54 protein-coding genes and 2 tRNA genes (2 of these 56 only partly in view) are annotated in these 57,174 nt (G+C 61.1%); 35 read left to right on the top strand and 21 right to left on the bottom strand.

Annotated elements, in window-relative coordinates; all coding sequences use genetic code 11:
• A protein-coding gene (locus LB532_RS22715; RefSeq protein WP_140638142.1) for a murein L,D-transpeptidase crosses the window boundary here: on the top strand, nt 1–109 show its final stretch. It extends 1,790 nt beyond the left edge of the window; only the last 109 of its 1,899 coding nucleotides appear in the window; its start codon lies off the left edge, out of view; its stop codon occupies nt 107–109.
• Here the strand turns inward: LB532_RS22715 and LB532_RS22720 are convergent.
• Both LB532_RS22720 and LB532_RS22725 read right to left on the bottom strand, forming a co-directional pair.
• On the bottom strand, nt 78–587 hold the full coding sequence (locus LB532_RS22720; protein ID WP_140638141.1) for a hypothetical protein: 510 nt from the start codon (nt 585–587) through the stop codon (nt 78–80). The genes LB532_RS22715 and LB532_RS22720 overlap by 32 nt on opposite strands.
• 168 nt (nt 588–755) lie before the next feature.
• Nucleotides 756–1,013 (bottom strand): PepSY domain-containing protein, encoded by a 258-nt coding sequence (locus tag LB532_RS22725; protein WP_140638140.1) that lies wholly within the window; start codon nt 1,011–1,013, stop codon nt 756–758.
• A 133-nt stretch (nt 1,014–1,146) separates the two neighbouring features.
• Here LB532_RS22725 and LB532_RS22730 point away from each other — a divergent pair, with 133 nt between their 5' ends.
• From LB532_RS22730 to LB532_RS22760, 7 genes are all read left to right on the top strand, one after another.
• Nucleotides 1,147–2,100 (top strand): DUF817 domain-containing protein, encoded by a 954-nt coding sequence (locus tag LB532_RS22730; RefSeq protein ID WP_140638139.1) that lies wholly within the window; start codon nt 1,147–1,149, stop codon nt 2,098–2,100.
• A 307-nt stretch (nt 2,101–2,407) separates the two neighbouring features.
• Nucleotides 2,408–3,721, top strand: a complete 1,314-nt coding sequence (locus LB532_RS22735) for a tyrosine-type recombinase/integrase (RefSeq protein WP_224557200.1) — start codon at nt 2,408–2,410, stop codon at nt 3,719–3,721.
• On the top strand, nt 3,718–4,362 hold the full coding sequence (locus tag LB532_RS22740) for a hypothetical protein (RefSeq protein ID WP_224557203.1): 645 nt from the start codon (nt 3,718–3,720) through the stop codon (nt 4,360–4,362). Before LB532_RS22735 ends, LB532_RS22740 begins: the two co-directional genes overlap by 4 nt.
• A 115-nt stretch (nt 4,363–4,477) precedes the next feature.
• Entirely contained in the window at nt 4,478–4,702 is a 225-nt protein-coding gene (locus tag LB532_RS22745; RefSeq protein ID WP_224557205.1) for a hypothetical protein, read from the top strand.
• Between the two features lie 186 nt (nt 4,703–4,888).
• A complete protein-coding gene (locus tag LB532_RS22750; protein ID WP_224557207.1) occupies nt 4,889–5,107 on the top strand; it encodes a hypothetical protein in 219 nt (72 codons plus the stop codon).
• Nucleotides 5,107–6,459 carry a phage/plasmid primase, P4 family gene (locus LB532_RS22755; protein WP_224557209.1) on the top strand — a complete coding sequence of 451 codons (1,353 nt, stop codon included), beginning with the start codon at nt 5,107–5,109 and terminating at the stop codon, nt 6,457–6,459. Before LB532_RS22750 ends, LB532_RS22755 begins: the two co-directional genes overlap by 1 nt.
• Nucleotides 6,460–6,633: 174 nt before the next feature.
• A complete protein-coding gene (locus LB532_RS22760) occupies nt 6,634–7,074 on the top strand; it encodes a terminase small subunit (RefSeq protein WP_224557211.1) in 441 nt (146 codons plus the stop codon).
• Between the two features lie 182 nt (nt 7,075–7,256).
• On the opposite strand, the gene LB532_RS22765 is transcribed toward LB532_RS22760, so the two are convergent.
• Entirely contained in the window at nt 7,257–8,030 is a 774-nt protein-coding gene (locus LB532_RS22765) for a TTC39/IML2 family protein (protein WP_224557212.1), read from the bottom strand.
• Between the two features lie 190 nt (nt 8,031–8,220).
• On the opposite strand from LB532_RS22765, the gene LB532_RS22770 reads away from it, so the two are divergent.
• Both LB532_RS22770 and LB532_RS22775 read left to right on the top strand, forming a co-directional pair.
• Nucleotides 8,221–9,039: a recombinase family protein gene (locus LB532_RS22770; protein WP_224557214.1), complete on the top strand. Its 819-nt coding sequence runs from the start codon at nt 8,221–8,223 to the stop codon at nt 9,037–9,039.
• Between the two features lie 11 nt (nt 9,040–9,050).
• Nucleotides 9,051–9,422 carry a hypothetical protein gene (locus LB532_RS22775; RefSeq protein WP_224557216.1) on the top strand — a complete coding sequence of 124 codons (372 nt, stop codon included), beginning with the start codon at nt 9,051–9,053 and terminating at the stop codon, nt 9,420–9,422.
• Nucleotides 9,423–9,563: 141 nt separating this feature from the next.
• On the opposite strand, the gene LB532_RS22780 is transcribed toward LB532_RS22775, so the two are convergent.
• Nucleotides 9,564–10,490 carry a hypothetical protein gene (locus LB532_RS22780; RefSeq protein ID WP_224557220.1) on the bottom strand — a complete coding sequence of 309 codons (927 nt, stop codon included), beginning with the start codon at nt 10,488–10,490 and terminating at the stop codon, nt 9,564–9,566.
• Nucleotides 10,491–10,947: 457 nt separating this feature from the next.
• Between LB532_RS22780 and LB532_RS22785 the strand changes: the two genes are divergently transcribed.
• The 5 genes from LB532_RS22785 to LB532_RS22805 all read left to right on the top strand — a co-directional run bounded on the left by LB532_RS22785 (nt 10,948) and on the right by LB532_RS22805 (nt 19,656).
• The gene (locus LB532_RS22785; RefSeq protein ID WP_224557221.1) at nt 10,948–11,241 is read left to right on the top strand and encodes a helix-turn-helix domain-containing protein; all 294 of its coding nucleotides are present in this window, start codon (nt 10,948–10,950) and stop codon (nt 11,239–11,241) included.
• Between the two features lie 115 nt (nt 11,242–11,356).
• Nucleotides 11,357–12,919, top strand: coding sequence for a type I restriction-modification system subunit M (locus LB532_RS22790; RefSeq protein WP_224557223.1), 1,563 nt, complete (start codon nt 11,357–11,359; stop codon nt 12,917–12,919).
• Complete coding sequence (locus LB532_RS22795) at nt 12,912–14,246, top strand: restriction endonuclease subunit S (RefSeq protein WP_224557224.1); 1,335 nt, start codon at nt 12,912–12,914, stop codon at nt 14,244–14,246. The genes LB532_RS22790 and LB532_RS22795 overlap by 8 nt, the downstream gene beginning before the upstream one ends.
• Before the next feature lie 62 nt (nt 14,247–14,308).
• A complete protein-coding gene (locus LB532_RS22800; RefSeq protein WP_224557226.1) occupies nt 14,309–16,441 on the top strand; it encodes a DUF262 domain-containing protein in 2,133 nt (710 codons plus the stop codon).
• Between the two features lie 17 nt (nt 16,442–16,458).
• Nucleotides 16,459–19,656, top strand: coding sequence for a type I restriction endonuclease subunit R (locus LB532_RS22805; protein WP_224557228.1), 3,198 nt, complete (start codon nt 16,459–16,461; stop codon nt 19,654–19,656).
• 17 nt (nt 19,657–19,673) lie between these two features.
• Here LB532_RS22805 and LB532_RS22810 read toward each other — a convergent pair whose 3' ends face one another.
• From LB532_RS22810 to LB532_RS22820, 3 genes are all read right to left on the bottom strand, one after another.
• A complete protein-coding gene (locus LB532_RS22810) occupies nt 19,674–20,174 on the bottom strand; it encodes a hypothetical protein (RefSeq protein WP_224557230.1) in 501 nt (166 codons plus the stop codon).
• Between the two features lie 287 nt (nt 20,175–20,461).
• A tRNA-Val gene (locus tag LB532_RS22815) sits at nt 20,462–20,536 on the bottom strand.
• A 124-nt stretch (nt 20,537–20,660) separates the two neighbouring features.
• The gene (locus tag LB532_RS22820; RefSeq protein ID WP_140638138.1) at nt 20,661–21,344 is read right to left on the bottom strand and encodes a phosphoglycolate phosphatase; all 684 of its coding nucleotides are present in this window, start codon (nt 21,342–21,344) and stop codon (nt 20,661–20,663) included.
• Between the two features lie 384 nt (nt 21,345–21,728).
• On the opposite strand from LB532_RS22820, the gene rpiA reads away from it, so the two are divergent.
• From rpiA to gor, 3 genes are all read left to right on the top strand, one after another.
• On the top strand, nt 21,729–22,424 hold the full coding sequence (rpiA, locus tag LB532_RS22825) for a ribose-5-phosphate isomerase RpiA (RefSeq protein ID WP_140638137.1): 696 nt from the start codon (nt 21,729–21,731) through the stop codon (nt 22,422–22,424).
• Between the two features lie 22 nt (nt 22,425–22,446).
• On the top strand, nt 22,447–23,043 hold the full coding sequence (locus tag LB532_RS22830) for a DUF2059 domain-containing protein (protein ID WP_140638136.1): 597 nt from the start codon (nt 22,447–22,449) through the stop codon (nt 23,041–23,043).
• A gap of 118 nt (nt 23,044–23,161) precedes the next feature.
• A complete protein-coding gene (gene gor / locus LB532_RS22835) occupies nt 23,162–24,553 on the top strand; it encodes a glutathione-disulfide reductase (RefSeq protein ID WP_140638135.1) in 1,392 nt (463 codons plus the stop codon).
• A 51-nt stretch (nt 24,554–24,604) separates the two neighbouring features.
• Here gor and mgtE read toward each other — a convergent pair whose 3' ends face one another.
• The 4 genes from mgtE to LB532_RS22855 form a co-directional block, all read right to left on the bottom strand.
• A complete protein-coding gene (gene mgtE, locus LB532_RS22840) occupies nt 24,605–25,969 on the bottom strand; it encodes a magnesium transporter (RefSeq protein WP_140638134.1) in 1,365 nt (454 codons plus the stop codon).
• A 290-nt stretch (nt 25,970–26,259) separates the two neighbouring features.
• Nucleotides 26,260–28,164, bottom strand: a complete 1,905-nt coding sequence (locus LB532_RS22845) for an ABC transporter ATP-binding protein/permease (RefSeq protein ID WP_181169262.1) — start codon at nt 28,162–28,164, stop codon at nt 26,260–26,262.
• Nucleotides 28,165–28,781: 617 nt separating this feature from the next.
• Nucleotides 28,782–29,462, bottom strand: a complete 681-nt coding sequence (locus LB532_RS22850; protein WP_140638132.1) for a DsbA family oxidoreductase — start codon at nt 29,460–29,462, stop codon at nt 28,782–28,784.
• Nucleotides 29,463–29,532: 70 nt separating this feature from the next.
• Nucleotides 29,533–31,353, bottom strand: coding sequence for an extracellular solute-binding protein (locus tag LB532_RS22855; protein ID WP_140638131.1), 1,821 nt, complete (start codon nt 31,351–31,353; stop codon nt 29,533–29,535).
• A 224-nt stretch (nt 31,354–31,577) separates the two neighbouring features.
• Between LB532_RS22855 and LB532_RS22860 the strand changes: the two genes are divergently transcribed.
• A complete protein-coding gene (locus LB532_RS22860) occupies nt 31,578–32,207 on the top strand; it encodes an invasion associated locus B family protein (protein WP_140638130.1) in 630 nt (209 codons plus the stop codon).
• Nucleotides 32,208–32,285: 78 nt separating this feature from the next.
• Here LB532_RS22860 and hspQ read toward each other — a convergent pair whose 3' ends face one another.
• Entirely contained in the window at nt 32,286–32,609 is a 324-nt protein-coding gene (hspQ, locus tag LB532_RS22865; protein ID WP_181169261.1) for a heat shock protein HspQ, read from the bottom strand.
• A 160-nt stretch (nt 32,610–32,769) separates the two neighbouring features.
• Nucleotides 32,770–33,984, bottom strand: a complete 1,215-nt coding sequence (locus LB532_RS22870; protein ID WP_140638129.1) for a UbiH/UbiF family hydroxylase — start codon at nt 33,982–33,984, stop codon at nt 32,770–32,772.
• A 112-nt stretch (nt 33,985–34,096) separates the two neighbouring features.
• Between LB532_RS22870 and LB532_RS22875 the strand changes: the two genes are divergently transcribed.
• The 8 genes from LB532_RS22875 to LB532_RS22910 all read left to right on the top strand — a co-directional run bounded on the left by LB532_RS22875 (nt 34,097) and on the right by LB532_RS22910 (nt 42,401).
• Nucleotides 34,097–34,993 (top strand): DUF2182 domain-containing protein, encoded by an 897-nt coding sequence (locus tag LB532_RS22875; RefSeq protein WP_181169260.1) that lies wholly within the window; start codon nt 34,097–34,099, stop codon nt 34,991–34,993.
• A 14-nt stretch (nt 34,994–35,007) separates the two neighbouring features.
• Nucleotides 35,008–35,622 carry a DUF1326 domain-containing protein gene (locus tag LB532_RS22880; protein WP_140638128.1) on the top strand — a complete coding sequence of 205 codons (615 nt, stop codon included), beginning with the start codon at nt 35,008–35,010 and terminating at the stop codon, nt 35,620–35,622.
• A complete protein-coding gene (pcsA, locus tag LB532_RS22885) occupies nt 35,619–36,437 on the top strand; it encodes a phosphatidylcholine synthase (RefSeq protein WP_140498605.1) in 819 nt (272 codons plus the stop codon). Before LB532_RS22880 ends, pcsA begins: the two co-directional genes overlap by 4 nt.
• 27 nt (nt 36,438–36,464) lie before the next feature.
• Entirely contained in the window at nt 36,465–37,442 is a 978-nt protein-coding gene (locus LB532_RS22890; RefSeq protein ID WP_140638127.1) for a quinone oxidoreductase family protein, read from the top strand.
• A gap of 215 nt (nt 37,443–37,657) precedes the next feature.
• Entirely contained in the window at nt 37,658–39,235 is a 1,578-nt protein-coding gene (locus LB532_RS22895) for an ABC transporter ATP-binding protein (RefSeq protein WP_181169259.1), read from the top strand.
• The gene (locus LB532_RS22900; protein WP_140638125.1) at nt 39,232–40,362 is read left to right on the top strand and encodes an ABC transporter permease; all 1,131 of its coding nucleotides are present in this window, start codon (nt 39,232–39,234) and stop codon (nt 40,360–40,362) included. The genes LB532_RS22895 and LB532_RS22900 overlap by 4 nt, the downstream gene beginning before the upstream one ends.
• Nucleotides 40,362–41,282, top strand: a complete 921-nt coding sequence (locus LB532_RS22905) for an ABC transporter permease (protein ID WP_140561203.1) — start codon at nt 40,362–40,364, stop codon at nt 41,280–41,282. Before LB532_RS22900 ends, LB532_RS22905 begins: the two co-directional genes overlap by 1 nt.
• A 51-nt stretch (nt 41,283–41,333) precedes the next feature.
• Nucleotides 41,334–42,401, top strand: a complete 1,068-nt coding sequence (locus tag LB532_RS22910; RefSeq protein WP_140638320.1) for a BMP family ABC transporter substrate-binding protein — start codon at nt 41,334–41,336, stop codon at nt 42,399–42,401.
• Between the two features lie 48 nt (nt 42,402–42,449).
• On the opposite strand, the gene LB532_RS22915 is transcribed toward LB532_RS22910, so the two are convergent.
• Together LB532_RS22915 and rimO are read right to left on the bottom strand one after the other, a co-directional pair.
• Entirely contained in the window at nt 42,450–43,556 is a 1,107-nt protein-coding gene (locus tag LB532_RS22915; RefSeq protein ID WP_140638124.1) for an acyltransferase family protein, read from the bottom strand.
• A gap of 99 nt (nt 43,557–43,655) precedes the next feature.
• Nucleotides 43,656–44,969, bottom strand: coding sequence for a 30S ribosomal protein S12 methylthiotransferase RimO (gene rimO / locus LB532_RS22920; RefSeq protein WP_140638123.1), 1,314 nt, complete (start codon nt 44,967–44,969; stop codon nt 43,656–43,658).
• Nucleotides 44,970–45,285: 316 nt separating this feature from the next.
• Between rimO and LB532_RS22925 the strand changes: the two genes are divergently transcribed.
• Nucleotides 45,286–45,684: a hypothetical protein gene (locus LB532_RS22925; RefSeq protein WP_140638122.1), complete on the top strand. Its 399-nt coding sequence runs from the start codon at nt 45,286–45,288 to the stop codon at nt 45,682–45,684.
• Nucleotides 45,685–45,739: 55 nt separating this feature from the next.
• On the opposite strand, the gene LB532_RS22930 is transcribed toward LB532_RS22925, so the two are convergent.
• From LB532_RS22930 to LB532_RS22950, 5 genes are all read right to left on the bottom strand, one after another.
• On the bottom strand, nt 45,740–46,426 hold the full coding sequence (locus LB532_RS22930; protein WP_140638121.1) for a TerC family protein: 687 nt from the start codon (nt 46,424–46,426) through the stop codon (nt 45,740–45,742).
• Between the two features lie 197 nt (nt 46,427–46,623).
• The gene (locus LB532_RS22935) at nt 46,624–47,031 is read right to left on the bottom strand and encodes a DUF930 domain-containing protein (RefSeq protein WP_140638120.1); all 408 of its coding nucleotides are present in this window, start codon (nt 47,029–47,031) and stop codon (nt 46,624–46,626) included.
• Between the two features lie 45 nt (nt 47,032–47,076).
• On the bottom strand, nt 47,077–47,775 hold the full coding sequence (locus LB532_RS22940; RefSeq protein WP_140638119.1) for a DUF2161 domain-containing phosphodiesterase: 699 nt from the start codon (nt 47,773–47,775) through the stop codon (nt 47,077–47,079).
• 157 nt (nt 47,776–47,932) lie between these two features.
• A complete protein-coding gene (locus LB532_RS22945; protein ID WP_140638118.1) occupies nt 47,933–48,340 on the bottom strand; it encodes a hypothetical protein in 408 nt (135 codons plus the stop codon).
• Between the two features lie 197 nt (nt 48,341–48,537).
• Nucleotides 48,538–48,627 (bottom strand) — tRNA-Ser (locus tag LB532_RS22950).
• Between the two features lie 328 nt (nt 48,628–48,955).
• Here LB532_RS22950 and LB532_RS22955 point away from each other — a divergent pair.
• From LB532_RS22955 to LB532_RS22985, 7 genes are all read left to right on the top strand, one after another.
• On the top strand, nt 48,956–50,170 hold the full coding sequence (locus LB532_RS22955) for a septal ring lytic transglycosylase RlpA family protein (protein WP_140638102.1): 1,215 nt from the start codon (nt 48,956–48,958) through the stop codon (nt 50,168–50,170).
• An 83-nt stretch (nt 50,171–50,253) separates the two neighbouring features.
• A complete protein-coding gene (locus LB532_RS22960; protein WP_140638101.1) occupies nt 50,254–51,420 on the top strand; it encodes a D-alanyl-D-alanine carboxypeptidase family protein in 1,167 nt (388 codons plus the stop codon).
• A gap of 184 nt (nt 51,421–51,604) precedes the next feature.
• Entirely contained in the window at nt 51,605–52,279 is a 675-nt protein-coding gene (tmk, locus tag LB532_RS22965) for a dTMP kinase (protein ID WP_140638100.1), read from the top strand.
• Complete coding sequence (locus LB532_RS22970) at nt 52,276–53,331, top strand: DNA polymerase III subunit delta' (RefSeq protein WP_140638099.1); 1,056 nt, start codon at nt 52,276–52,278, stop codon at nt 53,329–53,331. The genes tmk and LB532_RS22970 overlap by 4 nt, the downstream gene beginning before the upstream one ends.
• A gap of 82 nt (nt 53,332–53,413) precedes the next feature.
• On the top strand, nt 53,414–54,967 hold the full coding sequence (gene metG / locus LB532_RS22975) for a methionine--tRNA ligase (RefSeq protein WP_140638098.1): 1,554 nt from the start codon (nt 53,414–53,416) through the stop codon (nt 54,965–54,967).
• Entirely contained in the window at nt 54,967–55,761 is a 795-nt protein-coding gene (locus tag LB532_RS22980) for a TatD family hydrolase (RefSeq protein ID WP_140638097.1), read from the top strand. Before metG ends, LB532_RS22980 begins: the two co-directional genes overlap by 1 nt.
• 3 nt (nt 55,762–55,764) lie before the next feature.
• Nucleotides 55,765–56,586 carry an MBL fold metallo-hydrolase gene (locus LB532_RS22985; protein WP_140638096.1) on the top strand — a complete coding sequence of 274 codons (822 nt, stop codon included), beginning with the start codon at nt 55,765–55,767 and terminating at the stop codon, nt 56,584–56,586.
• Between the two features lie 10 nt (nt 56,587–56,596).
• Here LB532_RS22985 and LB532_RS22990 read toward each other — a convergent pair whose 3' ends face one another.
• Nucleotides 56,597–57,174, bottom strand: the 3' portion of a protein-coding gene (locus tag LB532_RS22990; protein WP_140638095.1) for a GNAT family N-acetyltransferase. 187 nt of this gene lie beyond the right edge of the window; 578 of the gene's 765 nt are visible here — the last part of the coding sequence; its start codon lies beyond the right edge, outside the window; its stop codon occupies nt 56,597–56,599.

Here is a 57,174-nt window from a genome sequence, read left to right on the forward strand (position 1 = left end):
GCCCGACATGTCCGGCAAGGTCGAATACTTCAACGACGTCTACGACCGGGACACGCGGTTGAAGCAGGCCCTGGACGCTACGGAAGCGGCACGCTCGCCATCGACTTGATCGGTAACGCTGCGAGAGGGCGCCGGAAGCCGGCGTCACGCCCAGCGATCAGCCAATAGACAAGCCCGGCGACCAGACCGGCAGCGGCGATGATGCCCATATCGGCCCAGCGCTCCGAGGCTATGTCCTCCAGCGCGCTCGGCCAGATCAGGGCAAAGCCGCCGACCGCCGCCGCACCGCCGAAGAGCATGTGCAGCCAGAAGCTGCGCAACGAGAAGAATTCGGCAATCAACGCGAACACCAATGTCTGCGCCCCGGTCAGCACGATCGTCAGGAAATAGATGAACATGTCGAGCGGCGGCACCACCAGCGCCGCGATCGGCGTGACGCCCATGAGGTCGAAATACCGGGGCGCATTGGGCAGGGAACTCAACACGGCGTAGATCGCGACGATGGCGATCAGGCCGACCAGCACGGCGACGAGATAGCCGGCAAGCAGCATCAAGATACGTTTCAACACATGCCTGGCCGTCGCCATGCATACCCTCCTGTGAAGCTCCGCTGTAATCAGCCATCAAAGATGCATTGGCGCAAGGTCGGGCACATCTCGCGCCGCAGGCTCGGCGTTTTCAGATGGGGACCGGTAATCACCGCGGGGAGGGATCGTAGAACGGGTTGCCTGCCCCCGCAGGTACTCCTGACGAAGCTACCTGGGCTCGGCCGTCACCGGATCATAGGTGATTTCGACCTTCGCCTTGTCGGCGGTGTAATAGGTGACGGTATAGGCGCCGTCATCCCAGTCGACCTCTTTGACATAGCGGAAGCCATCGCGCTGTTCGACCTTGGCGATGATGTCGGACAATTTCTTGGCATTGGGTGGCGGCAACGGCTTGTCGTCCGCGGCAAGAGCCGGCCCGGCAAAGAGAAGAACGGCGATGCTGGCCGACAGAAGAAGTCTGGACATGATTTTCCCTCAAGTTTCCACGCACAAAAACTCGCTGGTGTGCGGGTTGGTTCCTTATGTGGAGCGCAAGACCATTTTCACAATTCGACCGCAATCACACGGCACGCGAGTGGCTCGATTGCTGGATAAATAATTGGAACGGTTCACAACCCGCGAAGCCCGCATCGATGCCGCCGCGCACCGACTGCTCGACCGGTTGCCGGAAAGTGGCGTTTTTGGCAGGCTGACGGAATTTCTGGTCTTCGGTATCAAACAGGCCTTTGCCTGCCTATTCGGCGGCGCCATCCTGGCTTTGATTATCGCAACTAAGCTTTATTGGCCTGATGCAATTGGCCTTGCCCGCTATGATTTTCTGTTTCTCGCTGCCCTTACCATCCAGATTTCTCTGCTTGTCTCGAAGCTTGAGACCCTTGCCGAAGCCAAGGTCATCCTTATTTTCCACATCGTCGGCACGTTGATGGAGCTCTTCAAGACATCTGCCGGCTCATGGATGTATCCTGAACCCAGTTTCTTTCGTATTGATGGTGTTCCGCTGTTTTCAGGCTTCATGTACGCCGCGGTCGGCTCATATCTGGCACGCGTAACGCGCATTTTCGAGATGCGCTATAGTTTTTATCCGCCCATATGGGCCACGATGCTTCTGGCTTCGGTCATCTATGCCAACTTTTTCACCCACCATTTCATCATCGACCTGCGTTACGGGCTCTTTGTCATCACCACGCTTCTTTATATGCGGACAACGGTGCATTACCGCGTTTTTCGGTTTCAACACCGCATGCCGCTGCTTCTCGGCTTTCTTCTCGTTGCACTGTTCATCTGGTTTGCAGAAAACATCGGGACCTGGTCCCGCGCCTGGATTTATCCTGGTCAGTCCAACGGCTGGTCACCGGTGTCGCTGCAAAAGCTCGGCGCCTGGTACCTGTTGATGATTCTGTCGTTCATGCTGGTCACGCTTGTTCACCGACCGCAACCGAAACAAGGGACGAAATTGCCGGTGGGTTTTCAACCAACGACAGTTGGTACTACTGCGGGACACCTTTCCACCGAAAGATTGCTCCACAAATTCCCTTCTAAAGCTGGACGATGAATACGGACGACAGTTTTCAGAGGCCGATCCGCTGGGCACGTTTGCCAACATCAGGATCTGCTCGTCCAGCAATCGGCTCGAGGGCGTCCACATATTCAGGAAGGAGATGGTGGGCGATGCAGGGATTGAACCTGCGACCCCACCCGTGTGAAGGTTGGAACTGCGCGTTTCTGCGGATTTCCGAGGGTGGCTTTGACGTGGTCTAAGCAGCGCTTTTCATTGCGTTTTGTGCCGCTGGGAGGTATCAGGAAGATACCCGAGGATATCTCCTTGGTGGCGACCCCGTGGCGACCCGGAAAGGCTCTCCGTGAAACTGAAACTTACCAGGATGAGCGTGGATGCCCTCAAGGCCACCGACAAGCGATATCGCGTGTTCGATACGGAGTTGATGGGCTTCGCAGTGCAAGTGTCGCCGGACGGCACGAAGCGCTGGCAAGTGGAATACAGGCCTCATCCGGGCGGACGCAACACGCCCAAGAAGCGCGAAACACTCGGTACCACGACCGCCCACACTCCTACCGAAGCTCGCGAGTGGGCGAAGGACACGCTGGCAGATGTTGACAAGGGCAAGGACCCGGTAGCCGAGAAGAAAACCAAGCGGGCCGAAAAGAAGATCGCGGACCTCGTCGACCTATACGAGAAGGACGGCGGCACGATCCTACGCGGAAAACGCCTCGGTCAAGCTCGCAATGCGCGCTCCAAACAGTGGATGCTGAATGCCGTTCGCCACCATGTCTTGCCGCTGCTCGGCCAGAAGCGCATTACCGAGGTAATGCCAGCTGATGTCGAGGCCATGGTCAAGGACATCACGACGGGCAAGACCGCCAAGGACGAGAAGGTCGGTCCGCGCCGTCGCATCGTCGTGAAGGGCGGAGAGGGCGCTGCGCGCAAGGTAGCACGCGATCTCTCCACGCTTTTCACGTTCGCGATTAAGCGTGGGCTGGCCGCGAGCAATCCGGTCGCGACCGCCTCCATCAACAAAGTTGACAACAGGCGCGACCGCTTTCTGTCGCTCGACGAGATCAAACGGTTCGGTGCCGCACTGGAAGAACTGGAGAAAGAGGGCGTCAACTCGAAGGCCCTGTGCATCGCGCGGTTGTGGGCCCTCACTGGCTGCCGGCGCGACGAAGTCGCGGGCCTCAAATGGTCGGAGGTCGATCTGCAGCGCGGGTGCCTGATCCTCGAAGCGACCAAGACCGGCAAGAGCATCCGACCTCTCTCATCACCTGCAATGGCGCTGCTTGCCAGCCTGCCACGTTACGCCGATAGCGATCAACCAGATGGATTGAGCCCTTGGGTATTTCCGGCCACGTCCGGAAAGGGCTTCTTCCAGGGTACGAAGCGTATTTGGTCGAAAATCGTCAAGAAGGCGAAGCTGCCCGGCGTGACACCGCACACCTTGAGGCACACGCTGGGTTCGGCCGCCGTGTCGTTCGGCGAGACACTGGCGATGACGGGCGCGATCCTCGGGCACAAGGATCAGCGGTCGACGGCGATCTATGCGCATTTCCAGCACGATCCGCTGCGGCAGGCCGCTGACCGCGCGGTCATGCCAATCGCTGCGGCTCTCGCCGGAAAGAAAGCAGGCAAGGTGCTGCCTCTGAGGAGGCCAACAGGATGATTTCGGATGATGCTTCCTCGGGCGACCAATGGACCTCCAAGGCGGGATACCCCCGGTGGTCGAAGGACCAATTAGAGGCTTTAGGTGCCGCACAGCTTCGGCAGTCCACCGGAGTGAAAAACCATCCCACTTATCCGACGCGCTTTTCGGCTGAAGCGGTCGACCGCATTATCGGGGCGGTGGCATCGTCCAAGTCGTTTGCCGGGCATCTCGACCGGAGCGAATTGCGACGCGACCTCGACCGCGCCCTGTTCTGGTATCGAAGTTTTGCAGACGTGAGCCAGGTTAGGGGACCGTATCGGAGGCTCGGCAAAGATAGATGGCAAAAGCTCCCCACCACCAAGAGGCCATTGAAGTGGTTGCTCAACCCGCACGGAGCGGAAAGCGCAGCTGAATGGTTGGTTGGCGAACACCTTGCAGCTGTTTTCACACGCCATTTTGGAATGCGAGCTACGGCTCGCCAATATCAATCAGTGCGCAAAGGCGGCGAAATCCAGCTCGGCAAATTGAGCGCGTATGTCGTTTTTGTGCTGGCTGTCTCCAAAGAAGCCCAAATCCGAAAGGGGGATAGCGGCCCAATTGCGGTGGAAACCATCATAGCGTACCGCAAGAAAGCACGTCAAAACAAAGCGTTGAAGTAGATTTCACTTACCCCACGTGCCGTTCACCTGAAGTCGTTGCAAATCACTCCCGATCATTTTGGCGCAACCGGAGTACCCTCCGGCGAGGCGCGCCAATCTCATACGGGAGATGGCCATGGCACTGTTAAACCCAAAGCAGGCGTCTCATTACCTGCGCGAGAAGGGCGTGATCCGTTCGCCGGTGACATTGCGCAATTTGCGCGTCAAAGGTGGCGGCCCGCAGTTCCGCAAGCTGGGCAACAACGTCTTTTACGAACCACAACTGCTCGACGAGTGGATCAATAATCGCCTGACAGCCCCTGTGGCCTCGACTTCGGAACTGCCGAGCCGCGCAGCCTAAAACCCGCCGGGCAAATGCCTCTGCTCGGCGGGCCAACTTTGTTATCAGGCTGGTGAGAAGGCCCGAAACTACCCTCCGTTTGCAGTGCAGGTCAACTGCCCGGCCCCTACCATGGGAAGGCCGATGCCTGCACCTCTTCCGCTACCAACGTTACGCCCTGACCGCACCTCTGGCGATATCGATCTAATGGTAGCCGTCCGGTTGGTGCGACAGGCGCGAAATGCCCTGCAGGCGGCCACTTTCAAGCTGGATGACGCTGGGTACGCCTGCGAGGCGCTGGGCGATCTCTACGCCGACTGTGCCGGCCTTGTCGCGCATTGGGCTGGCCGCAAACCCAAGCCCATTTCCGACTATATCGTCCGCGCGGCCGTCGAATATCGCCGCCAGCATGGCAGGAGCTATTGATGGACGCCTTCCACAAGCGAGGCCAAAAGCGCGGCGACGATGTTGCGACCGTCACGGAGGACGGCGCGGCCCTTATCTTCGCGCTGCATTTTGCAGACAAGCTTCGCTACGACCACGACGCCGGAATATGGTACGAGTGGACAGGCTCTCACTGGCAGCCGAACAAAACGAAAATCGCCTTCCACCGCGTGCGGGAACTGGCCAGGGAACTGGCCGCGAGCACCACCGGCAAGGCCGTGGCTGCGGTGCGCAAGACCGGCTTCGCGGCAGGCGTCGAACGCTTTGCGCAAGCGGATCCGCGTTTCGCTGTCACGTCCCAGATCTGGGACGCAGACCCATTCTTCCTTGGAACGCCGGAAGGCACAGTGGACCTTCGCAGCGGCTCGCTGATCGAGGCCCAGCCTGACGACAACATCTCGAAGCTTACGGCAGTTGCGCCTTCGTTGACGGCTGACTGCCCCCTGTGGATGCGCTTCCTCGACGAGGCGACGGGCGGCGATGTTGGAATGGTTCGTTTCCTGCAGCAGTGGTGCGGCTACTGCCTCTCCGGCGACATCAGGGAACATGCGCTTGTGTTCGTCCATGGCGGCGGCGGCAACGGGAAGAGCGTGTTTATGAACACCATCGCCGGCATCATGGCTGACTACGCCACGACCGCGCCGATGGATACGTTCACCAATTCCATAGGCGACCGGCATCCGACGGAACTGGCTATGCTTAGAGGCGCGCGTCTTGTGACGGCTTCCGAGACAGAGGAAGGAAGGGCATGGGCAGAAAGCCGCATCAAAAGCCTTACGGGCGGCGACGCCATTGCTGCTCGCTTCATGCGTCGCGACTTCTTCACCTACAAGCCGGCGTTCAAGCTCATGATCGTCGGAAACCATCAACCGCAGCTTAGAAACGTCGATGATGCAGCGCGCCGCCGCTTCAATATCGTACCGTTCACGCGCAAGCCTGCTTCGCCCGACCGGGAACTCGAAGCTAAGCTCAAAGCCGAATGGCCGACGATCTTGCGCTGGATGATTGACGGCTACCTTGACTGGCAAGCAAACGGCCTTCTCCGACCCGAAAGCGTCGTTGACGCGACGGCCGGTTATTTCGCTGATCAGGACCTGATTGCCCAATGGCTGGCCGACGAATGCGATTGCGAGCCCGGCAACCCACACAAATGGGAAGCTACTAAAACGCTTTATGATAGCTGGGCTGCCTATGCTAAGGCGGCCGGCGAACTTCCCGGATCGATCCGGACCTTCAAGCCGATGATGCTTCGTCACGGATTGACGGAACGCAGGACGGCAGGCGCGCGCGGTATCCAAGGCGTGAGGTTGAAGCCGAACTTGCGGCCGAAATGACAGATGACAGATAATGACTGTTATTTCGGTATGACCCTCACGCGCACGCGCATGGCGCTCAAGACTATACGGAAAAATTGTCATTATCTGTCATCTGTCATTTCCCTTTTTTTCTACCGGACCGAGGCCACCGCCATGGCACGATTTCTCAGATTGCAGTATTAAGACACCGCAATGCCGCTTTCCAAGTTGAACATCAGGCAGGAGCGTTTCTGCCAGGGACTTATTGAAGGCCTGACCCAAACTCGCGCCTATGTCGAGGCTGGCTACACGGCGCGCGGCAATGCCGCTGAGGTGGAGGCCTCCAAGATGGTCAGGTTGCCTAAGGTGGCTGCCCGCGTCGCCCAGTTGCGGGCTGCTGCCGCGAGGCGCTGGGAGATCACGGTCGACGACTTGGTTGCCGAACTAGACGTCATGTTGAAGCTGGCCCATGCCACCAAGAACCCATCTGCAGGCGTTACGGCCATAATGGGAAAAGCCAAACTGCTTGGACTTGTGGTCGACAAAGCCGAAGTCGCCACGACGCTGCGCAAGCCGCTTCGCGAACCGGGTGACACAGAGCGGATGAGCCTTGAGGAGTGGACGGCCAAGTTCACGCCGAAGCGCGCGAACTGAGGAAGACCGCCTAGGCTCGTTCGGATTGCGGGTGCCTCTTTACGACCACCGCATTCGGCCGGCTGAGCGGCTTCCGGTGAACCAAGGCAGCTTCTTGCCAGACCGAGTTGCAACGGTCACGGAAATTTCGGGTGGATGGCCATCTTAAGCTGCTCGTCTACCCCACCTTCGAGATTGAGGCTCTATTCTTGCTTTATGGCGCGACGATCTGTCTTTGCACGAGGCTTTGCGTGAGTCACTTTCGTCACCGTTTGTGCTCCAGCTCCTTCCTCAGACGAAGTGATCCTCTTCTTGAGGCTAGCGTTTCCCGGTATTTTACCGTTTCGCAGATAGCCTCGAATGCCCTCAGTAAAAGGTTTCATTCGCCGATACGCCAAGTGTGAGCTATCTAGTTCATATTTGATCTGGTTCTTGATGGCGCTTTCAAGGTGGATGCCATTTCGAAGCTTATAGAAGGATTTGATGTCTTCGCCGATGCTCTCGTCCACAAATCCGATGGCTACTGCGGCGTCGACTTTGTCATCGAACTTTATTGAGAACGGATTGGTTTTCTCGGTAACGTGAACGCAAAGGCTGATTTCCTCACCTGACGCTGTTGCGAAATGGAGTGTCGACGGCAGAGAGGCGGCCTTCTTATAAACTTTGTGAAATTCCATACTGGTTACGGCGAGGTGATCGACAAATTTCGTCCAAAGCAGGTGAACGATTATCGCCTCATATATACCGGCATACTGCACAATTTGAAATTTTACATGGCCATGAAGCCGTGCATCGGCAACGTTAAGTGCTTCGCCGAGCTTGTAAATATATCGGGCAGAATGAAATTCGGCCTCAATTCGATTCCGAAGGCCCTCATCCTCCAGAAAGTCAAACATCGCGGTGACGTCAGCTGCCGACGGCAAATCGCGATCGCAATAGGCTAGGACTTGGTCACGAAAGGCTTTTTCCAAAGGCATGTAAATCGTCCTATCCTATTGAGGCCAAACGGCTTTTGCACTTTAGCTGTGACAAATTGTGCGTCAATAAACCGGAATAAACGACATTGAGCGACTATTTCACCGCCGTTGGCAATGTTGCGCATTGAGGATTGGTATGCGATATTTCTCAAATGCTGAAGCAATTGATATGGGATATGGGTTCTAAGCCATGAGCGGCAAGGCTTCCACGAAAGTTGTGGCTTACCTTCGCACCTCGTCTGCGGCCAATATCGGCGCTGACAAAGACAGCGAGACCCGGCAACGCGAGGCAGTCGGGGTCTACGCTCGAACCGCTGGCCTAGAGATTGTCGAAACGTACTATGATGCGGCTGTCAGCGGCGCGGACCCGATCACCACCCGACCTGGCTTTTCGGCAATGTTGGAGCGTCTGCTGTCGAACGGCGTGCGAGCAATTTTAGTTGAGACGGCTTCACGGTTCGCACGCGATCTCATTGTCCAAGAGACGGGATACGAGATGCTCAAGGCGCGCGGCATCGATTTGATCGCCGTCGACAGCCCCGAGAGCTTCGTGGCGGATACCCCCACGGCGAACCTGATCCGTCAGGTGCTGGGCGCAGTTGCCGAATTTGAGAAGGCGATGCTCGTAGAGAAGCTGCGAGGTGCTCGCGAACGCAAGCGTGTGGCGACGGGGAAGAAGGTCGGCGGTCGCAAGAATTACGCGGAGATCGACCGTGGACCGGAAATGATCGCGCTTTCAAAAAAACTGCACCGCTACCCGGTTAATGGTAGGCGGCGGAGCCTGGCCGATATCGCGGAAGCCCTAGAACGCGCAGGTTTCGTGTCGAGCGCCGGAACGCGGTACACCCCGACCGCCGTCTCAAGAATGCTTGCCTCCAGAAGCAACAGGGTAACGGCTCGACATGGAGTTGACCCCGATCCATCGTCAACGACCGCCCCGGACACATCTGCCCGTCCAGATGCGCCCGACATGCCCACAATGGGAACCCCGCTTGGTTCGCGATGGTAGCGGGGGTTACTGTGGCGGAGATAGTCTTTCAGCTGGGTGGGGATTGTCTGGAGGCGTTCAACAAGGATGCGATAGTTGTGGCCGACATCCTGGGCCTGGCAGTGACGCGGGCACCAGATGACGACGCCGATATGGTTGGAATACCCATTCACGCGCAAGCTGAGAGCTTTGCGGCTCTGCACGCCGCCGGCTATAGGCCACGCCTGATCGCGAGGCCTGAGGCGCTGGACGAGGTCTGGCAGCGCACGCACGCCAACTTTAAGGGTACAGTCGACGGCAGGTGCACCTTGATGGTGTTTCGTCACGACGGTCCGACGCTCGTTCCGCTCGACGACCTCACGCCGGCCGAGGTCGCACGGCTTTATCCGAGGAACGAGCCGTGAAGGGCAGGACAGTCAGCCACTCCGACCAATTTGCCAGTAGGGAACCTTAGATCGCTGGGCACCCGCCCCCCGGCATGTGTCGAAGGCGGGGGTGGGGGCGTTTGTGGGGCCCCTGTCAAGCGCGCCGCCACTAGGGCTGATCTATATAGGGCTAGTCGGGAAAAGCTCCGCGCGCTGATCGGGGTCTTCGAAGTTGCGCTCGATGTTCATATGCAGGATGCGTGCATCGAGATCCGTGGCCATCTGTTTAAACAGCTTGCCGAGCTTGGCTAGGTAAGTGTTGGTGATGATGTCGTGGCGCTTCCCACTTTTGTCGCGGCCGTTCCGATGAACGCAGTCGTGGCGCATCTGAATAGACGCAACTAATAGGTCTCGGTCGTCCTTCAAGTCTGGAAGCAGAGGCTTTCCCAAGGCAACTCCGCATATCTTATCGACATTGATGAGATTGTGGAACGACACATCCTGCAATGCCGACCTGACCATGTCGCGCACGATGTTCGGGTTCCCGGCGATGGTCTCGAGCGACACGGTTTTATCTTTCAGGATCGGTAGGACCTTGATCATCCTGGCCTGGACCTTGGTGTCTGCCATGGCCAAGCTGATGATGGCATCTGATAGGTAGGCCTCGACGATGGAAAAGAGGTGGGTAAAGAGCATGCGGTTTTCGCTGGCATCACCGTCCTTTTCGTCCGAAAAGGTCCCCAGCAACACACGCCACTCCTGCAGCGCATTGTCGAAAATCGAATGGGCATCGGGCTCAGGCGGTGGGTCATCGTCCCAGTTGTCGTCGCTTATATCGAGGGGCGATGCACTTATATCGACAGCTGGATATCCGAACAGTTCAAGCCTTAGGCCCTTGTTGTCTGCGCACATTTCCAAGGTCCAAGAGCTGTCGCAGTTCAGGCACTCAATCTCCTCCACACGCTCGTCGGATACGCTGTCTCTAGAGCCCTCATCGACGGAAGGAACGCGGACATGCGCTGCGGCAAGATGGCCGCAATCAGGGCACCGGAACGAGACCTCATGGTCCGGCCGCGTCATCATCCAATATTCTTTAGCAGAGCCCATTTTCAGGTATCCAGCATATTTCACATAGTGCCTTCGGGAGTTCGTAACGTGATCTCGTAACTCACGCCACAGCTATCGAAGCGAGACGGCGGAATTGGGTATTTACTGAAGTGCAAAGCCCGGTGCAGCACCCGCCGGGGTTTGTCGACGGCGCGGCAGCCGCTTGGGGCTTAGGGATGACTGCGAGCGGGCCGACAAGGCGGAGCAGGGGGTGCTGCTGGCCGTCTGCTCTTTTCCTGCAATGAGCCGAGACTATTGCCAGATCAAGTCGAAGTATCTGCTTACTGTCGAGTTCGCCGCGAACTCCATCTGCAAGAGCATATTCAGGCCATTTTGTGCTCGACGATGCCGGCTAAAGGATCACGCGATATGGATGGTGGCACATCATCAATCCGGGTTCAGGGTCACAATGTGCGAACTGCGACGATGGCGCAAAGCTGAGCTTAAGAGTGGACTGATGGAGGATTTTTTCAAAGAAGAAGCCGTGTTGGTGGACAGTTTTGACCGCCGACTGAGGCGCATCGAAGATGACGGCGCTAGCATCCTGGTAATGCTTCAAAATCGCAATTCCGCTCCTCAAAGCCGGGAACTCGCCTATGGGCTCAGGGAGGTCACGGAAATTACCGGCCTTTCGCGGTCAACGCTCGACAAATTGTTCAAGGAAGGGAAATTGCACGCGAGCAAGTCAGGCAGGCGCACGCTGATCCTCAGGGCGGAATTGGAGCGGTACTTGCAAGATATGGCCGAGTAGGCGGAATAAGCGTAGCTGAGACAGCAGGACTTGAGAAACTAATGTCCGTCAGACTGGTTGCGATTGAACAAGTCCGCCGGTAGGTATCGGTTAGCGGGTGCTTCGGGGGGACTAGATGGCGGGCAACAACGGCAACGGCGATCTGGCGTTCACGGCGGAGCTGTTCAAGGCAGCGGACAAGCTGCGCGGAAACCTGGAACCGTCGGAATACAAGCACGTTGCGCTTGGCCTGATTTTTCTCAAGTACATTTCCGACGCCTTTGAAGCGCAGCGAACCAAGCTGGCGGCGGACGAATACGCTGATCCGGAAGACCCGGAGGAGTACCTTGCCGAAAGCGTATTCTGGGTGCCGAAGGAAGCCCGTTGGTCATTCCTGCAGGGCAGCGCCAAACGCCCCGAAATCGGCAAGCTGATCGACGAGGCGATGGAGGCCATCGAGAAGGCCCCGTCGAATGATGGGCTAAAGGGTGTCCTGCCGAAGAATTACGCCCGTCCGACGCTCAACAAGACGATGTTGGGCGAACTGATCGACCTATTCTCCAACATCGGCATGCACGACGGCACCGACAAGGCGAAGGACCTACTTGGCCGCGTCTACGAATACTTCCTGTCGGGCTTCGCCAGTTCGGAAGGCAAGCGCGGCGGCGAGTTCTTCACACCCCGCTCTGTCGTGCGCACGCTCGTCGAGATGCTGGAGCCCTACAAAGGCCGCGTCTACGACCCCTGCTGCGGCTCGGGCGGCATGTTCGTCCAGTCGGAAAAGTTCATCGAGGAGCATGGCGGGCGGCGGCACGACATCGCCGTCTATGGGCAGGAGATCAACCACACGACATGGCGGCTGGCCAAAATGAACCTCGCGGTGCAGGGGATCGACGCCGATATCCGCTGGAACAACGAAGGCAGCTTCCACCGTGACGAATTGCGGGACTTGAAAGCTGATTTCATCCTCGCCAACCCGCCATTCAACATATCGGATTGGGGCGGTGAGAGGCTGACGGACGACGTCCGCTGGCAATACGGCACGCCGCCCAAGGGCAACGCCAATTTCGCCTGGCTACAGCACATCCTGCACCATCTCGCCCCGCGCGGCACGGGCGGCGTGGTGCTGGCCAACGGCTCGATGTCGTCGCAGCAGTCCGGCGAAGGCGACATCCGCAAGGCGATGATCGAGGCCGATGTGGTGGACTGCATGGTCGCACTCCCGGGGCAGCTGTTCTTCTCGACGCAAATCCCAGCCTGCCTGTGGATTTTGGCACGCGACAAGAGCGCCAACGGCCATCGCGACCGGCGCGGCGAAATCCTGTTCATCGACGCCAGAAAGCTCGGTTTCATGGTCGACCGTGTGCGCAAGGAGTTCAGCGCCGACGATATCGACAGGATCGCCGGGGTCTATCACCGCTGGCGAGCCAAGCCGGAAGCGCGGCCCGGAGGTGGCTGGGCCGAGTACGCCGACGAACCCGGCTTCTGCAAGTCGGCAACTCTCGCCAAGGTTCGCGAGCACGGCCACGTCTTGACACCGGGCCGCTATGTCGGCGCTGCGGACGTGGAAGATGATGGCGTGTCGTTTGCCGAAAAAATCGAGGGGTTGCGGGAGCGGTTGCAGGCACAGTTCGCTGAAGGGCGGGCTCTGGAGGAGCGGATCAACGCGGCCCTTGGTGGTGTTGGCCCTCATGTCTGAATGGCCGATCAGATCACTTAGAGATGCAGGGGTCATATTGATCGACTGCGTCCATGCGACCCCGAAAGCGCAGGACGACGGATATCCCTATGTCGCGATACCCCAGATGAAGAACGGGCATATTGATTTCACTGAGGCCCGCCGAATTTCGCAAGCCGACCTTCACGAGTGGACCAAAAAGGCTCGCCCCCAAAAATATGACGTAGTGCTCTCTCGTCGTACCAACCCCGGGGTCATTGCAGTTGACAGAAGCGGCATGGACTTTGCCCTAGGCCAGAACCTTGTCCTCCTGCGTGCAGATGGAAAAACGGTGCTTCCGCAGTTTTTGCGGTGGCTGGCCACTGGTCCCTATTGGTGGGAGCAAATCGGAAAATTCATGAACGTGGGCGCTGTGTTCGACAGCCTGAGATGCGCTGATGTTCCACAGTTTGAGCTTCCGATACCCCCCAAGGATGAGCAGCGCGCGATCTCTGCGCTTCTGGACGATCTCGACGACAAGATCGAATTGAACCGGCGCACGAACGAAACGCTGGAGGCGATGGCGCAGGCGATCTTCCACGACTGGTTTGTCGATTTCGGCCCGACCAGCCGCAAGATCGACGGCGCGACCGATCCCGTCGAGATCATGGGTGGGCTTGTCAACGATCCCGACCGGGCGCGGCAAATGGCCGATCTGTTTCCGACGAGGATGGATGACGGCGTGCCTAGGGGATGGGCTGAGAAGCCCATCGGCGACCTAGCTGACGTTGCAGGCGGATCGACGCCGAGCACAGCATCACCGGAATATTGGGACAGGGGCCATCACCTTTGGGCAACGCCGAAAGACTTGTCGAGGCTGGACGGAATGTTTCTGTTCGATACCGAGCGCCGCATAACAGATAGGGGACTAGCCAAGATCGGCTCTGGGCTTTCGCCCAAAGGGACAGTGCTTCTCTCGTCGCGTGCGCCTATCGGTTACCTTGCGATTGCGGACAAGCCAACTGCCGTCAATCAGGGTTTTATTGCTCTGCGACCGACGCAATCTATGCCGACCTCGCTTGCGCTCTGCTGGTGTCGCGAGAACATGGACCTCATTAAATCTCACGCAAATGGGTCGACCTTTCAGGAAATCAGCAAGAAAAACTTCCGCCCATTGCCGGTAGTTGTCGGCGGGAAGGCGATTACTGCTGAGTTCGACAACATGATTGCGCCTCTGTTCGCGTTGATCAGGACACGCAGTCAAGAGGCCGGTACGCTCGCGGCCATTCGTGGCCTGCTGCTGCCTAAGCTCATGTCGGGCGAAATTCGCCTAGGCGAGGCCCCACGACAGCTTGAGGCAGCGCAGTGACAACGCAGACACAAATCTGCGGTTGGATATTTCATGGCATCCCATAATGAAAGCACTCTGAGATGAAGATCAGCAGCATTCTTGAAAAGATCGACGAAAAACAGCTGTTTATTCCAGCGTTTCAACGCGAGTATGTTTGGAAGAAAAGAGACGCGAAGCTCTTAGTAAGTTCCATGATCAAGAGTTATCCGACCGGAACGATCCTGACTTGGGACACCAATCATCCGCCGGAACTGAAGGGCGATCACACCTATGACCCCAAGCAGGGGGCCATCAAAATCTTGTTAGATGGCCAGCAGCGCGTCACCACGCTTTATATGCTGATCCGAGGTGAACTTCCACCTTACTACACCCTCGATGAAATCACTGACGATACAAGGGGACTGCACGTCAACGTAGAAACCTTGGAGCTTGAGTATTTTCAGAAGCGGATGGATGCCGATCCGCGATGGCTGAATGTGACCGACATCTTCAAGAGAAACGTTCGAACCAAAGATGTGGTGCGCGCCTTGGAGAAAGCCGGCCGAGAGCTGACCAAGGTGGATGAGGATCGGATCGACGACAATTTTGCTGCCGTGCAGAGTATTCTTGATCGCGATTTCCCAGAGCAGAATATCCCTGTGAGGGCATCGCTGCGAGAGGCGATTGATATATTCTACATCGTCAATGCTGGCGGCGTGGCGCTAACAGATGCGGAACTCGCCCTGGCGCAGATTTCTGGCTACTGGCCGCAAGCTCGTGACGCCTTCAAGGCGAAGCTCGAAACCTTGAAAAAGAACGGTTTCGTGTTCAAGCTGGATTTCATGGTCTACGCGCTGCTGGCCATTTTGCACCAAGGCGGTTCAGACATGCGCAAGCTGCACGCCGCCGACAACAACGATGCGATCCGTACGGCCTGGAAGGCGCTCGATACGAAGGTGCTGGACTACGTTTCGAACCTGCTTCGGGACCATGCGTTCGTCGACCACACCGACGAAATCAATTCGATCTACGCCCTTATCCCTATCGTCGCCTATTGCCACCGGATGGATTGCAAGCTGAACCACGGCCAAATCCAGAAGGTGGTCAAATGGTTCTACTACTCGCAAGTGCGGCGGCGTTATGTGAGCCAACTTCCGCAGAAGCTCGACCATGACCTCAAGATCGTCGCGACCTCCGAAGTGCCGTTTGACCGGCTACTCGACGTGATCCGCGAAGAGCGCGGCGGAGCGATAGCGATAACGCCGGACGAGTTTGTGGGCAGCGCCATACAGCATCCGCTTTTCGGCCTCGTACGGTGGCACCTCAAAAGCCGAGGAGCAAGGTGCCTCACCACCGGCGTTTCCATCCATCATCCGATGGGCGAGAAGTATAAATTGGAGTACGACCACATCTTCGCCTTCGCCAACCTCAAGGCTGAGGGGTATGGCGTAGAGAACCGACTGAAGTATCAACTGGCTCAAGAGCTGACGAACCGGGCGCTCCTTACCCAAATTGCCAATCGGTCGAAGGGCAAGAAGGAGACGGAAGCGTACTTGTCCTCGGTCGCGAACAATCAGCCGACGGCGCTTTCGCTGCAACTGATCCCGGAGGACCGTGAACTCTGGCAAATTGAGAACTACGAGCTCTTTCTCAAGACGCGCCGCAGGATGCTGGCTGACAGTGTCAATGCCTGGCTTGACGGTCTGGCCGAGATGCATGCAGTGGCCGAACGCATCAGCGTCGAGGACATGATTGCCGAGGGTGAGAATGAAGATGTCGAGTTCAAGGAGACGCTGCGCTGGGACGTTCGTCAGGGAACCGTCAACAAGGACCTCGAAGCCGTCATTATGAAAACCACCGCGGCCTTTGCTAATTTGCAGGGTGGCATACTGATGATCGGTGTTGCAGACGACGGCTCTGTTTCCGGCCTCGACAACGACTACAAGAGCCTGAATGGCGGTGATCGTGACAAGTTCGAGCTGCACCTTAAGACGCTGGTCATCAACACCTTTGGAGAGGCTTTTTCGGCAACCAAGCTCAAGGTCTCTTTCCCGCAAATTGATGACAAGGAAATTTGTCGAGTTGACATCTCGCCGGCCAACAAGCCGGTCTACATCAAAGTTGCCGACAAAGGTGGACCAGCTGCGGATCGCTTTTACGTCAGAAACGGCAACTCGTCCCGCGAGATGACAGGCGAACAGGCGCTCATCTATATCAGAGAGCGCTTCGTCTGACGCGCAAGGGGGGCGCGATGGAAGACATTGTCTATAAGCAGATCGAGACCGAGTATTCGCGCTGGGGGTTCCGTGAGGATGTGGTCGAAAATGCCGCCATTGGCATTTTCGAGGAGCTTGGCTACGTCTACGCGCCCGCTGGCCAGATTGCCCCGGACGGTACTGCGCCAGAGCGTGACGCCTATTCCGACACTATCCTGGCTTCGCGGCTAGCGGCGGCGGTGGAGCGGCTCAACCCCGCGATCCCTGCGGAGGCCCGCGCATCGGCGATCAAGCAGCTTTTCATCATTGAAACGCCGTCGCTGATCGAGGAAAACCGGCGCATCCATCGGCTGCTCACGGAAGGCGTCGATGTCGAGTTCGTCGTAGCCGACGGCGAGATCAAGGGCGACAAGGTCTGGCTGATCGACTTCGACAATGTCGAAAGCAACGACTGGCTGGTGACCAACCAATTCACGGTGGTCGAGGGCCGCCACAAGCGGCGTCCGGACGTGGTCGTGTTCGTGAACGGCCTGCCTCTTGCGATCATCGAGTTGAAGAATGCAGGAGACGAGACAGCGGACATCGGAGCTGCCTTCAACCAGCTTCAGACCTACAAGGCTCAGGTGCCCTCGCTGTTCCGGGCGAATGCAGTCCTGATCGCCTCCGACGGCGTGCTGGCGCGCATCGGGTCCCTGACTGCCGACGAGGAGCGCTTTATGCCCTGGCGCACGGTGACGGGCGCTGATGGCGATTTCACGCCGCATGGTCCCCGCGAGATGGCAACGCTGCTGCGCGGCGTATACGAGCGCCAACGGTTCCTCTCCCTGCTGCGTGACTTCATCGTCTTCGGTGACAGGGGCGAAGGTCCCTTCAAGATCATTGCCGGCTACCATCAGTTCCACGGCGCGACCAAGGCGCTCGCCAGCGCCATTGAAGCGGCTCGCCCCGATGGCGACCGCAAGATCGGCGTCATCTGGCACACGCAGGGTTCGGGCAAGAGCCTGCTGATGGCGTTCTTTGGCGGCCTCATCGTGCGATCCAAAGAATTGCAGAACCCAACGCTGGTCGTGCTGACCGACCGCAATGACCTCGACGATCAGTTGTTCTCGACCTTTAGCCTGTGCCGCGATCTGATCCGCCAGACGCCGGAACAGGCCGACAGCCGGGACGAGCTGCGCCGCCTTCTCAATCGCGCGTCCGGTGGCGTGATCTTCACCACGGTGCAGAAATTCTCGCCCGAGGCGGGGGAGGAGAGCTTCCCGATGCTGACCGACCGGCGCAACGTCATCGTCATCGCTGACGAGGCGCATCGCAGCCAGTACGGCTTCGACGCCAAGCTCGACAAGACGACCGGCAAGCGCCGCTACGGCTATGCGCATTACATCCGACAGGCGATGCCCAACGCCTCCTTTATCGGCTTCACCGGCACGCCGATTGAGGCGGACGACGTGAACACACCCGCCATCTTCGGCGAGTACATCGACGTTTACGACATCAGTCGGGCGGTGGAGGACGGGGCGACTGTTCCGATCTTCTACGAGAGCCGATTGGCGCGCATCGAACTTGACGAAGACGAGAAGCCGCGCATCGACGCCGAGATCGAGGCCATCCTCGAAGACGATAGTCTATCGGAACAGGAAAAGCAGAAGGCGAAATGGACAACTGTCGAGCGCCTGGTCGGCTCCGAAAAGCGGCTGTCGCAGATTGCCGCTGATCTGGTCGAGCACCTCGAAGCCCGCATTGCGGGGATGAACGGCAAGGCGATGGCCGTCTGCATGAGCCGCCGCATCTGCGTTGATCTCTACAAGCAGATCATCAAGCTACGGCCCGAATGGCATTCCGACGACGATGACAGGGGTGCGGTGAAGATCGTCATGACCGGGTCGGCATCTGACCCGCTCGACTGGCAGCCGCATATAGGCAACAAGAAACGGCGCGACCAACTCGCCAAGCGAGCCCGCGACCCCGACGACCCACTCAAGCTGGTTATCGTGCGCGATATGTGGCTGACCGGCTTCGATGCGCCTTGCATGCACACGATGTACATCGACAAGCCGATGCGCGGCCATGGTCTGATGCAAGCCATCGCGCGCGTCAACCGGGTGTTCAAGGACAAGCCGGGCGGCCTGATCGTGGACTACATCGGCATCGCCCAGAACCTGAAGAACGCGCTCGGCCAGTACACCAAGTCCGATCAGGAAAAGACCGGCATCGACGAGGAGGAAGCCGTAGCCGTCCTGATGGAGAAGTACGAGGTCGTGCGCGGCATGTTCCATGGCCACGACTACAGCCTCGGCATTAGCGGCCAGCCCCAGCAGCGCCTCGTCGCCCTGGCCGATGCCATCGACTGGATCTTGAAATGGCAAGAGCAGGAAGCCGCCAAGGCCACGAGCGTCGACGACAAGAAGCGGGCCCATCGGCGCTTTTCCGATGCGGTGCTGGAATTGAGCAAAGCGTATGCGTTGGCGTCGGCCAGCGACAAGGCACGCACCATTCGCGACGAGGTCGGCTTCTTTCAGGCGGTGCGAGCGGCATTGGTCAAGACAACGGCCACCGGCAAAATGTCGGACCGGGCCAGGAGCTTCGCCGTCGAGCAGTTGCTCAACCAAGCGGTCGCCAACGCCGAGATCGTGGACATACTGAAGGCAGCGGGCATCCAGTCGCCAGACATCTCGATCCTATCGGATGAGTTTTTGGCCGACATCCAGAAGCTGGAGAAGAAGAACCTGGCGCTTGAAGCCTTGAAGAAGCTCCTCAACGGCGAAATCAAGAGCCGGTCGCGGTCCAACATCGTGGAGGCTAGATCGTTCTCGCAGCGGCTGGAGGAGGCTGTCTCGCGATACCACGCCAACGCCATCTCGACGGTGGAAATGATCCAAGAACTGATCGCGTTGGCAAAGGATATCAAGGCGTCAGCCGCACGTGGCGAAGAGCACGGCCTGTCACCGGAGGAGGTGGCCTTCTATGACGCCCTCGCCGAGAATGAGAGCGCAGTCGAGGCGATGGGCAGCGCTCACCTGCGCGTCATCGCCCATGAGCTTGTCGAGCAGATGCGAGGATCAGCGACCGTCGACTGGCAACATAAGGCGACGGCCCGCGCCCGCATGCGCGTGCTCGTCAAGCGCATCCTGAAGAAATACGGCTATCCGCCGGACCTTGAACAGGAGGCCGTGCAGACCGTGTTGGCGCAGGCGGAAACGCTTCTCCGAGAAGTGATGGTTCCGGCGAAATAGGTTGACCGGCACCGACTTCATTCATTCACAACCTTGCCTCGATATCCAGGGCAGAGCATTGTGAAGGCTGGCGCGGCAAAAATGCCGCCGGAGACGCAGTTGTTTTCAACGGGCATTCTGAAGGACATTTGACCCAACTTGATAGTGCCCTTACTGCAATTTGCTTCCGCACGAATAGCATCGCCAAGAAGGTTCGCTTTCGTCTCGCGAATGCACTCTGCGGGTGACGCATAGCCGCCCTGGTTCACGTAGCCTTCATGGCACGCCGTGATGATATCGGGCTCCGTGAATTTCGCCACAGCACGTGCATGTTTGGTGTTAACGCCGGTAATCTCGATGACTGTTGCAGGCGGTTCTATGCAGCTTCTCTGCAACTCTGCACCCGCCGCCGCTGCAGCTAAGGACGAGAGGCTGGCTGCGAGAAGGATAACTCTCGTCGGGGGTATTTGTCGCAACGCCAGTGGCGAAAACGAACCCCGATGCGATTTGGCTTTATCCAAGGCCTTGCTTATCGGCATGGTTCCCTCCTCCTGATGCCAACTGTTGGTTGTGAAGTTGCCGCTAAGGCAATCGGGCGTCAAGCTGAGCAATTAGAGACAGGGCTGGCGGATGGGGCCGGGAAGAAATCGTGGCTCATCCTTGCGTTAGCATGTCGGTCGCACGTGGCGACAGGGTGCGGCAGGCTGTCGCGGATCGGAGGCTGCGCTTTGCTCGGCAGTGGCGACCCCGTGGCGACCCGAAAGGCGTGACGACTTTTCTGCTTGGCCTCAACGAGGCTTAAGGTTTTGATTTTCTTCAAGAAAAATGGTGGGCGATGCAGGGATTGAACCTGCGACCCCACCCGTGTGAAGGGTGTGCTCTCCCGCTGAGCTAATCGCCCGCTCGTTGCCCGAAGGCCAAGCGAGCCGCGATATAAGGGAGGCAGGCGCGGTAAGTCAAGGCGATGTCCGACGTTCTTGCAAGGATCGGATTTCCGGTCTTCGGCACCTATCCCGGGCGAGCCATCAGTATGCGGCGGCGGTCATCAGCCGCTCTACCAGATCCAGCGTCAGCGCGTCGAAATGCGAGATCACCGCCGAGGGCTCGAACTCGCGCACGTGGCGGTCGGTGTAGCCGAAATCGACCGCCACGACCGGAATGCCGGCCGCTTTCGCCGTGTCGATGTCGGTCTGCGAATCGCCGACCATCAGGGCGCGGTGCGGGTCGCCGCCGGCGCGCTTGATGGTTTCGGTGAGGTGGCGCGGGTCGGGTTTGCGGAAGGCGAACGTGTCCTGTCCGGCAATCGCGGCGAAGTGTTTGGTCAAGCCGAGCGCTTCGATCAGCGCCAGCGAGTTGGCCTCATATTTGTTGGTGCAGATGGCCAGGAGATAGCCTGCTTTCTCGAAGCGCGCGATCGCCTCGAGGACGCCGGGGTAGGGACGCGATTTGCCGGGGATGTTGAGGGTGTAGTGATCGAGGAACAGTTTCAGCAGCCGGTCGTGTTCCGCGACGTCGAGGGATCGTTGCTGCGCGGCGTGCGCCCGTTCGATCATGACGCGGCCGCCATGGCCGACGAAACGTTTGAAGCCGGCTTCGTCGACGGCCGTGAGCGCGCTGGCGGCAAGGCTGTGGTTGAGGCTGTCGAGCAGGTCCGGCGCTGTGTCGATCAGCGTACCGTCGAGATCGAACACGATGATCGGGCGGGTCATGATCCATCCTGGGCAGTTTATGCAATGGCAGGCGATAAAGGCTGCGGCGCGTCAAGGCAAGCGCCGGGCAGGCTCGTTCAGGCAAGCAAGCTCCCCGGACCGGGCATTCGCGACGAACCGCCGGGCATGAAAAACCCGCCAGAGCGGCGGGTCCCGGCGCAAACCTGCACCATAGGCAAATATGTAGCATAACTGCCTTCACCCAGTCAATGGCTTATAAGAAAAAATTCCTATGAATGTTGCCCGCGCATCGCTCGCCGAGCGCGCGGGCACACCATTGACGGGAGGCCGAACGTCATCAACCTACGCCGCTGCAGGACTTTGACCGGACCGGCAAAAATGGTAGGAGCCGCAAACACCAGGTTCCGGGGCGGTAAAAGCGGCATGGATGCAAGACAGTTGAAGGTCGAAGCCGCGCGGGCGGCCCTTGCCCATGTCACCGACGGCATGCGGCTCGGCATCGGCACCGGCACCACCGCCGACGAGTTCGTGCGGCTGCTTGCCGACAAGGTGGCCGCCGGCCTGACCATCATCGGCGTACCGACGTCCGAGCGCACCGCCTTGCTGTGCCGCGAGCTTGGCGTGCCGCTGTCGACGCTGGAAGAGACGCCGGAACTCGATCTCACCGTGGACGGCGCCGACGAAGTCGACCCGGCGCTGACGCTGATCAAGGGCGGCGGCGGCGCATTGCTGCGCGAGAAGATCGTCGCGGCGGCTTCCGCTCGCATGATCGTCATCGCCGATCGCTCCAAGATGGTCGAGACACTCGGCCGTTTTCCACTGCCCATCGAGGTCAACCCGTTCGGCTTGCGCGCAACCGAAATCGCGATCGGCAAGGCGGCTGCAAGGCTCGGCCTTTCCGGTCCGGTTACATTGAGGATGACGGGCGGCCAGGCTTTTGTTACAGACGGCGGCCACTTTATCCTCGATGCATCTTTTGGCCGCATTCCGGATACAAGAGCGCTATCGAATGCTCTCCACGCCATTCCCGGCGTGGTCGAGCACGGTCTTTTCATCGGGCTGGCGTCAGCGGCCATCATCGCCGGGGGCGATGGCATCCAAACCGTCCATGCCGCCTGAAAAACAGGGAGTTCTATCGACCATGATGTTGCATAACCGGGTTCGCCGCTTGTCCGTCCTTCTGGCGGCCTCGGCCGTCTTCGCCTTTTCTTCGCCGGCGTTCTCGCAGGACGTCACGGAAGCGCACCTGAAGGCGGCGCGCGCCGCGGTCACCGCGATCCATGCGACCGACCCGTTCGACAACATCCTGCCGCAGGCCGCCGCCGCCCTCGAATCGCAGCTCATCCAGAAGAACCCCGACATGCAGGAGCTGATCGCCAAGACGATCAGCGAGAAGGCGCTGGCGCTGGCCTCGCGCCGGGCCGACCTGGAGAAGGAAGCGGCCCTTGCCTATGCGAAAGTGTTTTCCGAACAGGAACTCAACGACATCGCGACCTTCTACAATTCGGACTCCGGCAAGAAGCTCCTCGAGAGCGGCCCGGCCGTGACGCGCGACCTGGTGAAGGCGGCCGATATCTGGCAGAACGGGCTTGCTCGTGACCTCGCCCAGCAGGTCGGTGAAACGCTGGCCGCGGCGGCCAAGGCGAAAGCGCCGGCAGCGCCTGCCGATGCGGCTGCGCCCGCGAATGGCGCCGCCCCCGCCGATGGGTCGGCCCCTGCCGACGACACGCAGAACTGATCCTGCCATCTCAAACGGCCCTGCGGCCATCTGTGAAGCCCGGCTTGTCCGGGCTTTTCTTTTGATGCTTTGCGGCCTACCTGTCACTCACATTTTCCGAAGCTCAAGGAGCCGCGCGATGGCCGCTTACGACTATGATCTTTTCGTCATCGGCGGCGGTTCGGGCGGGGTGAGGGCGGCGCGCGTCGCCGCCGCGCTCGGCAAGCGCGTCGGCATCGCCGAGGAGTACCGCTTCGGCGGCACCTGCGTCATCAGAGGCTGCGTGCCGAAGAAGCTCTATGTCTATGCTTCGCAATTTCCCGAGCATTTCGCCGATGCCGCCGGCTATGGCTGGACGGTGCCGGAAGCCAGTTTCGACTGGCCCACGCTGATCGCCAACAAGGATCGCGAGATCAGCCGTCTGGAGGCGATCTACAAGAGGAACGTCGAGGGCGCCGGCGGCGAGGCCTTTCACACGCGCGCCATGATCGTCGACCCGCATGTGGTGCATCTTCTGGACCAGGACCGTACCGTCACCGCCGACCAGATCCTGATCGCCACCGGCGGCCGTCCGGCGCCGCACCCGGCATTGCCCGGCCACGAACACTGCATCTTCTCCAACGAGGCCTTCGACCTCAAGCAGTTGCCCAAGTCGATCATGATCGAAGGCGGCGGCTATATCGCGGTCGAATTCGCCAACATCTTCCATGGCCTGGGCGTCGACACCACGCTGGTCTATCGCGGCAAGGAGATCCTCAGCCGATTCGACATGGACCTGCGGCGCATGCTGCACGAAACGATGGAGAAGAAGGGGATCAAGATCCTTTGCCCCGCCGTGTCGGAATGGATCCGCAAACGGCCGGACGGCCGGCTCGACGCGTTGCTCACCGGCGGCCAGTCGCTGACGGTCGACCAGGTGATGCTCGCCATCGGCCGCATCCCCAACACCGAGAATATGGGGCTGGAAGGCATCGGCATCGAGATGACCGCGACCGGAGCGATCCAGGTCGACGCGTACTCCCGCACCAACGTCGAAAATATCTGGGCGATCGGCGACGTCACCAATCGCGTGCAGCTGACGCCGGTGGCGATCCACGAGGCGATGTGCTTCGTCGAGACGGCCTTCAAGGGCAACCCGACCGCGCCGGACCACGACACGATCGCGACCGCGGTGTTCTCGCAACCCGAGATCGGCACGGTCGGCCTGTCGGAAGACGAAGCCGTCAAGTGTTTCCCCGACATCGAGATCTATCGCGCGACATTCCGGCCGATGCGGCACACCTTGTCCGGCCGCGACGAAAAGATGCTGATGAAGCTGGTGGTCGATGGCGCGTCGAAGAAGGTGCTCGGCGCGCACATATTGGGGCCGGATGCCGGCGAAATGGCGCAGCTTCTCGCCATTCCGCTGAAGGCCGGGCTGGTCAAGGATGATTTCGACCGCACCATGGCCGTGCATCCGACGGCCGCGGAAGAGCTTGTGACCATGTACAGGCCGACTTACCGCGTGAAGGATGGCGAGCGCGTCGGCTGACACAGACGCGCCGCGGCAGGATGCTTGCCGCGGCGCAGTTGGGCAGAGCTGCTACAGCAACGTGCCGCGCAGGATCACCTGCGCCACCGAGAAATAGATAACAAGCCCGGTGACATCGACCAGCGTGGCGACAAACGGCGCCGACGCGCTGGCCGGATCGAAGCCGATGCGTTTCAAGGCGAACGGCAACATCGAGCCCGACAGCGAGCCGAAGGTGACGATGCCGACCAATGCCGCTCCGACCGTCGCGGCGATCAACGGCCAGTGCGGTCCGTAGTCGTAGAAGCCGAAATACTGCCAGAGCGCGATGCGGCAGATGCCGACGACGCCGAGTATCGCCCCGAGCAGGAGGCCAGTGGGCAATTCGCGCAGCGCCACCCGCCACCAGTCGCGCAGGCCGATCTCGCGCAACGCCAACGCGCGGATGACCAGCGAGGTCGCCTGCGAGCCGGAGTTGCCGCCGGAACTCATGATCAGCGGAATGAAGAGCGTCAGCACGATCGCTTTTTCCAGCTCGCTCTCATAGCTTTGCATCGCGTTGGCCGTCAGCATCTCGCTGATGAACAGCGCGCACAGCCAGCCGGCGCGCTTCTGGATCATGGCGAGGAAGCTCATCTTCATGTAGGGCTCGTCGAGAGCCTCCATGCCGCCGAAGCGATGCACGTCCTCCGTCGTCTCCTCGATCATCGTGTCGATGATGTCGTCGATGGTGACGATGCCGAGGATCTTGCCATGGTCGACGACCGGAACGGCGAGCAGATCGTATTTGGAAATCGTCTGCGCCAGGGTTTCGCGATCGGTCAAAGGCGTGACGGTCACCGGCACGCGGTCCGGCGCCACCAACAGGATCGAATCGTCAGGCTCGCCGGTGATGAGCCGGCGCAGGCCGGTCGAGCGCATGAGCAGATGCGTCTCGGGATCGACGATGTAGATGGCGTAGACCGTTTCGCGCGTCCGCTCGACCCTTCGGATGTAGTCGAGCGTGCGGCCGACGGTCCAGTCCGAGGGCACGCTGACGAACTCCGTCGTCATGATCGAAGCGGCACTGCCTTCGGGGTAACCGAGGATCGAGAGCAGGGTTGCGCGCAGCGGCGGCGCCAGCACGCCGAGCAGCTCGGAGCGGGCGGGTTCGTCGAGATCGCGCAGGATGTCGGCCGCGCGATCGACCGACATGGCGGTGAGCAGCTTGCCCGCCTTGGCGCGAGGCAAGGCCTCCGCCAGCTCGGGCGCGCCCTCGAGCTCCGGCTGGTCGAAGATCTCGACCAGCCGTTCGAACGGCACTTCGCAAAGCAGCTCGGTCGCCGTTTCGCGCGACTCGCGGTTGAGCGCTTCGACCACGTCTGCGACATGGTCGTTTGCAAGGATGCGGGCGATGGCCACGGCCTCGTCGTCCGCTACGGGGGAAAAATCGTTCATGGTTCACTCCTTGCCGTCCGGCAAGACGTGAACCGTCGAGGTCACGTCAGGGCGGACGGCGGTTGCGTTCGACTGTGACTGTCGCCAGGCATGGCGCGGTGACCTTTCCGCTCGCGGGTTCGAGTTTGATGTCTGCGAGCGGGCGCAACATAGGAGCTCGCCTTGCCCTGTCAATCGAGGTGATCGAGGAAAATGCGGGCAACATGCCCCAGTCGCGAGACTGTGATCGCTGAAGCGTGTCGCGCCGAAACGGTAAAATGACTGGCCGGCCTATGCCGCGGCGAGTCCGGCTACTTCTGCTTCAGCCGGCGCGGGAAACGCAGCCATTTATCGTCGACCGGCCTTGGCACCGGCCCTGGCTGTGCGAGAATGGTGGTGAGCTCTGGAGGCAGGCTCGGAACCAGCGGCTTCTTGGTGGCGACGCCGTCGGCGATCGCGACGATCGAGTGGTAGAACTCGGCGCCAGTGACCGATCGCGGTGCCACCGCTTCATGCATGACGCTGATCACCGTTACATCGGGGCAGTTGTCCTTGATCGCCTGGTGGAAGGCAACCTTGCCTTCCGGATCGAGTGCGCCGGTCGCCTCGTCGAGGAACAGCAGCCCGGGTTGCTGGAGCACGATGCGGGCCACCACCAGCTTCTGTTTCTGGCCGCCGGACAGGACCTGGTCCCAGCTTTTGCCTTCGCGGCTTTCGTCGCCCATATTCTCGATGAAGTCGCCCAGGCCCGCCTTGTGCAGCGCGGACGCGACTTGCGCGTCGCCATGGTCGTGCTCGGAGCCCGGCAGGCAGACCAGCTGCTTCAGCGACACCTGCTGCAGCTTGACCTCTTGGGCGGCATAGAAACTCTTCACCCCTTCGGGGAAGACGATGGTGCCGCGGCCGTAGGGCCACAGGCCGTTAATGGCCTTGATCAGCGAGGTCTTGCCGCAGCCGGATTCGCCTTTCAGGAAGGTCCATTCGCCGCGCCGGAAGCGCAGGTTCGCCGCTACGAGGAAAGGCGTTGCGTCCTCACCCTGATGCGCCAGTTCGAGCTTCTGGATAGTCAAGCCGAAAACCGGGTTCTGGCTGGCGTAGCGGAAGTCGGAACGGCCGCTCTGGCTGTAGAATTCCTGGGGGTGCTGAACGTTCTCGATCGCATTGGCCAACTCGGTGACACGCTGGCTGTTGGCGCGCAGGGTGGCGATGGCGGGCATGACATGGATGAACCACGAACATTGGCCTATCAGCGAATTGACCAGTTCGGAGCCAGTTATGTAACCCTTCAGGTCGAAGCCGTTGTGGATGAACGGCACAAGGCCCGGCCCGTAGGCAACAATACGGGCGCCGATGAAATTGTAGATCAGCTCGAACGACATGTAGACGGTGTTGACGATGTTGAGCCGCGTCCACGTCCCGTCAATATCGCCATAGAGGCGGCCATGCATGGTCCTCTGCACGCCTTCGCCGCCCGAGGCCGCGACATGGAAGCTGCGGCGCAGGAATGTCGTCAGCTCGCCACGGTAACTGCCTTCGGCCTGCTGCATCCTGACATTGAGACGCTCGAGCATGCCACCGAGCTTCACCGCGATCCAGGTGTTGAGCGGCACGTAGATGGCGACGGCAAGGAGGGCGAGGATGGCGCTGCCATAACTGCCGAGGAATTCAAGCCCCTTCACCTCGACCGAGGTTTCGAGCAGCTTCTGGCCGACGAAATAGAGCGAGGTGGCGACACCCAGCACGCCCATGGCCAGGCCGATCGCGCCACCGGTCATGTCCTTGATCGATTCCTGGACGCGCTGATCGATGTTGTCGGGGGCCGGCGCGCCATTGCCGGTCGACGCATGCTGGGCGTGGAAATGGGTGTGGTTGCCGTCCAGCAGCGCCTCGTTGAAACGGCTGTCGAGCCAACCGCGCCATTTGCGGTGCAAGGTTGCCGATACGAGATTGCGGATGCCGGTGAAGCCCGCGTCCTTGAGCACCACCAGCAGCACCAGGATACCGGCATTGGCCAAAAGCGTCTGGAGCGGGGTGGTGTTGGCGGCGTCGTGGAAGAAGGCGATCGAGTTGACCAGTTCCCCGGATGCTTCTGCGAACCAGACGCCGGCCTTGCTGGACAGAGCGGTGAGCAGCGCGATCACCAGCGTCAGCGTCCAGGCCTCCTTCCACCGGTCCGAGACCCAGTAGGCCCGCATCAGGCCCCAGAAGCTGCGCATCGAGGAAACCGGGGTCAGAAGCGATCGCCTTGCGGCATCGCTGTGTAGTCCATCCGTTCCTGACAGTTGCGGTGGTCTGCCGACCCGAATCACAATCCCGCCCAAACCTTTTTTGTTTTGTTACGGATGGTAACACCAATTGATCATTTTCCATTAATTTTTATAGGGATGCAGCGGGATTGAAGTGGAGGCCGTGGCTGCAGGGCAACAGGTTCGGCTTCCCGAGCGTCGCGCCAAAGCCGACGAAAAGGGGATTTAAGCTAGTGATGTCAGGTAATTACGCGGCATCAGAGCGCGGCGTTTCTACCTTCCCTTAGGGAAAGCAGTCGCACGAATTTGTGACCCGCTTGGCCTGCCCGGCAAGCCGGCTTTTCATCCCAGGCTAATCAAAATTCCGGAAAACACGTCGCCCCTGGACGGCTGATTCTTCGCCGGCATGTCCACGCCGGAGGTCCGGAAATGACCTGACACGCTGGGCAAGCCGTCGATCGACCGGACCGGCGGCATCAGCGCAGACCGCGAGGCCGGGAAAGCCAACGTGATCGCGGAACCCACCGGCCAGGCGTTGCCTCACGCCCGGGCAGGGCTGTTTGAAAATCCTGCGTTGAAGGTCGGGCTCAATCGACTTTTTCCAGTTCGCCACGCGCCTTGGCGGCGGCTACCTGGCGGATGGCGTCGGCGAGCGTGTCGACGTCCTGCGCGCCCATCACCGCATATTTTCCCTCCAGCAGGAAGCATGGCACGCCTGATATGCCCATGCGCGACGCGGTGGCGATCTCGGTGCGAACCGCCTCGACATCGGCATCGGTCGGCAAGAGCGTCTCGACAACGGATGCATCCATTCCGGTCTCGCGCGCCGCCTCGACCAGCACGGCGTGATCGCCGATGTTGGCGCCTTCTTCGAAGTTCAGTTGGAACAGGCGGCGCACCAGCCGGTTCTGCACGTCCTCGCCGGCCGCACCGGCCCAGCGAATGACGCGATGGGCATCAAGCGTGTTGGGCGCGACCTTGATGGCGCCGAAAGCGAAGGAAATGCCTTCGGCTTCACCGAGCGGCTCGATCCGGGCGTGAATCTGGCGAATGTGTTCGTCGCTGCCGAACTTGGCCAGCATGTACTCGCGGCGATCCTTGCCTTCCGGCGGAATGGTCGGGTCGAGCTGGAACGGCCGCCAGCGTATATGCACATCCACCTCGCCGGCGGCGGCGACCGCCTTGTCCAGCCGCTTCTGGCCGATGAAGCACCATGGGCAGACGACGTCGGATACCACGTCGACGGTGATCGCATTCGCTTGGCTCATCTCGATCTCCTGAACGTTTGGGTGCCGTGCACTTCCCCGAGAACCGGGCTTCCACTCCTCGGGCCCATGCTCAGTTCGGCTTGCGCCACCAGGTCGGCAACTGGTAACCGAATATGGGCGTCTTTTGCGGATGGTCCAGATAATTCCAGTAAGCGATCCATTGCTGCGTGTTGTACTGCATCGGCACCATGTAATTGCCGGAGATCAGCAGCCGGTCGAGTACGCGCACGGCGGCGACGTAGTCCTCCTTGGTACGGGCGCGCAACATGGCCTCGATCGCAGCGTCCACCGCGGGATCGGCGACGCCGGCGAGGTTGAACGAACCTTCAGCCTTGGCGGCGGAGGATGACCAACGCCCGATCTGCTCGATGCCGGGCGAGAGCGAATTGTTGAAGCCGCTCGACCCGATCAGCACCTCGAAATCGAAACGCTGCTTGCGCGATTGGATCTGATCGCCGTCGAGGCTGCGGATGGAGACATCGATGCCGATCTTTTCCAGCGTGCGCTGATAAATGCCGGCGAGACGCTCCTCGTCCTGCGAGGCCGTCAGGATCTCGAAGCCGAAGGGCTTGCCTTCGGGGTCGAGCATCGTGCCGCCCTGCAGGTGGTAGCCGACGCTTTTCAGGAGATCGAAGGCAGCCTTCAGCACCTTGCGGTCCTGGCCCGAGCCATCAGTCACCGGCGGCCGCCAGGTTCCGTCCATGACGTCGGCCGGCACGCGGCCGGGGTAGGGCGCCAGCAACGCCTTTTCCCTGTCGTCGGCCGGATGGCCGAGCGCGGAAAGCTCGGAATTCTGCCAATAGCTCATCGTGCGCGCGTATTTGCCGCCAAACAGGTTCTTGTTGGCCCATTCGAAGTCGTAGAGCATGCCGAGCGCCCGACGCACCATGGGATTCGAGAATTTCGGCAGCCTCGTGTTGAACAGGAAACCGGTCACGACGGGCGGAATGCCGGTATCGAAGTTTTCGGCAACCACCTCACCCCTATGGAAGGCGGGAAAATCCAGATCGCGTTCGCGCTTCACCGGATCGCTATCGTCGTCGATGGCGCAAAGGCCTTTCTTGAACGCCTCGAGCTTGGCATTGGCGTTGAGGAAATATTCGATGGTGATCTGGTCGTAATTGTCGAAGCCGCGCTTGGCCGGAACATCCTTGCCCCAATAGTCCGGGTTGCGCTTGAAGACGATGCGCTGGCCGGGCGTCACCTGTGCGATCCTGTAGGGGCCGCTGCCGATCAACGGCTTCAGCGTCGTCCTGTCGAAAGTCTCGATGTCGAAGGCGTGCTTGGGAATGATCGGCGTCAGCGCGATGATCAGCGGAAACTCGCGATCGGCCTTGTCGTTGAAGGTGAACCGCACGCTGTGATCGCCGGTCTTCTCAAGCTTGGCAATCCTGGCCATGCGGTCGCTGTAGGGCGGACGGCCTTTCTGCGTATAGGCATCATAGGTGAACAGCACGTCCTCCGGCGTCACCGGCTGGCCGTCCGACCATTTTGCATTCGGGTTGAGATGGAATTCGATGCTCTTGCGCTCGGGATCCATGTCGGCCGACTCGGCAAGCAAGCCATAGAGCGTGAAGGCCTCGTCGGCATTGCGCTGCATCAGCGGCTCGAAGACCAGATTGCCGAAGATCGTGTCCATCATGCCGCGCGCCGTGGTGCGCAGGCTCTTCAGGATGAAGGGGTTGAGATTGTCGAAACTGCCGACGACGCAATAGGTGATGCTGCCGCCCTTCGGCGCGTCGGGATTGACGTAGTCGAAATGCGCATAGTTGGGCGGTAGGGCCGGCTCACCCTGCATGGCAATTGCATATCTGGGTTCCGACGCCGCTGGCTGGGACGAAAGGACGAAAAATGATGTCGCGGTGATCAGCCAAACGAGAACGCGGCCCATGACCGTCTCCTTACCGGGTCGGCTTGATGATTCGGTGCGCACCCTAGCATGAGGCACCGCCAATGTTCGTTGCCAAGAATCGCAGATTGCAGGCTGGATTCGGCACCGCTTGCAGTGTAACACGCCGTCCGAAGTCATTCTGTTGCCTCATTTCGGCAACAGGTAGCTGGACCACACGGCGCGAAGAAGCCGGTCCCGGGATCATTTGAGAGGAAGTGCACGACATGACGAGCCTGAACAGCAATGCGTACCGCCTGTCGGTCATGGCCGCTGGCGTGATCGGCTTTCTGGGCGCGGCAATTCCCGTTGCTTCCGCACAGCAGCAACAACAGATCCCGCAGGGCTGGTTCAAGGCTTGCACAAAGCAGGAAGACGTCGACATCTGCAACGTGCAGAACATCACCACCGCCGGCAACGGCCAGTTGGTCACCGGCGTGAGCCTGATCGAGCTGAAAGGCAAGGTGAACCGCAAGGTGTTCCAGGTGACGGTTCCGACCGGTCGTCTGGTTGGTGCCGGCATTGGCCTCCAGATCGATACCGGCAAAACGCAGAAGCTTGAATATGTGGTCTGCTTCCCCGACCGCTGCGTTGCGGAAGTACCGCTGACCGATCAGCTCGTCGCCTCCTTCAAGAAGGGCCAGGCGATCACCTTGACCTCGATCAATTTCCAGAACCAGCCCAATCCGATCAAGGTCGCGCTGCAGGGTTTCAGCGGCGCCTATGACGGCCCGCCGCTGCAGCAGTCGGACATCGAGGACCGGCAGAAGAAGCTCCAGGATTTCGTCGCCAAGAACAACCAGGACTTCGCCAAGAAGCTCAAGGAAGAGCAGGACAAGGCGAAGACCGCGAACTGATCGGTTCGGGCATTCTCAAAGTCACACAAAAAGCGGGGTCATGCCCCGCTTTTTTGCTTCTGCACCTGACCTGGCTGATCAGTGCCTGGACTGCCGTTTCGGCTCGTAGCGCCCGTCCGGCTTTTTGTCGAACATCTCGTTGATCTGTGGATGGCGGACCGGTTCTCCCGACTGGTCCTCAAGCAAATTCTGCTCGGACACATAGGCGATGTATTCGGTTTCCGAATTCTCGGCGAGCAGATGGTAGAACGGCTGGTCCTTGCGCGGGCGCACGTCGACGGGGATGGCCTCGTACCATTCGTCCGTATTGGCGAATTGCGGATCGACGTCGAAAATGATTCCCCGGAACGGAAACAGCCGATGGCGAACCACCTGTCCGATCGCGAATTTGGCTGTTTTCATCGTACTCACCACTGAATTCCTTGGCTTTATTTGGCGCAGACTCCGAGTCAATTCAATCCCGAAGCGTTTGTGCGTCCTCAAGCTGCCTATGATGCGGAGCAAAGATTTTGGGCGGGCGGCCGGCCATCGATGCCTGCCGGCAGCAAATGTGTTCGTAAGCTCACCGCTGGCGCGCTTGCTTCCCCAGGCCTCCGCCAAGCGCCGCAAACCCGCTGCCGGGACGGAGCCCTTCGCGCATGAAGAAAGCGCGAAGCGGTGCAAAACCGCCAAGCACGCCGAGCCCGGCGCCGCGCGCCATCTGCGCCGGCAACATGTCGGAAAGCAGCGACATGTTCAGCAGATTGACCGCGCTGCTGCGCGCCAGAATATCGGGCCGGCGCTTGAAGTCATAGACGGCGAGGGCTTTCGCGGTCCCTGGGTCTTCATAATTTTCATTCGCGATTCCAATAAGATCGTCGATATCCCTAATGCCGAGGTTGAGCCCTTGTGCGCCGATCGGCGGAAATACGTGGGCGGCTTCGCCGACAAGCGCCACCCGGTCGCGCGCAAAGCGCAGCGGCGTCGCGGTTGCGAGCGGATAGACCTGCCGGCCCGGCTCGACCGTCACCCGGCCCAGCATCGACTGCATCCGCTGTTCGACCCGCAGCGACAACGTCGCATCATCCAGCGCGGCGAGTTCCTTGGCGGTCTCGGGCTTTACCACCCAGACCAGGCTCGAGCGGTTGCCGGGCAGCGGAACCTGCGTGAACGGACCGGTTTCGGTATGGAGCTCGGTCGAGGTGAAGGCATGATCGCGGCCGTGAGCGAAATTGAGCACCAGCGCTGCCTGGGGATAAGTCCGCGCGGCAGTCGAGATTCCCGCCGCCTGGCGCGCCGGCGACAGGCGCCCGTCGGCGGCAACCGCCAGGGACGCCTCGATCACGCTGCCGTCGGCAAGGGCCGCGCGCGCCTTGTCCGCGCCGAGATGCCAGGCGTCGACCATGGATGTCAGCCATGCGATCCCGGAATGCGCGCCAACCCTGCCGGCGAGCGCGGGAATGAGGACGCTGTTGGGCAGGTTGAGCCCGAACTGATCCTCGTCGATCTCGCTGGCGCGGAAAGTGACGACCGGACTGCGGATCAACCGGCTGGTCGCGTCGACGATGCGCATTACCTTGAGAGGGGCGGCCTGTGGCTTGATGTCGGCGAGGACGCCCAGCCGCTCAAGCACCTTCAAGGCAGGGTTCATCAGAGCCGTCGTGCGGCCATCGGGGGCGGCTGCCTCCGGCCCGACGAGCGTCACCGGGAAGCCGGCATCAGCGAAACCGAGCGCGGCGATCAGCCCTGCCGGCCCCGTGCCTGCGATGAGTATCCGTGCTGTTTTCTGATGCTCCAAGATCGGCTTCCGGCTTGCAATGCTAGGCAGCCCACGCGACCCGCCACTCGATGAGCATATAGGTCAGGTCATACAGCTTGATCAACGGGGCGATTCGGCCCATTCGAAGGTCATGACCGGCCGCCAGGACGACTTCAGCCATCTCGACAGCGCAGGCCGTGCGACGGCCGATATCGCGCGCAACCCGCGTTTGACGGTGAACCTCGTTGTCGGCGCCGGCATCCTGCTTGCCTGGCTGTCCCTGGCCGCAATGGCGATCCGCGCCGCGGAGGGACGCGCCGCGGGTATCGGCGCGCCCGGCGACGCCTTGTTGAAAACCCTGCCGCAGCTGCCGTTGCCCGATTCCCTGGCCCGGTTCTTCGCGCTGTGCCTCTCGGCCGCGCCCCTGGACGGAGATATCGGCCCGCGCGCCGCTGCGCTGACGGCAATGTGGTTCCTGATGGCGACCGCGACGATGCTGCCCTCGGCGGCGCCGATGATCCGAACCTATTGCGAGATCGCCGATACGGCCAGGATCAGGCATGAGCCGGTCGTCCATCCGCTGGTGCTGGTATCAGGCTATCTCTCGATATGGCTGGCCGCGTCGGCTGGGTTTGCGGCGCTGACGCTCGCCCTCGATGCGTTCGCCTCGTCAGGCCAGATGCTCGATCCAGTCCTGGGCATTGCCGGTGCCGTCGCCCTGCTGGTTGCCGGCTTCTACCAGTTCAGCGGCTTGAAGGAGGCCTGCCTGAAGAAATGCAGGAACCCGTTCGCGATCCTGTTTTCCAACTGGAGCGCGCGGCCTACAGCCATTTTCAGGCTCGGCGTCGCGCAAGGCATCTGGTGCCTTGGCTGTTGCTGGGCACTGATGCTGGTGATGTTCGCCGTGGGCGTGATGAACGTCTTCTGGATGGCGCTGATCGGCCTGTTCACCCTGATCGAAAAACAAACCGCAAGCAGGCTTCCTACCCGGCTGGCCGGTGCGATACTGCTTGTCTGGGCAGCCGCGCTGCTAGTAGTCTCGCTATGAGTGGGGGAAACTCGATGACGGATCCGAGCTGGGCAATGAAAGGGGAGCTCGTACTCTCCTGCAATTGCACGGTTTTTTGCCCTTGCGTGCTGTCGCTGGGCAGCCATCCTCCGACCGAAGGCTATTGCCAGACCTGGGCGGGTTTCCGTATCGATGCCGGTCATTTCGGAGAGGTCGACCTGTCAGGCCTTAATCTCGGGCTGATCATGGAAATCCCCGGCTATATGAGTCGCGGCAACTGGACCGCTGGCCTGTTCATCGACGCCAGAGCCTCGATCTACGCCGTCAAGGCGTTGACGAAGATCTTCACCGGCAAGGCGGGCGGGACGACGTCGCTGCTTTCGATCCTCGTCGGCAAATTCCTCGGTGTCGAACAAGTGCCGATTACCTATGAGACACGCGACAAGACGCGTATCTTCCAGATACCGAAGATCATCGATGGGGCGGTCACGCCAATTGTCGGCAAGGACCGCGACAAGGACACCGTGATCAGCAATTCGGAATATTGGATCGCGCCGGAGATCATCGTGGCCAAGTCCGACAGGAGCAAGATGCGAGCCTTTGGTCGCAACTGGAATTTCGGCGGCCGTTCAGCCGAAATCTGCAAGCTGGACTGGCAGGGCCCGTGAGCAAGAACACAACGGCCAGGAAAGCCGCCAAGAAAATCGCCGACCGGATTCCGCGGCCGAAGAAGAAAGTCACCTGGCCGCAGGCGCGCGCCTTTTCGGTGCATCTCCTGACTGCCTCCGGCTCGTTCCTGGCCTTCCTGTCGCTGGTGGCGGCGAGCGAGGAGCGCTGGACGGCCATGTTCTGGTGGCTGGGGCTGGCGCTGTTCGTCGACGGCATAGACGGGCCGATCGCGCGCAAGCTCGAGGTCAAGGAAATCCTGCCGACATGGTCGGGCGAGCTCCTCGACAACATCATCGACTATGTCACCTATGTGCTGATCCCGGCCTTCGCGCTCTATCAGCGCGGCTTCATGGGCGAGGGCCTGTCGTTCCTGTCGGCGGCCATCATCGTAGTGTCCAGCGCGATCTACTATGCAGACACCGGCATGAAGACGAAGGAGAATTTCTTCAAGGGATTTCCCGTTGTCTGGAACATGGTGGTGTTCACGCTGTTCGTCATCGAGCCGGGACAATGGGTCTCGTTCGCGGTGGTGGTGGTGGCGGGCATCCTGACATTCGTTCCGATCAACTTCATCCATCCGGTTCGGGTGGTGCGGCTGCGGCGCATCAATCTCGCGATGACCCTTTTGTGGTGCGCTTTCGGCGCGCTTGCGCTTGCGCAAGCGGCACTCGCGGCCTTCTATGACCAGATCGGTGTGCTGGGCGCGCAGGTCAGCACCTTCATAAAGATTGGCATTACCGTTACCGGGCTCTATCTCGCCTGTATCGGTGGCATCATGCAGTTCTTTCCAAATCTCGGTGCCAAAAAAGCCTGATCGGCAAATTTCTCAAGGAAGCCCACCATGCCTAAAGCAGTCCGCATCCACGCCCATGGCGGTCCGGAAGTCCTGGCCTATGAGGACACCGATCCCGGGCAACCGGGATCGGGGCAGATCCTGGTCAGGCACACGGCAATCGGCCTCAATTTCATCGACGTCTATTATCGCTCCGGTCTTTATCCGCCGCCCGGCGGGTTTCCGCTCATTCCCGGCAGCGAAGCCGCCGGTTCAGTGCTGGCAGTGGGCGAGGGCGTCGACTGGCTGAAGCCTGGCGACCGGATCGCCTATGCCGTCGCCACAGGCGCTTATGCGCAGGAGCGCGTCATCGATGCCAGCAAGGTCGTCAAGGTGCCGGACGGCATCAGCGACGAGCAGGCGGCAGCGATGATGCTGAAAGGCATGACCGCCGAATATCTCTTGCGCAGGACCTTCAAAGTCAAGGCAGGCGACACCATCCTGTTCCATGCGGCAGCCGGCGGCGTCGGGCTCATTCTCGGCCAATGGGCGAAGCATCTGGGCGCGACCGTTATCGGCACGGCAAGCTCGACCGACAAGATCGAGCTCGCCAAGGCACACGGCTTCGACCATGTCATCAATTACAAGGAGCAGGATTTCGTCGCCGGCGTTGCGGCCATCACCGGCGGCAGGAAATGCGATGTCGTCTATGACTCCGTCGGCAACGACACATTCCCGGCCTCGCTCGACTGCCTGAAGCCGCTCGGCATGTTCGTCAGCTTCGGCCAGTCGTCGGGACCGATCCCGCCATTCTCGATGTCGCTGCTGGCGCAGAAAGGCTCCTTGTTCGCCACGAGGCCGACGTTGTTCGTCTACAATGCAAAACGCGAGGATCTGGACGCCTCGGCCGCGGCTTTGTTCGAGGTCGTGCTCAGCGGCGCCGTCGAGATCAAGATCAACCAGCGCTATGCACTGAAGGATGCGGGCAAGGCCCATGCGGATCTCGAAGGCCGCCGGACCACGGGTACGACCATACTGGTTCCCTGACGGGAACTGCCCTGGTTTTCATCTCTCTGCCGCAGGTCTGGGCACGGTTTGCGCGAAAAGCCGGCCCGCCGCGTGGTTGCGCGAAGAAGACTGATCTTTGCCCTTGAGTTTCCGCTGAAATTCTTGAAGCTCTTTCAAGTCGAGTGCTGCTTTCGCATGAGAGCTGGCCGCGCATACGATGCTTGCGGGAACACAGAACATATCCGGGAACCCGGATGGGAGGCACTGTGAGTGCAAATCATAACGGAGCGAATCTGCTTGAGGTTCGCGGCCTTACCAAGATTTTCGGCACGCTGACGGCGTGCGATCATGTCGACCTCGACATAGCCAAAGGTGAGATCCACGCGCTGCTCGGCGAGAACGGCGCCGGCAAATCGACGCTGGTCAAGATGCTGTTCGGCTCGCTGGAACCCAATTCCGGCGAGATCTTCTGGAACGGCCAAGCCGTCAGAATTACCAGCCCGGGCGTCGCGAAAAAGCTCGGCATCGGCATGGTGTTCCAGCATTTCTCGCTGTTCGAGGCATTGACGGCGGCCGAGAACATCGCGCTTTCCCTGGATGACGGTTCGCCGATCAGCAGCATCGCCGCCAAGGCGAGGGCGCTTTCCTACAGCTATGGTCTGCCGCTCGATCCGGAATCGCTGGTCGGCGACCTGTCGGTGGGCGAGCGCCAGCGCATCGAGATCATCCGCTGCCTGCTGCAGACGCCGCAGCTCATCATCCTCGACGAGCCGACCTCGGTGCTGACGCCGCAGGAGGCTGACAAGCTGTTCGAGACGCTCGAACGTCTGCGCTCGGAAGGCAAATCGATCCTGTACATCTCGCACCGGCTGGAGGAGGTCAAACGCATCTGCGACCGCGCCACCGTGCTGCGGCACGGCAAGGTGGTCGGCCACTGCAATCCGCGCGAGGAGACTGCCGCGTCCTTAGCCCGCATGATGGTCGGCAACGAAGTGCAGGCCGTGGTGCGGGCGCCGGTCGCGGGCATCGAAACAGCGCAGTCCCTGCTCGAAATCCGCGGCCTCAGCCGCAAGCCGGCGACGCCGTTTTCGATCCCGCTCAAGAACATAAACCTCACCGTCCGCGCCGGCGAGGTGATCGGCATCGCCGGCGTCGCGGGCAATGGCCAGGGCGAGTTCTTCGAATCCGTTTCCGGCGAAGTCCTGCAGCCGGATGCCGCTTCGGTGCGTATTCGCGGCAAGGATGCAGGCAGCCTCAGCATCACCGGGCGCCGGCTGCTGGGTGCCGCCTTCGTGCCGGAAGAGCGCCTCGGCCATGGTGCCGCGCCGCGCATGCGGCTCTCGGAAAACCTGCTTCTGTCGCGCCATGCCACCGACGGCAGGACCTTTGTGGGCACGGGCGGAATGGTCAAGAGCGGCACCGTCTACGCCGCCGCCCAGCGCATCATCGAGGCGATGGACGTGCGCAAGAGCGCGCCAGATCCGGAGGCAGCAGCGCTCTCGGGCGGCAATCTCCAGAAATTCATCGTCGGCCGCGAACTCGACCGCAGGCCTGACGTCATGGTGGTCAACCAGCCGACATGGGGTGTCGACGCGGGTGCCGCCGCCCATATCCGCCAGGCACTGATCGAACTTTCCCGCAGCGGATCAGCGGTGCTGGTCATCAGCCAGGACCTCGACGAACTGTTCGAGATATCGGATGCGATCGCGGTGATGCACAATGGCGAGCTGTCCAGGCCGCTGCCGATCGCCGAAGCGACCTTCGAAAAGATCGGCCTGCTGATGGGCGGCGCCGAACCAGGCCACGCCGAACACACGCTGGAGACGGCATGATGCGCCTCGAACTCGTCAAACGGCCGCAGCGTTCGGCGCTGTTTTCCATGCTGTCGCCATTCATCGCCTTCGCGCTGACGATCATCGCGGGCGGCATCATGTTCGCGCTGCTCGGGGTCAATCCGTTCAGCGCGTTCAACATCTATTTCATCGAGCCGATCAGTCAGGTCTGGCAACTGCATGAGCTGGCGATCAAGGCGGCGCCGCTGATCCTGATCGCGGTCGGCCTGTCGGTCTGCTACAAGGCCAACATATGGAACATCGGCGCCGAGGGCCAGTTCATCTTCGGCGCCATCTTCGGCTCGGCCGTTCCGGTGCTGTTTCCTGGGTTCGAGGGCCCGCTGGTGCTGCCGCTGATGCTTCTGCTGGGCATGGTCGGCGGTGCCGCCTACGCGGCCATCCCCGCATTTCTGAAAACCCGCTCCAGCACCAACGAGATCCTGACCAGCCTGATGCTGGTCTATGTGGCACAACTCTTCCTCGACTGGCTGGTGCGCGGACCGTGGCGCGACCCGCAGGGCCATGGCTTCCCGCAGACCATCCAGTTCGGCGACTCGGCCATCCTGCCGGAGCTGATGCCGGATGCCGGCCGCGCCAATTGGGGCTTTGTGTTCGCGCTGGTCGCGGCGGTGCTGGTGTGGCTGATGATGAGCCGCATGCTCAAGGGTTTCGAGGTTCGCGTGCTCGGCTCCAGCCCAAGGGCAGGGCGCTTCGCCGGCTTCGGCCTCAACCGCATGGTCTTCTTCGCCTTCCTGCTGTCGGGCGCGCTGGCCGGGCTTGCCGGCATATCGGAAGTTTCCGGCGCCATCGGGCAACTTCAGCCCGTCATTTCGCCCGGCTACGGCTTCACCGCCATCATCGTGGCGTTCCTTGGCCGCCTCAATCCGCTCGGCATCGTTGCGGCGGGCCTGGTGCTGGCCTTGACCTATCTCGGCGGCGAGGCGGTGCAAAGCGCGCTCGGCATCTCCGACAAGGTGGCGCGCGTATTCCAGGGCATGCTGCTGTTCTTCGTGCTCGGATGCGACACGCTCATCCATTACCGCATCCGGCTGATCGGTCTGGCGCTGACCAAATCGGAGAGTGCTGCGAAGCTCGAGGCCGCGCCAAAGTTGAAGGAAGCCCGCTGATGGACATCACCGTCAACATCCTCCTGACCATCGCCACGGCGGCGACGCCGCTGCTTATTGCGGCGATCGGGGAACTGGTGGTCGAGCGCTCCGGGGTGCTCAACCTTGGCGTCGAAGGCATGATGATCATGGGCGCGGTCGGCGGTTTCGGCGCAGGCTATCTGACCGGCTCGCCCTGGATCGGGCTCTTGGCGGCCATCGCCATGGGCGCGCTGTTCTCGCTGCTGTTTGCCGTCATGACGCTGTCGCTGGCCACCAACCAGGTGGCGACCGGCCTGTCGCTGACGCTGCTCGGCCTCGGCCTCTCCGGCATGATGGGAACCAGTTTCGTCGGCCAGCCCGGCGTCAGGTTGCCCAATCTCGATATTCCCGGGCTCAGCTCCATCCCGGTGGTGGGCAGACTGCTGTTCGGCCAGGACCCGTTGTTCTACATCTCGATCGCACTGACGGCCGCCGTGATGTGGTTCCTGTTCAGGACGCGCACCGGGCTGACACTGCGCTCGATCGGCGACAGTCACGCCTCGGCGCATGCGCTCGGCATCAAGGTCATCCGCTACCGTTATCTCTCGGTGATCTTCGGCGGCGCCTGCGCCGGTCTTGCCGGCGGCCATCTCTCGCTGGTCTACACGCCACAGTGGGTCGAGAACATGAGCGCGGGCCGCGGCTGGATCGCGCTTGCGCTGGTGGTGTTCGCGTCCTGGCGGCCGTGGCGGGTGCTGGCGGGCGCCTATATCTTCGGCGCGGTGTGGATCGGCCAGCTTCATGCACAGGCTTTTGGCATTCCAGTGCCTTCGCAACTGCTTTCTTCGTTGCCCTATCTGGCGACCGTCGTGGTTCTCGTTCTAATCTCGCGCAACAAGCGTCTGACGATGATGAACACACCGGCTTCCTTGGGGCAGCCATTCGTTCCGGATCGTTGACAACAATAACAAGACGGGAAGCTCCAAGGCTTAACTCAGAGAGGTAACATGATGAAAAAACTGCTTATTGCCCTGATGACGACGACAGCGGCATTTTCGCTGGCCGCGTCCGCGGAGGCCGCCGACAAGCTGAAGGCATGCTGGGTCTATACAGGCCCGATCGGCGACTTCGGCTATTCCTACCAGCACGACCAGGGCCGTCTCGAAGTCGAAAAGGCGCTCGGCGACAAGGTCGAGACCGCTTATCTGGAGAACGTCTCCGAAGGGCCCGATGCCGACCGCGCTTTCGAGCGTCTGGCGCGCGAGGGCTGCAAGATCATCTTCGGCACGTCCTTCGGCTTCATGGACGCCGAAGTGAAGGTCGCCAAGAAGTTCCCCAAGGTGATGTTCGAGCACGCCACCGGCTACAAGACGGCGGACAATCTCGGCATCTACAACGCGCGCTTCTATGAAGGCCGCTATGTGCTCGGTCAGATCGCGGCCAAGGAATCGAAGTCCGGCGTCGCCGGCTACATCGTCTCCTTCCCGATCCCGGAAGTGGTGATGGGCATCAACTCCTTCATGCTCGGCGCGCAGTCGATCAATCCGAATTTCAAGGCCAAGATCGTCTGGGTGAATTCCTGGTTCGATCCGGGCAAGGAAGCCGATGCGGCCAAGGCCCTGTTCGACCAGGGAGCCGACATCATCGTCCAGCACACGGATTCGACCGCGGCACTGCAAGTGGCCGAGGAGCGCAAGCTGCACGGCTTCGGCCAGTCGTCCGACATGATCAAGTTCGCGCCGAACGCGCAGCTGACCTCGCTGACCGACGAATGGGGTCCCTACTATATCAGCCGGGTCCAGGCCGCCATCGACGGCACCTGGAAGCCCGACAATGTCTGGCTGGGCATCAAGGACGGCGCGGTGAAGCTCGCGCCCTACACCAATATGCCCGACGACGTGAAGGCGATGGCCGAGGCGACCGAGAAGAAGATCGCCGACGGCTGGAACCCCTTCACCGGACCGATCGCCAAGCAGGATGGCACGCCGTGGCTGAAGGACGGCGAGGTCGCCGATGACGGCACGCTGCTCGGCATGAATTTCTACGTCAAGGGCGTCGACGACAAGTTGCCGCAATAGGTTTCACGTTAGGTCCGACAGGGAAAGGGCGCCGCGAGGCGCCCTTTCTCATTCGGCGGCTTGCGCGGCCGCCGGGACATGGCGAAACCGCGCCAGACCGGCGTCCACCGCGAGGCTGAGCCGGATCCTGAGCCAACGCTGCACCGGCCGCTCGAAATAGCGCCAGATCGCCCACGACACCAAAACCATGAGCGCCACGCAGGTCCACGCTGCAATCCATTTTCCGGCCAGCGGCGTCAAGGCGTTGATGAGGAGATAGCCGGCATTCTGGTGAAGGAGATAAAGCGGGTAAGTCAGCCCGCCGAGAGCCAGCGTGAACGCCGACGGTCTGATCCGGTCGCGCAGCAGGACAGCGCCGATCAGCGCCGCGTGCATCACCACGTTGGCGGCCACGAGATGGGCGGACGAGACCGCAATGCCGTAGTGCCCGATCATCCACTGTTGCGTCACAGACAGCGTATAGCTGGAGAGCACGAAGGCGGCCGCCAGCAGCAGCAAGGCCGGCACTGAGCGACCATGCGCGTGGAGATGATGGACCAGCATGCCGGCGGCGAAGAATGGGCCGAACTCGGTGAGAAACAGAAGCCGCGCCGCGCCGCTGCCGAGGAAGAGTTCGTTGACGGCCGAGATCGCCAGCCAGCCGAGGATCAGCGCCAATTTGCATCTCTGGAAAACGCCGGCAATAAGGGCCAGCGTCACCCATCCGTAGAAAACCACTTCGAGCACGACCGACCAGTAGACGCCGTCCATGAAAGGCTGGCCGAAGGCCGGCGCGAACATTATGAGATTGGCGAGATACTGGCTGAAGGAGGCTGGGAGCAGTGGCGTGCCGGAAAAGGCGATAACCGCGAAGCTTATCGTCATGCAGAGCAGAAAGCCCGGATATAGACGCGCGAAACGCGCGACGGCGAATCTTTCCCAGCCGCGGCCTTCCGCCGACCATGCGATGACGAAACCGCTGATCAGAAAGAAAAGATTGACGCCGAGATAGCCGTACAGAGCGAGCGGCGCGGCATGAGGATAGCCCGCCGTGAGAAAGCCGTCGGCGGCCGCGCCGCGGAAGAAATAGTGAAACAACACGACGGCCAGCGCCGCCGCCAGCCTCAACAGGTCCAGCGTCGCGATATAATCCTGGCGGACAGGTTTGGGATCCATCCTTAGTCCCTGCGTTTACGGCCCGGAAACCATAAAGCAGGCGGCGACCAAACAGGGTAAATGGCCGGAACTATCGCGAAATGTGGTAAATCGCAGTCCTCAGACGGCCGAACCGTAGAGATCATAGGGGTCGGCGCGATCGACCTTGACGGTGACGATGTCGCCGGCGCGCAGCGGGCGGCGCGACTGGATATGGACAGAGCCATCGATCTCCGGCGCATCGTATTTGGTGCGGCCCTTGGCCGATGTGCCATGTGCTTCGTCGATCAGCACCGGCAGGCGCTTGCCGACCTTCTTGGCCAATTGCGTCGCCGAGATCTTCTGCTGGCGCTGCATGAAGCGATGCCAGCGCGCCTCCTTGATTTCCTGCGGCACCTGCTCAAGGCCGAGTTCGTTGGAGCGCGCGCCCCGTACAGGTTCGTATTTGAAGCAGCCGGCGCGATCGATCTTCGCTTCATCCAGCCAGTCGAGCAGCATCTCGAAATCCTCGTCGGTCTCGCCGGGAAATCCGACGATGAAGGTCGAGCGGATGGCGAGGTCCGGACACACATCGCGCCAGCCGCGAATGCGCTCGAGCGTCTTTTCGCCATGTGCCGGCCGGCGCATGTTCTTCAATACCTGCGGCGAAGCATGCTGGAAGGGAATGTCGAGGTAGGGAAGGATCTTTCCCTCGGCCATCAGCGGGATGACGTCGGCCACGTGCGGGTAGGGGTAGACATAGTGCATGCGCACCCAGATGCCGAGCTTGCCCAATTCCTCGGACAGATCGAGGAACTTCGCCCGCACTTCACGATCACCGAACACGGAGGTCTGGTATTTGATGTCGATGCCGTAGGCGCTGGTGTCCTGCGAGATGACGAGGAGTTCCTTGACGCCGGCCTTGGCCAGTTTCTCGGCCTCGCGCAGCACATCGGCCGCCGGCCGCGAGACAAGATCGCCGCGCAGCGCCGGGATGATGCAGAAGGTGCAGCGGTTGTTGCAGCCTTCCGAAATCTTGAGATAGGCGTAGTGGCGCGGCGTGAGCTTGACGCCTTGAGGCGGCAGCAGATCGATATAGGGATCATGGCTCGGCGGCGCCGCCTCGTGCACAGCCGCCATGACGCTTTCATAGGCCTGCGGACCGGTGATGGCGAGGACGTTGGGATGCTTCTCGCGAATGACATCGGGCTCGGCGCCCAGGCAGCCAGTGACGATGACCCTGCCGTTCTCGGAAAGCGCCGACCCAATGGCGTTGAGCGATTCATCGCGGGCGGAATCGAGGAAGCCGCAGGTGTTGACCACGACGAGATCGGCACCGTCATGCTTGCGCGCGATCTCATAGCCCTCGGCGCGCAGGCGCGTGATGATGCGTTCGGAATCCACCAGGGCTTTGGGGCATCCGAGACTGACGAAGCTGACGCGAGGGGCGGACATGAGCAGGTTTCCAATGGACCTGAACCGGAAACGCTGATCCGGCTCGAAGTCACGACATATAACGGTTTGCACGGCTCTGGCAGGAGCTCAATTCGGGCGGCGCAATAGCACGGCTTGCCCGATCAGGCAAACAGGTAAGCTCTGCGACATCGGCGATCTCGTTGTGCAGATCGAAGCGAAGAAGCCGAAAGCCATTGGTTCGCGGCTCTTACAAAAAGCGAATTGCCGGGTAATGGCAGCCAGTCAACGCGACTTTCAGCGCTATGATTAGGACTCACTAATATGCTATGGGCAGAATGGTGAAGGGGCTGGTCCCATGAGACAGTTGCTAGGACACATTGCATTGGCGTGGCTTGTGCTGCCCGGCGATGCGGACGCACACGGTTGGTATACGGGCAAGACCGATCCCGTTCTTCACTATGACTGCTGCGGAAACAAGGATTGCCACCCCATCGATCCCAACGATGTCAGGATGACCAAAGACGGCTATTTTGTCAGGCTGCACCCTACCTACTTGAATGAGCCACAAGAAGCAGAGTGGTTTATCCCCAGAGAACGTGTCCAGGCTGCGCCCGATGATCGATACCACATCTGCGAGCGTCTAATGACGGTTTATCGAACGATCATTCCCCATATGAAGTTTGATCCTTACCAGCGATATAGGTGGACGTGCTTCTTCGCGCCGATGGGCACCGGTTCAATCCAATCAGAATGAACCATTACGCTGCAATTTCAAACTGACCAACATCGGCGGGCGCGAGGGTTCCGGCTCAGTGGCCGCTCGATCCGAACCATGGCGCCAGGAAAGCGAATTGGTCGGGAAACTGCTGCACGGCGCCGTCGAGAAGCATCTTCAGGGCGACGTAAAGGATGATCAGCAGGCCGATATAGGCGATCCAGCGGTATTTGTGCAGCAGGCGCGCGACGAAGGACGCGGCGAAGCCCATCAGCGCAATCGACAGAGCGAGGCCGATGATCAGCACCGTCGGATGGTTCATGGCCGCACCCGCGACGGCCAGGACATTGTCGAGCGACATCGACACGTCGGCAATGACAATTTGCCAGGCGGCCTGCGAGAAGGTCTTGCGCGGCGACTTGCCGGCAATGGTCCCATCCTTGTCGAAATCGCCATTCGACAGCGCTTCGGTCGCGTCACGCTCCTGCTCGTGGCTGACACCCAGTTCCCGCCACATCTTCCAGCACACCCAAAGCAGCAGCAGGCCGCCGGCGATGAGGAGCATGGGGCCAATTGTCAGCAGCCATTGCGTGATCAGGGCGAAGAAAATGCGAAGGACGGTGGCCGCGATGATGCCGACCAGAATGGCCCGTTTGCGCTGACTGGCCGGCAGGCCGGCCGCCGCAAGGCCGATGACGATGGCGTTGTCTCCAGCCAGCGCAAGATCGATCGCGATTACCTGAAAAAGGGCCGATAAGCCTGCGGCAGTAAATATTTCCATCGACCTGGAAGCCCTTGCCTGTTCGCCGAGTGTTCGTTGTCGATCGCCCAGCCCGCCCTAAAGGCATGGTTCCTTGCCGTCAAGACATCGCTTCGGGCAACGCCGCAAAACCGCTTTCGTTGCAGCGGCGCCATTGAGGGGATTCGACAATCGCGGGCAGGCGAGTCGAAATGGCGGTGAAAACCTAGTCGTAGAGCCTAATCGTAGAGATTGTATTTTGCCCAATCGGTCTCCGGGATCTCGTCGCCGATGCGGTAGCGGAGCTGTAAGACCTCCATATGGTCCGGCGCCGTCTCGCACTTGAATTTCAGCCGGTACCATTGCCCCTTGCTGCGGAAGGCGGCTCCCGGGCTCTTGATGGCGTCGTCGCTCATGACGGGCGTGGCAAAGGCGTAAGCGACCACCCGGTCCGCCTTGTACTTGCGGTCGTCGTGGGTGATCCGGTCGAGAACTTCAGCGTCACAGCGCTGTTCGAGGCGGGTTTGCGGGTCGAGTTTCAGGAGGCCTGCGCGCAAGGCGCTGTCCATGGCGTTGGCCGGAAAAGCCAGGGTCAAGAACGCCATGAACGTCGTGCAGAGTGTCTTCATGGGCGGGACAAGCAGCATATTTTGTCTGAAAAATCAACCAAAGGGCCGGGCGTTGTCCCGCGCTCAGGCACTCGGCGCGTTCAAAATCGCGTGTCGGGATTCATCGTGCGACGGCTGCGGCCAACGCATCAGCGAGGCACGGCCGGCGTCGGTCAGATCGTAGACGCCGCGGTCGACGCGCGCGAACCAGCCATAGACATTGTGCAGCAGAATTTTCGGCGCAAGCGGCGTCAGCGCCTCGAGATCGCGCGGGCGCTTGGGCCCGTCGGCCAGCGCCGCGGCGCAGGCGAGGGCGCTCTGGCGGTACGCTGTCATGATGGGATTGCGCGATCCCCCGCCCGCGACAGGATCGCCGCGGCGCCGACGATGTTCGTCGACCAGCCGCGAGCGGCGCCGTGGGTTCTTGCGCGGCGCGACGGTGACCGGGCTCAGAAGCACCTCGACCCGGTCGCTCGCCGTCACGCCGAGCAGGCCGAAGCCAAGCCGGCGGCAAAGATTGCGGAACCGGGCGTCGCTCTCGCGTCCCTTGCCCCGGGCCGACATGCGCGCGGCCAGCCACACCTCGTCGCAGGCGGTTGCGCGGTCGACGCCTTGCAGCACCAGTTCGAGATTGAACGCCAGCTTCAACTCGCAAATGACGACGACGGGCGGCTCCCCCTCACGCAGCGCGACGATGTCGCAGCCGCCGATCTCGCCCTTCACGGCAAAGTCCAGGCTTTCGAGAAACCGCTTCACCGGCGCGTAGAGGGAGGTTTCGTTCATAGGCTCAAGGCTTAGCCGATTCGGCACGAAAAGCCTCGGGAGTGACCCTCACCACATCATGAAGGAAGCGGTTCGGCGTGAATTGCTAAACGATTGGCCGACCGAGCCCGCCGCCTCATGGTGGCGGGCCATTCTTCACTGAGCGGAATCCGCCAAATCAGTTTCTGGCTGGCGACAACCCAGACGCCGAGCGCACGTTTGCGCTTGAGAAAACCACAAAGGCGAAAAGCAGCACCGCAGCGGCGACGATGAGCGAACCCGCAGCGACGACCGGCTCAAGCGCCGTATTCCCGTGGAGCATCAAATACAGCGCCGGCAACATCACCACCAAGCCGACGTTGTACAGGCCGAAGTGGGCAATTGCCACTTTCCGCTCTGCCTTTGCCGGGTTCAGGGCGTAGTAACCGCCAAAGATTGCACTTGTGACCCATCCGAGCAGATTGATGTGCGCATGCGCCGGGAACGCACCGTGATCTCCCGAAATCGCCATTTGCAAGCCAGCGCCAATCCCCAAAATGAGCCAAGCGACGGCGGTCTTAAAGAAAAGATCCGAAACCTTAGGCATGTCACTTCCTCCCCACAATGCCGAATCCGACGTGACGAGATTAGGGCTTCCTAATATTCGATGCAATCAAGATCAAAGCCATTTACGGAGGCGCTGCCTCACGGTGGCGGACTTCATCGTTTGTTGAGGTTAGGAACGGAGTTAGGAACCGAATAAGAAAAATCCGAAAAGCGATGCTTTTCAACGTGCTAGGGATCTGGCGGAGGGAGTGGGATTCGAACCCACGGTGAACTTGCGCCCACGCCGGTTTTCAAGACCGGTGCCTTAAACCGCTCGGCCATCCCTCCAGCGACATCTCTTCGCCCAACGTCACTCGATCAGATATTCGAGTCCGGCGGCGAATGAAGAGAGCCATCTGGCTGATGCTCTAGTGTGCCCGGCAAAGACCTGTCAACCGGCATGCGCGGAACGCATGTTTCCCGGCAGCCGACGCCGGGCAGGGTGGCGTCACAATCTTGCCTGGTTGCGGCCACAATCGATTAATAGCGTGATAAACAATTCCTGCGCACAAAGGACAGGGGTTCGAGGCGCCGTTGGTCTTGGTCAGGCAAGCTTTGGCTCCTGGGACGTTCAAGCCGCGGCGTCTTTGGTCGAGACTGTAGGGGACATCAGGAAATGCAAACTACGGCGCGCCCGCATCTACGCCGTGCTTGCGCTTTCGCGCTATTCACCATGTCGGCAGTGCTGCTTGCCGCCTGCGCATCGCAGCCTGAACCAAAAGGGATGGTCTACAAGAAGACCCGTTCCAAGGAATATTTCGCCGAAACCGAATATGGCGTGAAGGCCAGCCCTCGCGTCGCCTTCATGCGGCGTGGCGGCGGCCGCGACCAGCTCGGAAAACCCTACCAGGTTCGCGGCAAGTGGTACTATCCGAAGGAAGACAAGCACTATGCCAAGGTCGGCCTGGCGTCCTGGTACGGCGATGCCTTTCATGGACGGCTGACCGCCAACGGCGAAGTCTACGACATGAGCCATCTGACGGCGGCGCACCCGACCATGCCCCTGCCGAGCTACGCCCGCGTCACCAATCTCAAGACCGGCAGTTCGGTCATCGTGCGCGTCAATGACCGCGGTCCCTACCACCAGGGCCGCATCATCGACGTCTCGGAACGCGCCGCCCAGATGCTCGACTATGCCAATGTCGGCACGGCCGAGGTGAAGGTGGAATATGTTGGCCGCGCGCCGCTCGACGGCAATGACGACCAGTATCTGATGGCCTCCTACCATCCAGGCAACAGGATACCGGACCCGTCGGATGGCTTGCCGACCGGCGTCATGGTGGCCATGAACGGACCATCGCCGAGCCTGCCGGTGAGTGCCGCCGTGCCGTTCCCAGGCCAGCTGACGAATTCCGATGCAGCTCCGCAAGCACAGGTGCCGGCACAATCGCCGGCCTTGGGTGACCTGGCGCTGCCCGACTTCGGTCCGATCGTGCCGGAGCGTCCGGATATCGGCCTGCCGCCGCAATCGCCGTTTTCGGTGGCCTCGCTCTCCTATGCCGACGAGCGCGTGCGGCGCGCCGATGTCTTTGCCGCACTTGACGACGACGGCATGTCGCCCGCCGACATCCTGCGCTCATGGAAGAACGCCAACCCGCAAGCGCCGTCGCCCGCCTATGTCGCGGCCGGCACTTTCGATGACGCCACCGAGGCAAAACGCGTGGCGGCCGCGCTCGAGCCCTTCGGCAGGATCGAGATCCAACGTTCCGAATTCGATGGCAAGGACTGGTATGCGGTGAACCTCTATCCGGACGGCCATGGCGGCGTCGACGATCTGCTGCAGGCGGCCTGGTCGCATGGTGCGCCGGACGCCCTGGCCGTGCGCAACTGATCTATTTTTCCCGCACGGTTGATCCTGCGGAAAAAACCCTGATAGCCTGGCCGCGCCAGAACCGGCAAACGGGTCGAGATTTCATGCAGTTGCGCGTCTTTCCGCCTTTGGCCGGATTTCTGGGATTGGCCCTGCTGCTGCTTTGCATCGCGCCCGCCGGCGCGCAGCTTTTCGAGACCAAGGCAGCCCAGGCCTTCATGATCGACGCCGACACAGGGACGGTGTTGTTTTCCAAGGACGCCGACAAGCTGATACAGCCGGCCTCGATGGCCAAGCTGATGACGATGGAAGTGGTGTTCAACGCAATCAAGTCCGGACGCCTGACCCTCGACGACACGTTCGTGGTGAGTGAAAACGCCTGGCGCAAGGGCGGCGCCCCTTCGGGAACGTCGACGATGTTCGCCAAGCTCAAATCGGCGGTCCGGATCGAGGACCTGATCCAGGGCGTGACGGTGCAGGCGGCCAATGACGGCTGTATCGTGCTGGCCGAAGGCATCGCCGGGTCCGAGGACAATTTCGCCGCGCAGATGACCGAACGCGCCCGCCAGATCGGCCTGGCCAAATCGACCTTCGTCAATTCGACGGGGCTGCCGGCGGAGGGCCAGCAGACGAGCGTGCGCGAGCTGGCAATGCTGGCCTTGCATCTGTGGCGCGACTATCCGGACCTTTATCGCTACTACGGCCTGAAGGACTTTACCTGGAACAAGATTTCGCAGAGGAATCGCAACCCGCTGCTGGCGATGGACATCGGCGCCGACGGCCTGGCAGTCGGCAGCAGTGAGGTGTCCGGCTTCGGCATAGTCGGCTCGGTCAGCCACAATGGCGCGCGGGTGATCGCGGCGATGAGCGGGCTCGCAAGCGACAAGGAACGCGCCGAGGAGGCACGCAAGCTCCTCGACTGGGGTTCGCGTTCCTTCGAGAAGACGCAAATCTTCGCCAAGGACGAGGTGGTGGGCCAAGCGCAGGTTTTCGGCGGCGTCAAAGCCGGCGTGACGCTGAAGGCGAAAGGGCCGATCGCCATCTTCCTGCCGGTGGCCAACCGCGACAAACTGACAGCGAGGATCGTCTATGACGGCCCGGTTGCCGCACCCGTGGAGGAGGGGCAGCCGGTAGGCGTGCTGCGGGTCTGGATCGGCGACACGCTGAGCCAGGAAACGCCGCTGTTCGCCGCCGAATCGATCGGCGTCGGCACGCTGCCGCAGCGAGCTCTCGATGCCGTCAAGGAACTGGCCGTTGGCTGGCTCCGCTAAAGCGCGTCGCGCTGAAACGAATTCATGCGATGCGCTTTAGCGTCTTTGTTTATGCATGTCGTTCTCTCAAAGCCGAGGTCACTTTTGAGCGGCATGCGATAACGCCGGCGGCATGGACGTTTTCCCGAACGCGGACTATCTAGAGCGCTAGAATCCATTCAAATAAGGGATAAAGGCCTTTCGATTGGCACGCGGATTTTTCATCACCTTCGAAGGCGGCGAAGGAGCAGGCAAGTCGACGCAGATCGAGCGGCTGGCCGGGAAGATGCGTGCCAAGAAGTACGACGTCCTCGTCACCCGCGAGCCGGGCGGCTCTCCGGGCGCGGAAGCGGTCCGGCACGTGCTGCTTTCAGGCGCCGCCGAGCCGTTCGGGCCGAAGATGGAGGCACTGCTTTTCGCCGCGGCGCGCTCCGACCATGTCGAGCAGGTCATCCGCCCGGCGGTCGAGCGCGGCTCCATTGTTCTATGCGACCGCTTCCTGGATTCCTCGCGCGTGTACCAGGGCGTCACCGGCGGCCTCGACCCGGTGTTCATGGAGACGCTGGAGCAAGTGGCCATCAATGGCATGATGCCCGACATGACGCTGATCTTCGACATCGATCCCACCGAAGGCCTGAGACGCGCAACAGTACGTCGCGGCGCCGGCGCCGGCCCCGACCGCTTCGAAAAGGAAACGCTTGCCATTCACCAGGCGCGCCGCGAGGCATTCCTGGCGATCGCGGCGGCCGAGCCGGAGCGCTGCGTCGTGATCGACGCATCCGCCGCTCCCGATGCGGTAGAGAATGCCGTCACCGCCACCGTGTTCGCGGCACTGGAGGCGAGGGCGCCCATGCGCAACAGACAGACCGCACCCGCATGATCTTCGAACGCATCGCGCCGGAACAGCATGACACGCTGGACGGCGTCCCCGAACCGTCCGAAACGCCACGCCTGGTGGGGCACGGGCAGGCCGCCGCCATGCTCGCGGCCGCCTATCGCGCTGGAAAGCTGCCGCACGCGCTGATCTTCGCCGGACCGGTCGGCATCGGCAAGGCGACGCTCGCCTTCCATCTGGCGCATCACCTCCTGAAGCATCCCGCCTTCGAGCAAGCGCCGGAGACGCTCGCCGTTCCCGATCCGGCGTCCTCGCTGTTTCGTCAGATCGCCACCGGCGCGCATCCGGGCGTGTTGCATCTGACCCGTCCGTTGAACGACAAGACCAAGAACTTCAAGACGGTCGTCACCGTCGACGAGATCCGCAAGGTCAGTCGCTTCCTGTCGCTGACTTCGCATGACGGCAGCTACCGGGTGGTGATCGTCGACCCGGCCGACGACATGAATGCCAACGCGGCCAATGCCTTGCTGAAGAATCTCGAGGAGCCGCCGGCGCGAACGCTGTTCATCCTCATCGTCCATGCACCGGGCAGCCTGTTGCCGACGATCCGCTCGCGCTGCCAATTGGTTCGGCTGTCGCCGCTTGATGCCGACGAGCTGATGGCGGTGCTGGAAACCGCCGAGCCGCCTCCGCCGGATGATCCGGCCGCGCGGGCGGCACTTGCCGAGCGGGCAGGGGGCAGCGCCCGCAATGCGATCCTCCTGACGCAGTATGGCGGGCTGGAGATCGCCGAAACGCTGGACGCCCTGGTGAGCGCCGGCAAGAGCGACATCGCCGGCGCCTATCGCCTTGCCGAGGTGGTGGCCGGACGCGACCAGGCGATCCAGTTCGATATCTTCAACCGCCGCGCGCTCGACCTGTTGTCCGATGCGGCTAGCCGGGCGGCGCTGGCCGGCGATCTCGCACGAGCCAAAACGCTTTCGGACACTTGGCACGAGGCGCTGGACGCTATATCTGAGACTGACACCTACAATCTCGACAAGAAGCAGCACGCCTTGACCATGATCGACCGCCTGAAGTCTGCAATGCGAATGTGATGGTTCCCTCGGGATGGCAATCGCCTCCCCGATGCGATATCCACCGCCACGCCTTCCATTCAGACTTCATGACGGTTCATTCATGTCACGCGATACATACTACGTCACGACCGCGATCTCTTACCCCAATGGCAAGCCGCATATCGGCCATGCCTACGAATTGATCGCCACCGATGCGCTGGCCCGCTTTCAGAGGCTCGACGGCAAGCAGGTCTTCTTTCTCACCGGCACCGACGAACACGGCATCAAAATGCTGCAGACGGCGAAGAAGGAAGACATTTCGGCGCGCGAACTGGCCGACCGAAATTCGGCCGAGTTCAAGCGCATGGCGACCGCGCTCAACGCTTCCAACGACGATTTCATCCGCACCACCGAAGAGCGGCACTACGCGGCATCTCAGGCGATCTGGAGGGCGATGGCCGCCAATGGCGACATCTACAAGGGCGGCTATGCCGGCTGGTACTCGGTGCGCGACGAAGCCTATTACGGCGAGGAGGAAACCGAGGTTCGTCCCGACAATGTCCGCTATGGCCCGCAAGGAACGCCGGTCGAATGGGTCGAGGAGGAAAGCTATTTCTTCCGGCTCTCGGCCTATCAGGACAAACTGCTGGCGCTCTACGAGGGCCAGCCGGATTTCATCGGCCCGGCCGAGCGGCGCAATGAAGTGATGAGCTTCGTCAGATCGGGACTGAAGGACCTGTCGATCTCGCGCACGACGTTCGACTGGGGCGTGCCGGTGCCCGGAGACGAGAAGCACGTGATGTATGTCTGGGTCGACGCGCTGACAAACTACATTACCGGCGTCGGCTATCCCGATGAAAAGGCTGATAATTGGAAATTCTGGCCGGCCGATGCGCACATCATCGGCAAGGACATCGTGCGTTTCCACGCCGTCTACTGGCCGGCCTTCCTGATGTCGGCAGGCATTCCGCTGCCGAAGCGCGTCTTTGGCCACGGCTTCCTGTTCAACCGCGGCGAGAAGATGTCGAAATCGGTGGGCAACGTCATCGACCCCTTCACCATGATAGAGCATTACGGGCTCGACCAAGTGCGCTATTTCTTCCTGCGCGAGGTGCCGTTCGGCCAGGACGGCAGCTACAGCCACGAAGCGATCGTCAACCGCACCAATGCCGACCTCGCCAACGGCATCGGCAATCTGGCGCAGCGCTCGCTGTCGATGATCGCCAAGAACTGCGGCGGCGTGGTGCCGACGCGCGGCGAGCTGACCGATGCCGACAAGGCAATCCTCGATCAGGCGGCGGCCGCTCTTGCCGCCGCGCGCAAGGCAATGGCCGAGCAAGGCATCCATCTGGCGCTGGCATCGATCTTCGGCGTGGTGGCCGAAGCCGACCGGTATTTCGCCGGACAGGAACCTTGGGCGCTGAAGAAGACCAACCCCGAGCGCATGCAAACGGTATTGTGGACTACGGCCGAAGTGGTGCGGCGCGTGGCGATTCTGTGCCAGCCCTTCACTCCAGGATCGGCCGCGAAGCTGCTTGACCTGCTGGCCGTGCCGGCAGACGAGCGCGATTTCGTGCATCTCCACGCCGACCATGCGCTTGTGCCGGGCAGAGCGTTGCCTGTGCCAGAAGGCGTGTTTCCGCGTTACGTCGATCAGCCGGAAGCGAACGGCTGATGCTCGTCGACAGCCACTGCCATCTGGATTTTCCGGACTTCGCCGAGGAGCGGGCGGCCATCGTCGCCCGCGCCCTGGCCGCCGGGATCGGCCGTATGGTAACGATCTCGACGCGCGTGAAGCGGTTTCAGCAAATACTTGAAATCGCAGACGCTTTCGACGAAGTATACTGCTCCGTCGGAACCCACCCGCACAATGCGGCCGAAGAGCTTGACGTGACGACGGCGGATCTCGTGCGCCTGTCCGCCCATCCCAAGGTGGTGGCGATCGGCGAGGCCGGGCTCGACTATTTCTATGACAAGGCGCCCCGCGATGCGCAGGCGCAGGGTTTGCGCAACCACATCGCCGCTGCCCGCGAGACGCGCCTGCCGCTGGTCATCCATTCGCGCGATGCCGACGACGACATGGCTCATATTCTGGAGGAGGAAACGGGGAAGGGCGCCTTCCCGTTCGTCCTGCACTGTTTTTCGTCGGGACGCAGGCTGGCCGAGGTTGGCGTCTCGCTGGGCGGCTATGTTTCGTTTTCTGGCATCCTGACCTTCAAGAATTCGGCCGAAATACGCGCCATAGCCGCCGACCTGCCGCATGACCGGCTGCTGGTGGAAACCGATGCGCCATATCTCGCGCCGATCCCATTTCGCGGCAAGCGCAATGAACCCGCCTATGTCGCGCACACGGCCAAGGTGCTGGCCGAGACGGTCGGCGTCAGCGAAGGTGAAATCGCGGCTTTGACGACCGACAATTTCTTCCGGCTGTTCGGCAAGATGCCGCGACCCGCCGAGCAAAGCGCCTGAACGATGACAGACCGGCTGCGCCTCACCATTCTCGGCTGCGGCTCGTCACCCGGCACGCCGCGCATCACCGGCGACTGGGGCAATTGCGATCCGCAAAATCCGAAAAATCAGCGCATGCGCACGGCTGCCCTTGTCGAGCGGATCGCCGCGAGCGGCGCCCGCACCACCGTCGTCATCGACACTGGGCCGGATTTCCGCCAGCAGATGCTGATGGCGTCGGTCAAACGCATCGATGCCGTCGTCTACACGCACCCCCATGCCGACCACATCCACGGCATCGACGACCTGCGCGGCTTCGTGCTCGACCAGCGGCAGCGGATTGATATCCATGCCGACCATCCAACGATGCTGCGGCTGCGCCAGGCCTTCGGCTACTGTTTCGAGACGCCGCCAGGCAGTTCGTATCCGCCGATTGTCGACGCGCACATCATCGATCACGCCGGTCCCGTCGTGATCGAAGGCGAGGGCGGTGCCCTCACCCTCGAGCCGCTGCCGCAGGTTCATGGCGACATCATATCGCTCGGCTTCCGCATCGGGGGACTAGCCTATTGCCCCGACATCAGCGATTTTCCGGCTGCCACCGCCGAGCGGCTGCGTAATCTTGATGTCCTGATCGTGGACGCGCTTCAGTACAGGACACACCCGAGCCATCTGTCGCTCGGCCAGGCGCTAGAATGGATCGAACGGCTGGCTCCGAAACGGGCCGTGCTGACCCATATGCATGGGCCGCTGGACTACGCTACCGTGATGGCTGAGACTCCGGCAAATGTCGAGCCCGCATTTGATGGCATGGCGCTTGAAATTCCTTATGAGTCAGCATCATAGGAAGAGGTCTTCATCGGGGCGTCGTACTCTTTGGCGCGAACATGAACAGCGTTCCAATCCGCTCATAACCGACACGAGGGTACAGATGCGCCCCGGTGTGAGTGGCCGTCAGCACGGAGGACTTCGAACCATGGGCCTGATCGTCCCACAACATCCTTGAGAGAAGCGCCTGGCCGATGCCACGGCGGCGGTGCGAGGGTTCGACATACATGTCCGCGCACCATGTGGCGCCCACAGCATCCACGCTGCGTACGCGACCGACGATGTCTTCTCCGTCGATCGCCACGTACTGGCGGAATGGAGCGTCATCGCCAAGCAAAGTGTCCGGAATCGGCCGTGTGCGCGTGATCTTTCCCAACTGGACCGCCAGTTCGGCTGTTTGCACACGTTCGATCGAAACGGCAGCCTGCGGCGGCCTCGGAATCTGGCTTATCGGCCGCACGAAGAAACCTTCGGTCCCGAGCAACCGATAGCCGAGAGCCTTATATGCGCTTCGCGTCGGCTCGTCTGGCTCCGCTGTCGCAACCATGACGCAGACATAGAATCTTCCTCGCGCATGCTGCCGGGCAGTCGCATCGACGTCCTCGG

This window comes from Mesorhizobium sp. ESP-6-2 (assembly GCF_020164675.1).
In the GTDB taxonomy this organism is placed as follows: domain Bacteria; phylum Pseudomonadota; class Alphaproteobacteria; order Rhizobiales; family Rhizobiaceae; genus Mesorhizobium.

Excerpts from the sequence above, each read along its gene's own strand:
- rimO (WP_140638123.1), bottom strand. The coding sequence starts at position 44,969 with ATGTCCGCCCCTCGCGTCAGCTTCGTCAGTCTCGGATGCCCCAAAGCC.
- LB532_RS22945 (WP_140638118.1), bottom strand. The coding sequence starts at position 48,340 with ATGCCTAAGGTTTCGGATCTTTTCTTTAAGACCGCCGTCGCTTGGCTC.
- LB532_RS22780 (WP_224557220.1), bottom strand. The coding sequence starts at position 10,490 with ATGGGCTCTGCTAAAGAATATTGGATGATGACGCGGCCGGACCATGAG.
- LB532_RS22895 (WP_181169259.1), top strand. The coding sequence starts at position 37,658 with ATGGGAGGCACTGTGAGTGCAAATCATAACGGAGCGAATCTGCTTGAG.
- LB532_RS22905 (WP_140561203.1), top strand. The coding sequence starts at position 40,362 with ATGGACATCACCGTCAACATCCTCCTGACCATCGCCACGGCGGCGACG.
- LB532_RS22960 (WP_140638101.1), top strand. The coding sequence starts at position 50,254 with ATGCAGTTGCGCGTCTTTCCGCCTTTGGCCGGATTTCTGGGATTGGCC.
- rpiA (WP_140638137.1), top strand. The coding sequence starts at position 21,729 with ATGGATGCAAGACAGTTGAAGGTCGAAGCCGCGCGGGCGGCCCTTGCC.
- LB532_RS22820 (WP_140638138.1), bottom strand. The coding sequence starts at position 21,344 with ATGACCCGCCCGATCATCGTGTTCGATCTCGACGGTACGCTGATCGAC.
- LB532_RS22915 (WP_140638124.1), bottom strand. The coding sequence starts at position 43,556 with ATGGATCCCAAACCTGTCCGCCAGGATTATATCGCGACGCTGGACCTG.
- LB532_RS22955 (WP_140638102.1), top strand. The coding sequence starts at position 48,956 with ATGCAAACTACGGCGCGCCCGCATCTACGCCGTGCTTGCGCTTTCGCG.
- LB532_RS22985 (WP_140638096.1), top strand. The coding sequence starts at position 55,765 with ATGACAGACCGGCTGCGCCTCACCATTCTCGGCTGCGGCTCGTCACCC.
- LB532_RS22760 (WP_224557211.1), top strand. The coding sequence starts at position 6,634 with ATGCCGCTTTCCAAGTTGAACATCAGGCAGGAGCGTTTCTGCCAGGGA.
- LB532_RS22935 (WP_140638120.1), bottom strand. The coding sequence starts at position 47,031 with ATGCTGCTTGTCCCGCCCATGAAGACACTCTGCACGACGTTCATGGCG.
- LB532_RS22860 (WP_140638130.1), top strand. The coding sequence starts at position 31,578 with ATGACGAGCCTGAACAGCAATGCGTACCGCCTGTCGGTCATGGCCGCT.
- LB532_RS22720 (WP_140638141.1), bottom strand. The coding sequence starts at position 587 with ATGGCGACGGCCAGGCATGTGTTGAAACGTATCTTGATGCTGCTTGCC.
- LB532_RS22725 (WP_140638140.1), bottom strand. The coding sequence starts at position 1,013 with ATGTCCAGACTTCTTCTGTCGGCCAGCATCGCCGTTCTTCTCTTTGCC.
- LB532_RS22740 (WP_224557203.1), top strand. The coding sequence starts at position 3,718 with ATGATTTCGGATGATGCTTCCTCGGGCGACCAATGGACCTCCAAGGCG.
- LB532_RS22750 (WP_224557207.1), top strand. The coding sequence starts at position 4,889 with ATGGTAGCCGTCCGGTTGGTGCGACAGGCGCGAAATGCCCTGCAGGCG.
- LB532_RS22930 (WP_140638121.1), bottom strand. The coding sequence starts at position 46,426 with ATGGAAATATTTACTGCCGCAGGCTTATCGGCCCTTTTTCAGGTAATC.
- LB532_RS22900 (WP_140638125.1), top strand. The coding sequence starts at position 39,232 with ATGATGCGCCTCGAACTCGTCAAACGGCCGCAGCGTTCGGCGCTGTTT.
- mgtE (WP_140638134.1), bottom strand. The coding sequence starts at position 25,969 with ATGAACGATTTTTCCCCCGTAGCGGACGACGAGGCCGTGGCCATCGCC.
- LB532_RS22845 (WP_181169262.1), bottom strand. The coding sequence starts at position 28,164 with ATGCGCAGCTTCTGGGGCCTGATGCGGGCCTACTGGGTCTCGGACCGG.
- LB532_RS22805 (WP_224557228.1), top strand. The coding sequence starts at position 16,459 with ATGGAAGACATTGTCTATAAGCAGATCGAGACCGAGTATTCGCGCTGG.
- LB532_RS22850 (WP_140638132.1), bottom strand. The coding sequence starts at position 29,462 with ATGAGCCAAGCGAATGCGATCACCGTCGACGTGGTATCCGACGTCGTC.
- LB532_RS22880 (WP_140638128.1), top strand. The coding sequence starts at position 35,008 with ATGACGGATCCGAGCTGGGCAATGAAAGGGGAGCTCGTACTCTCCTGC.
- LB532_RS22745 (WP_224557205.1), top strand. The coding sequence starts at position 4,478 with ATGGCACTGTTAAACCCAAAGCAGGCGTCTCATTACCTGCGCGAGAAG.
- LB532_RS22875 (WP_181169260.1), top strand. The coding sequence starts at position 34,097 with ATGACCGGCCGCCAGGACGACTTCAGCCATCTCGACAGCGCAGGCCGT.
- LB532_RS22890 (WP_140638127.1), top strand. The coding sequence starts at position 36,465 with ATGCCTAAAGCAGTCCGCATCCACGCCCATGGCGGTCCGGAAGTCCTG.
- LB532_RS22810 (WP_224557230.1), bottom strand. The coding sequence starts at position 20,174 with ATGCCGATAAGCAAGGCCTTGGATAAAGCCAAATCGCATCGGGGTTCG.
- LB532_RS22855 (WP_140638131.1), bottom strand. The coding sequence starts at position 31,353 with ATGGGCCGCGTTCTCGTTTGGCTGATCACCGCGACATCATTTTTCGTC.
- LB532_RS22830 (WP_140638136.1), top strand. The coding sequence starts at position 22,447 with ATGATGTTGCATAACCGGGTTCGCCGCTTGTCCGTCCTTCTGGCGGCC.
- LB532_RS22970 (WP_140638099.1), top strand. The coding sequence starts at position 52,276 with ATGATCTTCGAACGCATCGCGCCGGAACAGCATGACACGCTGGACGGC.
- LB532_RS22770 (WP_224557214.1), top strand. The coding sequence starts at position 8,221 with ATGAGCGGCAAGGCTTCCACGAAAGTTGTGGCTTACCTTCGCACCTCG.
- LB532_RS22940 (WP_140638119.1), bottom strand. The coding sequence starts at position 47,775 with ATGAACGAAACCTCCCTCTACGCGCCGGTGAAGCGGTTTCTCGAAAGC.
- LB532_RS22790 (WP_224557223.1), top strand. The coding sequence starts at position 11,357 with ATGGCGGGCAACAACGGCAACGGCGATCTGGCGTTCACGGCGGAGCTG.
- LB532_RS22910 (WP_140638320.1), top strand. The coding sequence starts at position 41,334 with ATGAAAAAACTGCTTATTGCCCTGATGACGACGACAGCGGCATTTTCG.
- hspQ (WP_181169261.1), bottom strand. The coding sequence starts at position 32,609 with ATGAAAACAGCCAAATTCGCGATCGGACAGGTGGTTCGCCATCGGCTG.
- LB532_RS22765 (WP_224557212.1), bottom strand. The coding sequence starts at position 8,030 with ATGCCTTTGGAAAAAGCCTTTCGTGACCAAGTCCTAGCCTATTGCGAT.
- LB532_RS22800 (WP_224557226.1), top strand. The coding sequence starts at position 14,309 with ATGAAGATCAGCAGCATTCTTGAAAAGATCGACGAAAAACAGCTGTTT.
- gor (WP_140638135.1), top strand. The coding sequence starts at position 23,162 with ATGGCCGCTTACGACTATGATCTTTTCGTCATCGGCGGCGGTTCGGGC.
- LB532_RS22795 (WP_224557224.1), top strand. The coding sequence starts at position 12,912 with ATGTCTGAATGGCCGATCAGATCACTTAGAGATGCAGGGGTCATATTG.
- LB532_RS22980 (WP_140638097.1), top strand. The coding sequence starts at position 54,967 with ATGCTCGTCGACAGCCACTGCCATCTGGATTTTCCGGACTTCGCCGAG.
- LB532_RS22755 (WP_224557209.1), top strand. The coding sequence starts at position 5,107 with ATGGACGCCTTCCACAAGCGAGGCCAAAAGCGCGGCGACGATGTTGCG.
- LB532_RS22925 (WP_140638122.1), top strand. The coding sequence starts at position 45,286 with ATGAGACAGTTGCTAGGACACATTGCATTGGCGTGGCTTGTGCTGCCC.
- metG (WP_140638098.1), top strand. The coding sequence starts at position 53,414 with ATGTCACGCGATACATACTACGTCACGACCGCGATCTCTTACCCCAAT.
- LB532_RS22785 (WP_224557221.1), top strand. The coding sequence starts at position 10,948 with ATGGAGGATTTTTTCAAAGAAGAAGCCGTGTTGGTGGACAGTTTTGAC.